General features: G+C 59.3%; 56 protein-coding genes and 5 tRNA genes (1 of these 61 cut by a window edge). 14 read left to right on the plus strand and 47 right to left on the minus strand.

Features of this window, described 5'->3' with window-relative positions:
- The 3 genes in view from GPK89_RS03080 to GPK89_RS03090 are tightly spaced (at most 14 nt apart) and all read left to right on the plus strand, a layout consistent with a single transcriptional unit that may run on beyond the window.
- A protein-coding gene (locus tag GPK89_RS03080) for a MaoC family dehydratase (protein WP_215691528.1) crosses the window boundary here: on the plus strand, positions 1-39 show its end. The gene continues 378 nt to the left of window position 1, outside the view; 39 of the gene's 417 nt are visible here — the last part of the coding sequence; its start codon lies off the left edge, out of view; it ends in the stop codon at positions 37-39.
- Positions 40-53: 14 nt separating this feature from the next.
- The gene (locus GPK89_RS03085; protein ID WP_215691529.1) at positions 54-794 is read left to right on the plus strand and encodes an SDR family NAD(P)-dependent oxidoreductase; all 741 of its coding nucleotides are present in this window, start codon (positions 54-56) and stop codon (positions 792-794) included.
- Positions 787-1,782, plus strand: a complete 996-nt coding sequence (locus tag GPK89_RS03090; protein WP_215691530.1) for a hypothetical protein — start codon at positions 787-789, stop codon at positions 1,780-1,782. The genes GPK89_RS03085 and GPK89_RS03090 overlap by 8 nt, the downstream gene beginning before the upstream one ends.
- A gap of 110 nt (positions 1,783-1,892) precedes the next feature.
- On the opposite strand, the gene GPK89_RS03095 is transcribed toward GPK89_RS03090, so the two are convergent.
- From GPK89_RS03095 to GPK89_RS03115, 5 genes are all read right to left on the minus strand, one after another.
- Positions 1,893-1,965, minus strand: a tRNA-Pro gene (locus GPK89_RS03095).
- Positions 1,966-2,000: 35 nt separating this feature from the next.
- A tRNA-Gln gene (locus GPK89_RS03100) sits at positions 2,001-2,074 on the minus strand.
- Positions 2,075-2,323: 249 nt separating this feature from the next.
- Complete coding sequence (locus GPK89_RS03105) at positions 2,324-3,178, minus strand: YitT family protein (RefSeq protein WP_215691531.1); 855 nt, start codon at positions 3,176-3,178, stop codon at positions 2,324-2,326.
- Between the two features lie 9 nt (positions 3,179-3,187).
- Positions 3,188-3,664 (minus strand): pyridoxamine 5'-phosphate oxidase family protein, encoded by a 477-nt coding sequence (locus GPK89_RS03110; protein WP_215691532.1) that lies wholly within the window; start codon positions 3,662-3,664, stop codon positions 3,188-3,190.
- A 78-nt stretch (positions 3,665-3,742) separates the two neighbouring features.
- Complete coding sequence (locus GPK89_RS03115) at positions 3,743-4,471, minus strand: MerR family transcriptional regulator (RefSeq protein ID WP_215691533.1); 729 nt, start codon at positions 4,469-4,471, stop codon at positions 3,743-3,745.
- A 65-nt stretch (positions 4,472-4,536) separates the two neighbouring features.
- Here GPK89_RS03115 and GPK89_RS03120 point away from each other — a divergent pair, with 65 nt between their 5' ends.
- Positions 4,537-5,286, plus strand: a complete 750-nt coding sequence (locus GPK89_RS03120; protein WP_215691534.1) for a hypothetical protein — start codon at positions 4,537-4,539, stop codon at positions 5,284-5,286.
- 504 nt (positions 5,287-5,790) lie between these two features.
- A complete protein-coding gene (locus GPK89_RS03125) occupies positions 5,791-7,743 on the plus strand; it encodes a replication initiation protein (protein WP_215691535.1) in 1,953 nt (650 codons plus the stop codon).
- A gap of 108 nt (positions 7,744-7,851) precedes the next feature.
- On the opposite strand, the gene GPK89_RS03130 is transcribed toward GPK89_RS03125, so the two are convergent.
- The 4 genes from GPK89_RS03130 to GPK89_RS03145 form a co-directional block, all read right to left on the minus strand.
- Positions 7,852-8,784, minus strand: coding sequence for a GTP-binding protein (locus GPK89_RS03130; RefSeq protein ID WP_215691536.1), 933 nt, complete (start codon positions 8,782-8,784; stop codon positions 7,852-7,854).
- 3 nt (positions 8,785-8,787) lie between these two features.
- Positions 8,788-9,759, minus strand: a complete 972-nt coding sequence (locus GPK89_RS03135) for a Gfo/Idh/MocA family protein (RefSeq protein WP_215691537.1) — start codon at positions 9,757-9,759, stop codon at positions 8,788-8,790.
- A gap of 417 nt (positions 9,760-10,176) precedes the next feature.
- Positions 10,177-11,133: a ketopantoate reductase family protein gene (locus GPK89_RS03140; protein ID WP_215691538.1), complete on the minus strand. Its 957-nt coding sequence runs from the start codon at positions 11,131-11,133 to the stop codon at positions 10,177-10,179.
- Positions 11,134-11,207: 74 nt separating this feature from the next.
- Positions 11,208-11,281, minus strand: a tRNA-Val gene (locus GPK89_RS03145).
- 204 nt (positions 11,282-11,485) lie between these two features.
- Between GPK89_RS03145 and GPK89_RS03150 the strand changes: the two genes are divergently transcribed.
- The gene (locus GPK89_RS03150) at positions 11,486-12,637 is read left to right on the plus strand and encodes an FprA family A-type flavoprotein (protein ID WP_215691539.1); all 1,152 of its coding nucleotides are present in this window, start codon (positions 11,486-11,488) and stop codon (positions 12,635-12,637) included.
- 85 nt (positions 12,638-12,722) lie between these two features.
- Here the strand turns inward: GPK89_RS03150 and GPK89_RS03155 are convergent, their stop codons facing one another.
- The 23 genes from GPK89_RS03155 to GPK89_RS03260 all read right to left on the minus strand — a co-directional run bounded on the left by GPK89_RS03155 (position 12,723) and on the right by GPK89_RS03260 (position 31,059).
- Entirely contained in the window at positions 12,723-13,571 is an 849-nt protein-coding gene (locus tag GPK89_RS03155; protein WP_215691540.1) for an RnfABCDGE type electron transport complex subunit B, read from the minus strand.
- An 18-nt stretch (positions 13,572-13,589) separates the two neighbouring features.
- Positions 13,590-14,231, minus strand: a complete 642-nt coding sequence (locus GPK89_RS03160) for an electron transport complex protein RnfA (RefSeq protein WP_215691581.1) — start codon at positions 14,229-14,231, stop codon at positions 13,590-13,592.
- The gene (gene rsxE / locus GPK89_RS03165) at positions 14,231-14,923 is read right to left on the minus strand and encodes an electron transport complex subunit RsxE (protein WP_215691541.1); all 693 of its coding nucleotides are present in this window, start codon (positions 14,921-14,923) and stop codon (positions 14,231-14,233) included. The genes GPK89_RS03160 and rsxE overlap by 1 nt, the downstream gene beginning before the upstream one ends.
- Positions 14,924-14,925: 2 nt before the next feature.
- The gene (locus tag GPK89_RS03170; protein ID WP_215691542.1) at positions 14,926-15,501 is read right to left on the minus strand and encodes an FMN-binding protein; all 576 of its coding nucleotides are present in this window, start codon (positions 15,499-15,501) and stop codon (positions 14,926-14,928) included.
- Positions 15,501-16,457, minus strand: coding sequence for an RnfABCDGE type electron transport complex subunit D (locus tag GPK89_RS03175; protein WP_215691543.1), 957 nt, complete (start codon positions 16,455-16,457; stop codon positions 15,501-15,503). The genes GPK89_RS03170 and GPK89_RS03175 overlap by 1 nt, the downstream gene beginning before the upstream one ends.
- 3 nt (positions 16,458-16,460) lie before the next feature.
- The gene (locus tag GPK89_RS03180; RefSeq protein WP_215691544.1) at positions 16,461-17,822 is read right to left on the minus strand and encodes an RnfABCDGE type electron transport complex subunit C; all 1,362 of its coding nucleotides are present in this window, start codon (positions 17,820-17,822) and stop codon (positions 16,461-16,463) included.
- Between the two features lie 237 nt (positions 17,823-18,059).
- On the minus strand, positions 18,060-19,463 hold the full coding sequence (locus tag GPK89_RS03185) for a Sapep family Mn(2+)-dependent dipeptidase (protein WP_215691545.1): 1,404 nt from the start codon (positions 19,461-19,463) through the stop codon (positions 18,060-18,062).
- Between the two features lie 101 nt (positions 19,464-19,564).
- Complete coding sequence (locus GPK89_RS03190) at positions 19,565-19,750, minus strand: hypothetical protein (protein WP_346344823.1); 186 nt, start codon at positions 19,748-19,750, stop codon at positions 19,565-19,567.
- Positions 19,751-19,780: 30 nt separating this feature from the next.
- Complete coding sequence (sdaAA, locus tag GPK89_RS03195) at positions 19,781-20,671, minus strand: L-serine ammonia-lyase, iron-sulfur-dependent, subunit alpha (RefSeq protein WP_215691546.1); 891 nt, start codon at positions 20,669-20,671, stop codon at positions 19,781-19,783.
- A 13-nt stretch (positions 20,672-20,684) separates the two neighbouring features.
- Positions 20,685-21,341, minus strand: a complete 657-nt coding sequence (sdaAB, locus tag GPK89_RS03200; RefSeq protein ID WP_215691547.1) for an L-serine ammonia-lyase, iron-sulfur-dependent subunit beta — start codon at positions 21,339-21,341, stop codon at positions 20,685-20,687.
- 195 nt (positions 21,342-21,536) lie between these two features.
- Positions 21,537-21,627, minus strand: a tRNA-Ser gene (locus GPK89_RS03205).
- 42 nt (positions 21,628-21,669) lie between these two features.
- Positions 21,670-21,760, minus strand: a tRNA-Ser gene (locus tag GPK89_RS03210).
- 77 nt (positions 21,761-21,837) lie between these two features.
- Positions 21,838-21,960, minus strand: a complete 123-nt coding sequence (locus GPK89_RS16490) for a hypothetical protein (RefSeq protein ID WP_275951420.1) — start codon at positions 21,958-21,960, stop codon at positions 21,838-21,840.
- A 119-nt stretch (positions 21,961-22,079) separates the two neighbouring features.
- Positions 22,080-22,907, minus strand: coding sequence for a PHP domain-containing protein (locus GPK89_RS03215; protein WP_215691548.1), 828 nt, complete (start codon positions 22,905-22,907; stop codon positions 22,080-22,082).
- A 3-nt stretch (positions 22,908-22,910) separates the two neighbouring features.
- Positions 22,911-23,567 (minus strand): bifunctional phosphoribosyl-AMP cyclohydrolase/phosphoribosyl-ATP diphosphatase HisIE, encoded by a 657-nt coding sequence (gene hisIE, locus GPK89_RS03220; RefSeq protein WP_215691549.1) that lies wholly within the window; start codon positions 23,565-23,567, stop codon positions 22,911-22,913.
- Positions 23,568-23,768: 201 nt separating this feature from the next.
- Entirely contained in the window at positions 23,769-24,527 is a 759-nt protein-coding gene (gene hisF, locus GPK89_RS03225) for an imidazole glycerol phosphate synthase subunit HisF (RefSeq protein WP_215691550.1), read from the minus strand.
- 4 nt (positions 24,528-24,531) lie between these two features.
- Entirely contained in the window at positions 24,532-25,251 is a 720-nt protein-coding gene (hisA, locus tag GPK89_RS03230) for a 1-(5-phosphoribosyl)-5-[(5-phosphoribosylamino)methylideneamino]imidazole-4-carboxamide isomerase (protein ID WP_215691551.1), read from the minus strand.
- A 15-nt stretch (positions 25,252-25,266) separates the two neighbouring features.
- Positions 25,267-25,884 carry an imidazole glycerol phosphate synthase subunit HisH gene (hisH, locus tag GPK89_RS03235; RefSeq protein ID WP_215691552.1) on the minus strand — a complete coding sequence of 206 codons (618 nt, stop codon included), beginning with the start codon at positions 25,882-25,884 and terminating at the stop codon, positions 25,267-25,269.
- A 32-nt stretch (positions 25,885-25,916) separates the two neighbouring features.
- Positions 25,917-26,981, minus strand: coding sequence for a histidinol-phosphate transaminase (gene hisC / locus GPK89_RS03240; protein ID WP_215691553.1), 1,065 nt, complete (start codon positions 26,979-26,981; stop codon positions 25,917-25,919).
- Positions 26,978-27,505, minus strand: a complete 528-nt coding sequence (locus GPK89_RS03245; protein ID WP_215691554.1) for a transposase — start codon at positions 27,503-27,505, stop codon at positions 26,978-26,980. The genes hisC and GPK89_RS03245 overlap by 4 nt, the downstream gene beginning before the upstream one ends.
- A complete protein-coding gene (hisD, locus tag GPK89_RS03250) occupies positions 27,502-28,788 on the minus strand; it encodes a histidinol dehydrogenase (RefSeq protein ID WP_215691555.1) in 1,287 nt (428 codons plus the stop codon). Before hisD ends, GPK89_RS03245 begins: the two co-directional genes overlap by 4 nt.
- Entirely contained in the window at positions 28,785-30,368 is a 1,584-nt protein-coding gene (gene hisG, locus GPK89_RS03255) for an ATP phosphoribosyltransferase (protein WP_215691556.1), read from the minus strand. The genes hisD and hisG overlap by 4 nt, the downstream gene beginning before the upstream one ends.
- 265 nt (positions 30,369-30,633) lie before the next feature.
- Positions 30,634-31,059: a hypothetical protein gene (locus GPK89_RS03260; RefSeq protein ID WP_215691557.1), complete on the minus strand. Its 426-nt coding sequence runs from the start codon at positions 31,057-31,059 to the stop codon at positions 30,634-30,636.
- Positions 31,060-31,251: 192 nt separating this feature from the next.
- On the opposite strand from GPK89_RS03260, the gene GPK89_RS03265 reads away from it, so the two are divergent.
- On the plus strand, positions 31,252-31,611 hold the full coding sequence (locus GPK89_RS03265) for a CidA/LrgA family protein (RefSeq protein ID WP_291232394.1): 360 nt from the start codon (positions 31,252-31,254) through the stop codon (positions 31,609-31,611).
- Positions 31,604-32,299, plus strand: a complete 696-nt coding sequence (locus GPK89_RS03270; RefSeq protein WP_215691558.1) for an LrgB family protein — start codon at positions 31,604-31,606, stop codon at positions 32,297-32,299. Before GPK89_RS03265 ends, GPK89_RS03270 begins: the two co-directional genes overlap by 8 nt.
- Before the next feature lie 295 nt (positions 32,300-32,594).
- Here GPK89_RS03270 and GPK89_RS03275 read toward each other — a convergent pair whose 3' ends face one another.
- From GPK89_RS03275 to GPK89_RS03300, 6 genes are all read right to left on the minus strand, one after another.
- On the minus strand, positions 32,595-32,972 hold the full coding sequence (locus tag GPK89_RS03275; protein ID WP_215691559.1) for a type II toxin-antitoxin system PemK/MazF family toxin: 378 nt from the start codon (positions 32,970-32,972) through the stop codon (positions 32,595-32,597).
- Positions 32,973-33,025: 53 nt separating this feature from the next.
- Entirely contained in the window at positions 33,026-34,114 is a 1,089-nt protein-coding gene (locus GPK89_RS03280) for an acyltransferase family protein (protein WP_215691560.1), read from the minus strand.
- A 113-nt stretch (positions 34,115-34,227) separates the two neighbouring features.
- Positions 34,228-34,608: a holo-ACP synthase gene (acpS, locus tag GPK89_RS03285; protein WP_215691561.1), complete on the minus strand. Its 381-nt coding sequence runs from the start codon at positions 34,606-34,608 to the stop codon at positions 34,228-34,230.
- On the minus strand, positions 34,605-35,960 hold the full coding sequence (locus GPK89_RS03290) for a CCA tRNA nucleotidyltransferase (protein WP_215691562.1): 1,356 nt from the start codon (positions 35,958-35,960) through the stop codon (positions 34,605-34,607). The genes acpS and GPK89_RS03290 overlap by 4 nt, the downstream gene beginning before the upstream one ends.
- Before the next feature lie 34 nt (positions 35,961-35,994).
- Positions 35,995-36,387, minus strand: a complete 393-nt coding sequence (locus GPK89_RS03295; protein ID WP_215691563.1) for a hypothetical protein — start codon at positions 36,385-36,387, stop codon at positions 35,995-35,997.
- 205 nt (positions 36,388-36,592) lie between these two features.
- Entirely contained in the window at positions 36,593-37,195 is a 603-nt protein-coding gene (locus tag GPK89_RS03300) for a Type 1 glutamine amidotransferase-like domain-containing protein (protein WP_215691564.1), read from the minus strand.
- A gap of 155 nt (positions 37,196-37,350) precedes the next feature.
- Here GPK89_RS03300 and GPK89_RS03305 point away from each other — a divergent pair, with 155 nt between their 5' ends.
- The 4 genes from GPK89_RS03305 to GPK89_RS03320 all read left to right on the plus strand — a co-directional run bounded on the left by GPK89_RS03305 (position 37,351) and on the right by GPK89_RS03320 (position 42,142).
- Positions 37,351-37,821: a MarR family winged helix-turn-helix transcriptional regulator gene (locus tag GPK89_RS03305; RefSeq protein WP_215691565.1), complete on the plus strand. Its 471-nt coding sequence runs from the start codon at positions 37,351-37,353 to the stop codon at positions 37,819-37,821.
- On the plus strand, positions 37,811-39,553 hold the full coding sequence (locus tag GPK89_RS03310) for an ABC transporter ATP-binding protein (RefSeq protein WP_215691566.1): 1,743 nt from the start codon (positions 37,811-37,813) through the stop codon (positions 39,551-39,553). Before GPK89_RS03305 ends, GPK89_RS03310 begins: the two co-directional genes overlap by 11 nt.
- Positions 39,537-41,177 (plus strand): ABC transporter ATP-binding protein, encoded by a 1,641-nt coding sequence (locus GPK89_RS03315; protein ID WP_215691567.1) that lies wholly within the window; start codon positions 39,537-39,539, stop codon positions 41,175-41,177. Before GPK89_RS03310 ends, GPK89_RS03315 begins: the two co-directional genes overlap by 17 nt.
- An 80-nt stretch (positions 41,178-41,257) precedes the next feature.
- A complete protein-coding gene (locus GPK89_RS03320) occupies positions 41,258-42,142 on the plus strand; it encodes a MerR family transcriptional regulator (RefSeq protein WP_215691568.1) in 885 nt (294 codons plus the stop codon).
- A 36-nt stretch (positions 42,143-42,178) separates the two neighbouring features.
- Here the strand turns inward: GPK89_RS03320 and GPK89_RS03325 are convergent, their stop codons facing one another.
- The 9 genes from GPK89_RS03325 to GPK89_RS03365 form a co-directional block, all read right to left on the minus strand.
- Positions 42,179-42,832, minus strand: a complete 654-nt coding sequence (locus tag GPK89_RS03325) for an HAD family hydrolase (protein ID WP_215691569.1) — start codon at positions 42,830-42,832, stop codon at positions 42,179-42,181.
- Between the two features lie 11 nt (positions 42,833-42,843).
- Complete coding sequence (locus GPK89_RS03330) at positions 42,844-43,863, minus strand: glycosyltransferase family 2 protein (RefSeq protein ID WP_215691570.1); 1,020 nt, start codon at positions 43,861-43,863, stop codon at positions 42,844-42,846.
- 329 nt (positions 43,864-44,192) lie between these two features.
- A complete protein-coding gene (locus GPK89_RS03335) occupies positions 44,193-44,330 on the minus strand; it encodes a hypothetical protein (protein ID WP_215691571.1) in 138 nt (45 codons plus the stop codon).
- Between the two features lie 371 nt (positions 44,331-44,701).
- Positions 44,702-45,097 carry a putative ABC transporter permease gene (locus tag GPK89_RS03340; protein WP_215691572.1) on the minus strand — a complete coding sequence of 132 codons (396 nt, stop codon included), beginning with the start codon at positions 45,095-45,097 and terminating at the stop codon, positions 44,702-44,704.
- Between the two features lie 253 nt (positions 45,098-45,350).
- Entirely contained in the window at positions 45,351-46,796 is a 1,446-nt protein-coding gene (locus GPK89_RS03345) for a nicotinate phosphoribosyltransferase (RefSeq protein WP_215691573.1), read from the minus strand.
- 52 nt (positions 46,797-46,848) lie between these two features.
- The gene (locus GPK89_RS03350) at positions 46,849-48,171 is read right to left on the minus strand and encodes a D-alanyl-D-alanine carboxypeptidase family protein (protein WP_215691574.1); all 1,323 of its coding nucleotides are present in this window, start codon (positions 48,169-48,171) and stop codon (positions 46,849-46,851) included.
- A 264-nt stretch (positions 48,172-48,435) separates the two neighbouring features.
- Positions 48,436-50,478, minus strand: coding sequence for an ATP-dependent DNA helicase RecG (gene recG, locus GPK89_RS03355; RefSeq protein ID WP_215691575.1), 2,043 nt, complete (start codon positions 50,476-50,478; stop codon positions 48,436-48,438).
- 144 nt (positions 50,479-50,622) lie between these two features.
- Positions 50,623-52,308 carry a DAK2 domain-containing protein gene (locus GPK89_RS03360; protein WP_215691576.1) on the minus strand — a complete coding sequence of 562 codons (1,686 nt, stop codon included), beginning with the start codon at positions 52,306-52,308 and terminating at the stop codon, positions 50,623-50,625.
- Positions 52,309-52,345: 37 nt separating this feature from the next.
- Positions 52,346-52,699, minus strand: a complete 354-nt coding sequence (locus GPK89_RS03365) for an Asp23/Gls24 family envelope stress response protein (protein ID WP_215691577.1) — start codon at positions 52,697-52,699, stop codon at positions 52,346-52,348.
- Positions 52,700-52,917: 218 nt separating this feature from the next.
- Here GPK89_RS03365 and GPK89_RS03370 point away from each other — a divergent pair, with 218 nt between their 5' ends.
- Together GPK89_RS03370 and GPK89_RS03375 are read left to right on the plus strand one after the other, a co-directional pair.
- Positions 52,918-53,364: a CBS domain-containing protein gene (locus tag GPK89_RS03370; protein WP_215691578.1), complete on the plus strand. Its 447-nt coding sequence runs from the start codon at positions 52,918-52,920 to the stop codon at positions 53,362-53,364.
- A 101-nt stretch (positions 53,365-53,465) separates the two neighbouring features.
- Positions 53,466-54,167 (plus strand): gamma-glutamyl-gamma-aminobutyrate hydrolase family protein, encoded by a 702-nt coding sequence (locus GPK89_RS03375; RefSeq protein WP_215691579.1) that lies wholly within the window; start codon positions 53,466-53,468, stop codon positions 54,165-54,167.
- The last annotated feature ends 248 nt before the right edge of the window (positions 54,168-54,415 follow it).

Genomic DNA, 54,415 nt, shown 5'->3' on the forward strand with positions numbered 1-54,415 from the left:
GTGACCCGCGGCATTATCAAGGCCGGGTTAGCGAAATAAAGAGGAGAAAAACCATGTCTTATACCTATCTTATCACCGGCGCTACCAGCGATGTGGGCCGCGCACTGATCGAGCGGCTGCTGACCGCCGCCCCCGACGCCACTGTGCTGGCCCAGGGCTGCGGCGACCTGGAAAAGCTGGCCGACCTTTGCGCCCGCTTTCCCGGCCAGGTGTGCCCCTTTGACGTTGACCTGTCCGACCGCGCCAAAGTCGATACCTTTGTGCAGGTGCTGGCGGCGTCTGCCCCCGCGCCGACGCATTTCATCCACCTGCCCGCACTGCCGGTCGTCAACGCCAAGTTCAAGGCCTTTGACCAGACCCGTTTTGACCGCGATTTGGAAATTCAGGTCCACAGCGCCGTGCGTATCTGCCGCGCCGTGCTGCCCGCCATGGCCAAGGCCAAGTTTGGCCGCGTGCTGTTCATCCAGACCAGCTATACCATCGGCTGCCCGCCCAAAAACACCGCCGCCTACGTCATGGCGAAAAGTGCCATCGGCGGGCTGGTCAAGAGCCTGGCCGTCGAGTACGCCCGCTTCGGCGTCACGGTCAACTGCGTGGCCCCCAGCATGATGGAGACGAATTTCTTAAAGGATACCCCTGACCTCATCGTGCAGGCCGCCGCCGAAGAAAACCCCATGGGCCGCAACGCGACGCCCGCCGATGTTGTCCCCGCCATGGCGTTCCTGCTCTCCGACGAGGCACGGTTCATCACCGGCGTAACGCTGCCGGTCACAGGAGGGTCTGCCATTGTCTGAGACAACTTTCCGGCTGGCACGCCTGGGTGAGGATACCGCCATCATTGACTTCATCAACGAAAATTTTGATATGCGTCTGCCGCTGCTCAATCGGCCCGAGCTGTTCCATCACTACTATGCCGGCCGCAGCGGCATCCCGCAGTTTGCCGTAGCGGAGGAGGACGGCCGGTACGTCAGCGCCGCTGGGTACATACTGGCCAACACCAAGCGCAAGCCTGATATCTGGGTCAGCGTCTGGGTGGCCGCCAAGGGCCACAACGGCGTCGGGCTGGAATTGATGAACGCCCTGCCCGGCCTACTGAACGCCGACGTGGTGGCCTGCAACAATATCCGCCCCAACACCTGCACGTTTTACCAGTTTTTGGGCTGGAAGGCCGAACGCCTGCCCCACTACTACCGCCTGGGCCGCCGCCGCGCCTACTATCTGGCAAAGCCGCTGCGGTATTCCCTGCCCCCTGTGCAGCGCGATTTAGGCCTTGCTAAGGTGGCGGACGCCGCCGACCTGATCTCGCTGGGGATGCCCGCCACGCCCCACACGCCCCGCAAGGATGTGTGGTATATGCGGCGGCGGTATTTCCACTACCCGCACTTCAAGTATGACGTCTGGGCCGCGCAGGAGAACGGCAAGCTGCTGGCCTACGTCGTGACCCGCACGGTGTCCGCCCAGGACACCGGCTGCGCCGCCGTCGTACGGCTGGTGGATTTCATCGGTGAGGACGCCGTGCTGCCCCGCCTGGGTGCCGCGCTGGACGCGATTTTAAACCACGCGGGTGCCGAGTACATGGACTGCTACAACGCCGGCATCCCCGCCGACGTCTGGCTTGCCGCCGGCTTCACCGAGCGCATCGAGGGCGACGGCTGCATCATCCCCAATTACCTGACCCCGCCCCTGCACGAGAACACCGAGTATTATTATTTCACGAATAAGCCCGAGAATTTCGTGATGTTCAAAGCGGACGGCGACCAAGATCGACCGAATTTGAAGTAAAAAAATGCACCGATGGCTTTTCCGGCTGGAAAGGCTATCGGTGTTTTTGATTTTATTTTAAATGCAAAATAAAAACCGCCAGACATCAAACGATATCTGGCGGTTTTCAGTCGGAGTGACGGGATTTGAACCCACGGCCTCTTGGTCCCGAACCAAGCGCGCTACCAACTGCGCTACACCCCGGAAAGAAAAACCGCAGCAGCTAAGCTGCTGCGGTGTGGTTGGGGATGAGAGGATCGAACTCCCACGGGCGGAGTCAGAGTCCGCTGCACTACCATTATGCGAATCCCCATCGGGTTTTGTTTTGGGCGTCTGCCCTCAACGCTCATATATTATAGCGTGCCCGGTGGGATTTGTCAACGCTTTTTTTGAAAAAACTCTCCTTTTTTTGCGAACTTTTTTATCTCTTCAAAAATTTTGCGATCCTGCGCTAAACTTCTGTCTCCCGCTCGCGGAAGATACGCGGGAAGATCTGCCCTTCGGCCAGCTGGGCGGTCATATCCTGCTGCGGTTTGGCAGCGGTTTGGGTTTGCATGGGGTTTCACACTTTCGGCCGATACCGTATGTCCGACACGGTGTAGACCGTGATGAAGGCCTGCGGATCCTCCTGGTTCATATAGTTCATCAATTTCTGGTATTCGTTCTTGTCCACGATGGTGATGATTTCCCGCCGCTTCTGCATATTGTAGGCACCGTAGGATTCATACACCGTCGCGCCGCTGTGCAGGTCGCTGAGGATGAAGCGGCGCAGCGCTTCCTCTTTTTCGGTGATGATGCAGACACGGCGCTTGATGTTGTGGTCAAAGATAAAGTGGTCCAGCACAAGGCCATTGAAATAGGTGCCTAAAATGCTTAACACCACGGTCTTTTTGTCGTAGACCAGCGCCGCCGAGAGCGCCACGCACATACCGGACAGCGACATGGCGCGGCCAAGCTCCATATGCAGGTACTTGTTCATGATCTTTGCCACGATATCCAGCCCGCCCGACGATGCGTTGCGGTTGAACAGGATGCTCAATCCCACGCTGACGACAAGGATATAGCACAGCACGTCCAGTTCCTGGCTGTCGGTCAGCGAGCCGATATCCGGGAAAAGCCGCTCAAACAGGGCGATGAACACCGGCAGCATGACGCTGGTGTAGACGGTCTTGACACCGAATTCCCGCCCGCAGGTGAAAAAGCCGATGATGAGCAGCACGACGTTCAAAATCATCGTGATGGCGGACAGTGGCAACGGCACAAAGTTTGCCAGCACAATGCCCAAGCCCGAAATACTGCTGACCGACGCATGGCTTGGCACGAGGAAGAAATACACGGCAGCCGCAATGATGGCTACACCCCCGGTCAGGATGGCGGCTTCTTTTACCAGAGCCGCAGTGTCGATTGTCTTTTTCATCGTGTCCTATCAACTCTCCTTGATCCGCTTGCCGGTCATATGCTCAGGCGTCAGGGCCAAGCAGAGCACCCGGTCCCTGGCCGCGGCGATCTCGGCGTCGATATAAGCGGCATCGTCGGTGAACTTTTCGGCCAGGCGGCGGCAGGCGGTTTCAGTCAGGGCGGCATCCGTCACCGGGGCGATGCGCCCAAACACGATGACACTGCAAAAATGCAGCGGCCACTCCCCTGCCACGCACTGTCCTTCGTCGTGTACGCAGAAGGACGCCTTATCGCAGGCGCGGATGGCGTCAATCTTGTGTCCTTCCTTCGCACCGTGGAAGTAGAGCTTTCCGTCAGTCTCATTGTACCAGTAGTCGATGGGCAGGCCGTAGGGGTAGCCATTCTCCCCCAGCAGTGACAGCACCCCGCGGGGCTGGCTGCGCAGAACGGCCAGGCATTCCTCCCGGGTAAGCTCCTGTTTAAAGCGGCGCATGGTTCTGAACATACTGGTTTCCTCCTCTATTGGCTGCTGCTATTGATACTAGCACAAATCGCGGCGGGATACAATGGGCAAGTTTGGAACTCACCCGCAGCAGTATCGCTCGATGGCTTTCCGGGCGAACTCCGCCGCGCCGGGGCCGCCCGCTGCGTTGATGTTCGCGGTAAATTCGCCGCCCGCACCGTACATCTGGCCCAGGCTGTGCAAAATTTCTTTGGTGCAGGTGTAGTAATGTTCCGTGATGAACGCCTGCAATTTCTGCACCTGTGCCTGCACGGCCGGGTCAGCCGGGTCTTTCGTCTGCATGTGGCCGAACGCCGCGACCAGGGCCATCAACGCACGGGCGTTTTCCTGCTGGGCCTGTGTTGTCTCATGGGCGTTCTTTGTCTCGTACTCCTGGTAGGCCGCCGTTGCGCCCCACTGCTGTTTGGCCTTTGCGGCGTACTCATCGAGCTTCTTCGTGTCAAATGCGGTAAAATCCATGGCATTTCCTCCTGTTTGTCGGATGTTTTCCGCGAGAGTGATGAGGCTTTCCAGATGCCGTTTTTGCAGGGTCAGCAGCTCGATTTGCTGTTCCAGCGCCTTTTCCCGGTCGAAGTGCGGGTTTTGCAGGATCACGGCGATCTCTTTTAACGAGAATTTCAACTCACGGAACAACAAAATCTGCTGCAAGGTCTCCAGGGTGGTGGCATCGTAGAGGCGGTAGCCCGCCTCGGTGCGGGTGCCGGGGTGCAGCAAGCCGATTTGGTCGTAATATTGCAGGGTGCGCACGCTCACACCGGTCAGGCGGCTGACCTCTTTTACAGTCATCATAGCGCTTTCTCCTTTCGCGGTAGTTTCAGCATACAGTATCACGCAGCGTCAGGGTCAAGAGGAAATTGCAAAAAAATTCTGCCGTTATTGTAGCATACATTTTTAGAAAGGGGAAATCCGAATTGTGCGCAGCGTTACAACCCGGAAATTTTTCTGCTGGGGTTGTTATTCGCGGCACAATTCAGGAGCCGGGTGCAATTTTGGGTGTTGGAATCGCCGGCACAGTTTTCTACACACTGTATTGTTATCGGCAGCACAGTTCGGCTCAGGATTTTAGGGTTTGGTATTGTTATCGAGCGCACAGTTTGCGAAAAATGCTATTGTTATTTACAGCACAGTTTGCCGGGGCAAGCGGCAGGATTTTTGCAAAATCTATTGTTATCCAGCGCACAATTCGGAAAAATTCACGGGCTTTTGGGGGTTGTTATCGGCGGCACATTTCTGTTGCCGGGCCAAAATCAAGGTTGTTATGTACGGCACATTTCCAAAAATTCTGCCGGCTTTTCCCCTGTTGTTATTTGCAGCACATTTTCTGGGTGGGGGTTGTTATTCAGCGCACAGTTTACAGTATGTATAATTTCATTTTTGCAGCGACGGGTGTTGTTATTCACGGCACATTTTGCAAAAAATCACTGCTTAGCGTGCCTTTCCAGTTGTTATTCACGGCACAATTCCCGCAAAAATTTCTGTTGGGGTTGTTATTCAGCGCACAATTCCGTAAAAATTCTGCTTTTGCCGGGCAGATTGTTAGTCTCGACACAATTTCAAGAATTTTCGCCGGGTGTTGTTATTCACAGCACAATTTGATTTTTTGAGAATTTTCCGGGATTTTTGCAAAATTTCCGATTTTTCTGCCCCTGTTGTTATTCGCAGCACAATTCCCGCAAAAATCTTTTTTGAACTTCTGAGTGTTGGAATTGAGCGCACAATTTGAATGGTTCCCAGAATTTCAAAAATCCCTTCTCTGGGGTTGTTATTCAGCGCACAGTTCCCAAAATCCGCCAAATCGGCACCGCACGATTCTTGCCCAAAAAATAATTTTTTCGGGTTGTTATGCCCGGCACATTGTAGCTTTGCGCACAAAACAGTTGTTATTTACAGCACACCGCAGTTGGAATCCGCGGCACATTTCTGTTGTAATTTTCGACACAGCTACACATTATTTCTAAATATATATAAATAGAGAGTAAAAAGCCAAGAACGAAAAAGCAGGGATTTTGAGCGGCATCGTCAAAATGTGTCGGATATTACAATAATTGACACATGACGCACAATCTGCTATCATACGTGTAATGTGTTGAAGAAGATGAGGTCACGCCATGGTACCCAAAGACAAAACCAGTTCCCCCATAGATTCGCTATACCCCAACGCCCCGATACGCGGACCGAAAAAATCCCCCGGCCGCCCGCCGAAGAAGGACCCCGCCAAAACCCAGGCAGAGGCTCCGGTTGCCACATACAGCGGCCGCGGCAGCCAGACCATTGTGCGCAAATCCAATGACCTGATCCAGAACGCCATGTCCACCCTGACATTGAGCCAGCAAAAATTGATGCTGCACATTTTTGCGATGATCAAGCCGTCGGATACCGAGCTGCCCCGGTACGAAATGTCCATCTATGAGTTTCTGAAGCTCTGCGGCGTCGACCCGCACAACGGCTCGATGTATGCCCAAGTGCGCAACAACATCGACGCGATCGCTAACGCGAAGGTGCAGTGGATACGCCTGGCAGGCACGCAAAAGATTACGATGTTCCGTTGGCTTTCCGGTGCGACCATCGACGAGGGCACCGGCAAGATCGTCTTAACGCTGGACCAGGCATTAAAGCCCCACCTGATCCAGCTAAAAGAGTTCTACACCACCATGAACATCACCTACACGCTGCCGATGAAGAGCCAGTACAGCCTGAAAATTTATGAGCTGTGCAAGAGCTACCAGAACCTTTATCTTACGAAAAAGCAAAAAGGCGAGCCGCTGGTCTGGAACATCGAGACGCTGAAAAAGCAGGTGGACTGCAACGCCACCAACTGGGCCCACGTGCGCCGCACTGTGCTGGACAAGGCCAAGAGCGAGATCAACGGCCACACCGACATTTATTTTGACTACGAAGTCTACGAAAAAGACCGCCAGCGCGTCATTGCCGTGGCTGTCACGATCGAGCCTGTGGACAAGCAGGTGGCCGACGACAAGCTGAACGAGATCACGAAGTCCATGTCCAGCAAGTCCCGCGGCAAGAAGAAGCTGACCCCCGCCGAAACCGGCTCACTGGACGACGATCCGAGCATCCTGACGCTGGAGTATGTCTCGGTGCCTGAGACGACGATCCCCTATTCCTACGGTGCTACGCCGGATCTGCTGCGCCAGGAGTTGGAGGTCAAAGCCGAGCTGGACAAGCTGAACCGCGAGCTGACCGCGGACGAGATGGAGGCCGTACACACGATGATCGGCGCGATGGTCAAGATGGCCGGTACGCCGCGCGGCAACGACAAGATGATCGATGGCGGCAACGCGCATTTCTTCCAGACCGTGAACAACGTCATCGACAACTGCGGCGGATTGCGCCGTTGGTTTGAGGGTGCGGCCGCCCGCTACGCGACCCGGGTCATCCCGGTGGCCCGCACGAAGAGTGCCCCCTTGCCCTATCTGTCCAAGGCCATTCTGGATGATTTGGAAAATTACCGTATGTACGTTACTTCCGGCGTGCCGGAGCCGCTGGGCGGCTACGATGCCGCGCCCGAGCAGCCTGATATCGTTGAGACGACCGACTTTGTGGAGACCGATGCCGAGCCGGTCAACCAGCTGATGCCCGAGGATGCCGCCACGAAAAAGCAGGTCATGGCGGCGTTGCTGCGCTACATCGACCGCGATGCTCTGTCCGCCCGGCTGACGACCGGCCAGATGGAGGCATTCGACGATATTTTGCAGATGACGGCCTATTTTTGCCGCCGCAACGTCAAAGGTAAGGACGACGGCATGATGGAAGGCAAGGCCAACATGCAGTTCCTTAACGCACTGAACAAGGTCATTGCCCGGTACGAGAGCCTGACCCCGCTGTATGAGGCCATGGCCGTGATGATGGACTATGACACCTACTGGAAAGACCTGATGAAGAACCCGAAAATCAAAAACCCCAAGCTGGTGTTCCAGTCTGAAGTGGAGCGTGCGCTGCTGATGCCCGCCGCCGTCATTGGCGAGTACACGGCCCGCAAAGCCCAGAACGACCCGCGCGCCGTCCACAAGGAGTACGATTGGGTCAAGGCATTTGAGGAATAAACGCAGAATTTTTTGAAAATGTGCGCTGAATAACAACATCCCCCGCCAGAAAATTCCGGCGGGGGATGTGTTTTGGAAAGGCGTCCCCCAAGGGGGAAGGCAAATGGATTACCCCTTAATAACCCTCTCAATCGCCTCTTTCTCCAGACCTTCTCCAATCACGATGAGAACTTCCTGTCCTTGGGCGATTTTCTGCACAGTCATGGTATCCCGGGCGGCGTTCAGCTCGACCCAGCCGCCGCCATCGGGAATAAACCCCTTGATGCGCAGAATGTGCCCGTACTTTGCATCGTGCAAAAGCAGCTGTGCGGCGGCCTTGATTTGCTCGACCGTGCGGCCCGCCTTGAGGAAATACAGCGAAGTAAATGCCTCATGCTCATCGAAATGCAGCTTGACATAGCTCGTCTGCCGCCAGCCGCAGCCGTCAATGCGGGCAAAATCGGCGTCGGTCAGCGCGGCCCAGTCTTTGCACAGCACGTCTTCGCCAAAGCGGCGGGCGCAGTGGCAGCCTTCCAGCGCATGGTTCAGGTGATTCACCACGGCGGCACACTCCCCTGCCCCGGCCTGCTGCACCCGGCTCATGACCACCAGCCCGGCGCTGGCGGCCTCCGACGCCAGCAGGTAATCCGCCTGGGGCGAAAGCTCGCTCTCGAGCTTCGCGTCTACGATAGCAATGACGTTGCCCAAGCGGTACCAGTGGTCCAGGGGCTCATCCCGCAGGATGTCGTAGAACTCGTCCACGTCGAAAATACCGCTGGGCTCGATGACGACCCGGTCAAAGCCGCGCATTGCCATCGAGATGAGCTTGGTGCGCATACGGCGCTGGTGGGTGTCGCAGTCGCAGCCGCCGCTGATCGTTTCCAGATCGCAGTTGTCCCCAATGAGGTCCTGCAAAAGCATGGCGTCCACGTTCACCGCGCCGAAGTCGTTTTCCAGAATGCAGACGTTATGCCCCTGTGCCACAAGATACTGCACGTATTTACGCAAAAAAGTCGTCTTTCCGGAACCCAAGAACCCGGTGATGAGATCGACCTGTACCATCGCTTATTCCTCCTCCGGGTAGGTCATGCCCCACTGGCGGCGGATGTCGGTCATGATGCGCATGACGTCGCGGGTGTAGTCCAGGTGCATCGTGCCCTGCCCGGCAATGGCGCGCTCCATGTCCTCAACCTCGTAGAGCAGGGCGTCGGCGGTGCTGCCGCCCCGCAGCGTCTCCTTACTGCCGTCCTCGGTGTAGGTGATGACGGCCTCCTGCCCGCGGGGGTAGTCGTAGAATTCGACATAGCCCTTGTCAAAGGCGACCGTGCCGCGCTTGGGCTGCTTGGCGTGCAGCGAGAGAATGACCGACGCCATCTCCTGCTCCTTGTTTTTCAAAAGGATGCTCGCCTGCTCGTCCACGCCCGTGGGGGCAAACCGCACCTGGGAGACGACCTCGTCCGGTGCGGAGGTCATGAACCACCGCACGAAGGACAGCGCGTAGACGCCGATATCCAGCAGCGCACCGCCCGCGAGATTGCGGTTGAAGAAGCGGTTGGACATATCATAGGGCTTGTAACTGCCAAAATTCATCTGGATAAGCCGCAGCTCGCCCAACGCGCCGGTGTCGAGCTTTTCCTGCAATTTGCGGTAGATGGGCATATGGTAGAGGGTCATTGCCTCGGCCAGCACAACATGGTGCTCCTCGGCCAGGCGGATGGCCTCGTCCAGCTCGTCAGAGTTCAGGGTGATGGATTTCTCGCACAGAACGTGCTTACCCGCGGCCAGTGCCTTGCGCAGGTACTGGATGTGGGTGTTGTGCGGAGTGGAAATATAGATGATATCCACGTCCGGGTCAGCGAACACATCGTCGATCTGGTCGTAGACTTTTTCAATGCCGTACTTCTCGGCGAAGGCCTCGGCTTTGGCATGGGTGCGGTTGGCGACGGAATACAGCGTTTGCCCGCGGCTGGCCAGCGCCTGCGCCAGCTCATTGGCGATAACGCCGCAGCCCAGGGTGGCCCAACGGTAGTTTTGCATAAACAAAATCTCCTTTCCCGGTTCTGCCAACAGTATAGCGCAGTTGCGGGGAAATGTCCATCGGCCCCCAAAAGAAAAAGCCGCCCGGCATACACCGGGCGGCGAGAGGTGGGGTTACAGTGGGGCTGTTTAGCCCAGCAGTTGGCTGAGCAACACGGCGGGGCCGGCGCGATCGCCAGGTACAGCACGGTGGCAAGGCCGCGCTTCTGGGCCTCATCCAGGTAGCCTTGTGGGTAAAAATACAGGCAGTTGCGCCCGCTGTCCCGCGCCAGGAACTTTACCATCAAAAGAAACAGCGGGGGCAGTATAACAGGATTTGCAGGAATAACATAGGGGCCTCCCTTTAGCGGTAAAGAGATTTTTGTGAAGAATTTTTATTTATTATAGCAAATATTCGCAAAGAAAGAGGCTTGCCAATCAGGTGGCCCACGTAGATTTACGGTTGGCTTTGTCGTAATCAAACAGCCCGTCGTTCTTTTCTTCCAGCGCCTTGATCATGTGGTAGGTATACTCGTTGTAGGGCGTGGGGATGCCGAGCTCTTTGCCCATGCGGATCAGCGCACCGGAGAACATATCGATTTCGGTGTGCCGCCCGGCGTCCAGGTCCTGCAAGGTCGAATAGCGGGCCGTCGGCGGGACGGCGCTGCCGTGGCGGGAAGATGCCTCCACAAGGCGCAGATCGATTCCTTTGGCGGCGGCAATCGTCTCCAGTTCGGCCCGCAGCCCGTCGCTGATGGCCTTCATGTGGACGCTGTCCTGGTAGCAGCCGACCCCGGCACCCAAAATTGCCTGCGGGAGGTTGTTGCAGACATTCAGCCGGAACTTGCTCCACATTTCCTCGCGGATATGCTCGGTGACGCGGGCGTGCAGCCCGGCAGCGGCAAACAGCTCTGCCACGGCCTGCACCCGCTCGCTCTGGCAGGGCTCTTGCAGTTCACCGTAAATGATGCCGATGGTGGCTTCCGGGTCAAAGCGATAGCAGTTGCCGTCATGGCAGGAGGCAATCTTGATGAGCGAATACAACAGGTGCTCCGCGCCAACCGCGGCGGCGATGTGTTCCTCGCTGTCCACGCCGTTCATCAGGCTCATGACCGTGGTGCTTTCGGTGACAGCGGTGCGGATGGTGTCCAGTGCACCGGGCAGTGCCCCATATTTCAGCGCGACGATCAGAAGATCAGCCCCCTGTGCCTCCTGCGGCGTCCAGACGACGGGACGCAAGATTTCGCCATTGACTGCGCAGCCCTGGCGCAGACGCTCGGCGCGGCTGCCCTCGGCAATGACGCCGAACTGAACGCCCGGGCAGCGGGAAAGCCCCCAAATCACGTAGGAGCCGACAGCCCCGGCCCCCAGCAGTGCAACTTTTTGAATCTTCATAGATGTCCCCTCTCCTCTCCCCAAAACGCAAAAAAGACAAAACCCCATACCATTACGGTATGGGGTTTTCCAAGTGGAGGATGGGGGACTCGAACCCTCGACCTCTGCGATGTGAACGCAGCGCTCTAACCAGCTGAGCTAATCATCCATATGCGATTGACAAATGATATTATATAGGATTTGCCTGCATTTGTCAAGCGCAAATTTTGAAATGTTTTGCACAGAATCTTGACCTGGACGCCTATTAAAATTTTTCCAAAAATTTTGCAAAAAACCGAGACAAATTCCTAAAGTTGTGCTATACTGTGTCAAGAATAACAACTCACACGGTTTTATCAGGAGGTTTGCAACTATGGAAATCACCAACGATATCTTATATGTCGGCGTCAACGACCACCTTGTTGACCTGTTTGAGGGCCAGTACGACGTGCCCAACGGTATGGCCTACAACTCCTATCTGATCTGCGACGACAAGGTTGCCGTCATGGATTCCGTCGATGCCCACTTCACCGACGAATGGATCACCAAGATCGCCGCTGCGCTGGGCGAGCGCACGCCCGACTACTTTGTTGTGCAGCACATGGAGCCGGATCACTCCGGTTCGGTGGCCGCGTTCGCGCAGGCCTACCCCGGCACGACAATCGTTGCCTCCGCCCAGGCCTTCAACATGATGAAGGCCTACTTCGGCACCGACTACGCCGACCGCCGCGTTGTCGTCAAGGAGGGTGACACCCTGCCGCTGGGCCGCCATACCCTGCATTTTGTCACCGCGCCGATGGTCCACTGGCCCGAGGTCATCATGACCTATGACGATGCGGACAAGGTGCTGTTCAGCGCCGATGCCTTCGGCAAATTCGGCGCACTGGACATTGAGGAGCCGTGGCTGCCCGAAGCCCGCCGCTACTTCATCGGTATTGTGGGCAAGTACGGTGTACAGGTGCAGGCCGTGCTGAAAAAGGCCGCCGGGCTGGATATCGAGACCGTGTGCAGCCTGCACGGCCCTGTGCTGCACAAAGAGCAGCTGGCCGATGTGCTGGCCGCCTACGACACCTGGAGCGCCTACCGCCCCGAGACCGAGGGCGTGCTGGTGGCGTACAGCAGCATCTACGGCCACACGGCCGAGGCCGCCAACCGCCTGGCCGAGGCCCTGCGGGAAAAGGGTGTCGAGACAATTGCCATGGACCTGGCCCGCTGCGATATGGCCGAGGCTGTGGCCCAGGCGTTCCGCTTCAGCAAGCTGGTGCTGGCTACGCCGACCTACAACGCCGACGTGTTCCCCTTCATGAAGGAGTTCATCCACCACCTGACCGAGCGCAACTACCAGAACCGCACGGTCGCGTTTATTGAGAACGGCTCCTGGGCACCGATGGCCGCCAAGGTCATGACCAAGATGCTGGAGGGCAGCAAGAACCTGACCTACGCCGCCACCACTGTCACCGTGCGCGGCGCACTGAATGCCGCCAGCGAGGCCCAGATCGCCGCCTTGGCCGACGAACTGAGCTAATAATATTCCTAACAGCAAAGCCCGCCCCGGGCCGCTTTCTCGCGGTTCGGGGCGGGCTTGTTTTTTTGCGTGGTCTTACCGCGAATTACACGCGGGTCTTGAGCACCTCATGCTCGGGCACGGGGGCGTCGATGGAGCGCGGGACACCCTCGACCCACTGGATGGCCTTCTTCGGGCACTTGGAAACGCAGGTGCCGCAGCCGTTGCACTTGGTGTAGTCGATGACAGCGACATTATCCTTCAGGAAGATGGCCTGATTCGGGCAGTTGCGCACGCACAGGCCGCAGGCAATGCAGCCGACCTTGCAGGTCTTGTTGACCAGTGCGCCCTTGTCCTTGTTGGAGCACTTGACCGCAGGCTGCGGGGCAATAGGCTTCATCTGGATGACGTGGCGCGGGCAGACCACAGTGCAGGCCGTGCAGCCGGTACACTTTTTGCGGTCAACGACGGCCACGCCGTTGATAACGTGGATGGCGTCAAACTTGCAGGCGCGGGTGCAGTCGCCCAGGCCCAGGCAGCCATAGGCACAAGCGCTGGGGCCGCCCGCGATGGAAGCCGCGGCGGCGCAGGTCTGGATGCCCTGGTAATCAAACCGCTTGCCGCAGTTCTCGCCGCCCGCACAAATAACGGTGGCGCGCAGGCTGGGGCGGTCATCGGTGGCATTGCCCATGATGGTGTTGATGGCGTCGGCAGCCTTATCGCCGCCCGGTGCGCACTTGAAGGTGGGGGCACCGTTCTCAACGATGGCCTTGGCGTAGTCTGCACAGCCGGCATAGCCGCAGCCGCCGCAGTTGGCGCCTGCCAGACATTCGGTGATCTGCGCGATGCGCGGGTCCTCATACACAGCCATGAATTTGGAAGCCAGCACAAGGATCACGCCGCCGGCCAGGCCCAGCACCACCACGACAACGATAGCAAATACGATCGGGTTCATTCTCTCCATTCCCCTTTCTTAGAATATCGCGTTGATGATGTTTTCGACCAGGCCACCAAAGCCCATGAAGCTCATGGAGGTGATAGCGGCGGAAACCAGCGTGATGGGCAGGCCCTTGAAGCTCTCCGGCGGGTTGGCAGCCTCGACGCGGGAACGCACGCCGCAGAACAGCAGCATGGCGACCAGGAAGCCGACACCCGCACCGGCGGCGCAGACAAGCGCCTCGGCGTAAGCCAGGCCGAAGCCGTACTCGGCCACGATAGCGGAGTAGTCCTGCACGGCCAGGATGGTGACGCCCAGCACGCAGCAGTTGGTGGTGATCAACGGCAGATAGACGCCCAGGCTCTGATACAGCGCGGGGACGTACTTTTTCAGCGTGATCTCGATCAACTGCACGAGGACGGCAATGACGAGGATGAAGATGATGGTCTGCAGATAGCCCAAGTTATAGGCATCCAGCAGGAAGATCTGCAACGGGAAGGTCACGGCCGTGGCAATGACCATGACGACGATAACGGCAGCGCCCATGCCTGCGGAGGAATCCAGCTTTTTGGAAACGCCGAGGAACGGGCAGATGCCCAAAAACTGCACCAGAACGTAGTTATTTACCAGAATCATGCTGAAGAAGATGGTGGCAAACGTTGCGATATGTGTACTCATCATTTTGCGGCACCCTCCTTCTGCTCATCTTTAGCGGCGTCGATCTTTTCCAGCATCACGTCGCCGCAGCTCTTGCGCTCGATGGGCTTGTTCAGCTTGCGCTCCAGCCAGACGCAGCCGGCCATCAGGCAGCCAAAGACGAAGAAGCCGCCCGGCGCAGAGTTCATGACGGTCATGCGGTCCACGCTCTCGGGGATGAGGGTAATGCCCATCCAGGTGCCGCTGCCGATGATCTCGCGGATGGAGGACATCAGCACCATGGTCAGGATGTAGCCGATGCCCATGCCCAGGCCGTCCAGCGCAGAGTCCACGACGGTGTTTTTGCAGGCGAACATCTCGGCGCGGCCGAGGATGATACAGTTGACGACAATCAGCGCCAGGTAGACGCCCAGCGTCTTGTACAGGTCGGGCACGAATGCCTGCAAAACCATCTGTACGACGGTAACAAATGTTGCGATGATGACGATGTAGCACGGCAGGTGCACCTTGGCCGGGATGACCTTGCGCAGTGCCGAGATAACGATGTTGGAGCAGACCAGAACAAACGTCATGGCCAGGCCCATGCCCAACGCACCGGAAACGGTGGTGGTGACAGCCAGTGCCGAGCAGCAGCCCAGCACCAGGCGCAGAACAGGGTTTTCACGGATGATACCGGCCGTAAAAACTTTCCACTTGCTCGGTTTTTCGTTCATCCTTACTGCACCCCCTTGATCTCGTTATTGTAGCAGTCGATGGCTGCATTGATGGCGTTGAACGCGCCATTGCTGGAGTAGGTCGCACCGGCAATGCTGTCCACAGGGCTGCCGCTGCTGACCTCTCCCCCATTCCAGCCGATGAAGCCGGAGGCAAAGGAGTCGCCAGAAACCTTGGAGCCGATGCCGGTGGTCTGGGTGGAGCCATCGATGGAAATGCCGGAGACAGTGCCGTCGGCGCTGAAGGCGACATAGACGGTGACGTCCTTGCCGGAGTAGCCGGAGGCCGCAGCCTTGACGGCCACATCGCCGTTGGCGGTCTTGACGGCACCCTGCACATTGGCGGTGGTCAGGCCGTCGATGGCAGTCATGCTGTCGGTGGTCGTGCCCTCGGGCAGAACGGAGACATAGGCGGCCAGGGTCTCGGCCTGGGTGTTTTCTTCAATGATCGGTGCGGTGATGTCGTTCAGCACGGCCAGCAGGGCGCTGCAGACCAGGCAGATGACGACCAGCACGATGACAGGCAGCACAAGCTCCTTGAAGGCGCTCTGCTTCTCGGTATTCTGCTTTTCAGCCATTATTCAGCACCGCCTTTCTTGGCCTTTTTGGGCTTTTTGTAGCCCAGCGGCGTCTGGTGGCCCCAGGCGTTGAACCAGGGGGTCATCAGGTTGCCCAGCAGGATGGCGTAGCTCATGCCCTCATTCATTGAGCCGAAGTGGCGGATGAGGAAGGTGATAAGGCCGATGAACACGCCGTAGAACAGCTTGCCTTTGGTGGTGAAGGGGCTGGTGACGTAGTCGGTCGCCATAAAGACAGAGCCGAACAGCAAACCGCCGGACATACACTCGATGAGGGCAGTGTAGGGGCTGCCGGTGTTGAGGGCCGTCAGCACGAACACGGTCGCCACGATGGTGACAGGGATCGTAGCCTGGATGGTCTTAGTGGCAACGAGATAGGCAAAGCCAAGCAGAATTGCCAGTACGCAGACCTCACCCATCATGCCGCCGTGCAGACCCAGGAACATATCCAGCAGGGACAGGCTCGTCTTGTCCGCCACGGCTAGCGGCGTGGCGGAGGCCAGCGCGTCCACGGCCATGTCGGGGTAGACGTAAGCGGTCATGCGGGAGGTGAAGCCCAGGAACAGCACGATACGGCCTACGAGGGCGGGGTTGGCAAAGTTGTAACCCAGGCCGCCGAACAGCTGCTTCGTGATGACGATAGCCACAAACGCACCGACCACGGCAATCCACAGCGGCATACCGACAGGCATATTCAGCGCCAGGATGATGCCGGTGACAACGGCGGACAGGTCCCCCACCGTGTTCGGCTTTTTCAGCAGCATTTCATACAGGTATTCAAACGCCACACAGGCCAGCGTGGTCACAGCGACCAGCACAATGGCCTGCACGCCGAAGATCAGCCCGGCAGCCAGCACAGCGGGCAGCAGCGCAATGACAACATTGCCCATCAGCCCGCGGGTGGTGGATGCTTCGCGGATATGCGGCGAGGCGGTAACGATCAGACGATCTTCCATGGGTTATTTGCCTCCTTTCCGCAGCTCGGCCATGTACCAGCCCTTGGCAAGGCCCATCGTCTGGCTGACGGGGCGCTTGGCCGGGCAGGCGTAGGTGCAGCTGCCGCAGGCTACGCACAGATCGACGCAGCGTGCTTTCAGCGCAGAGAAGTCCTTGTTGGCAAAGTCCTGCGCAATGACCACAGGCTCCAGGCCCATGGGGCAGGCTTCGATGCAGCGGCCGCAGCGGATGCAGGCCGAAGGCTCAGGCAGGGCGGCAGCCTGCTTGCTGAACAGCAGCAGGCCGTTGTTCTGCTTGAGCACCGGGAAATCTGCGCTGGGGGCGGCGGCACCCATCATCGGGCCGCCGAAAATGATCTTGCCCAGCTCGACACCCTCTTTGATGCCGCCGCAGGCTTCGATCACGTCGCGGTACAGCGTGCCGATGGGCACCTCGATGTTCTGGGGCTTGGCGATGGCATCGCCCTCGACGGTGACGCGCTTCGACACCAGAGGAATGCCGGTCTTGAGGAACTTGCCCAGCGTGGACACAGAGGTCACGTTCATGATGACGCAGCCGGCATCCGCGGGCAGGCCCGGCTTGCCGGAAGGGCCGACCTGCGGCACTTCGCGGCCGGTGCAGGTCTCGACGAGCGTTTTCTCGGCGCCCTGCGGGTAGCGCATGGGCAGGCCCTTGACCTCGACGCCCTTCATCTCGCGGGTCAGCGAGGTGAGCAGGTCGATACACTCGGGCTTGTTGCGCTCAATGCCGATGATGCAGTGCGGGATCTCGCAGTACTTCATGACAGCGGTGATGCCGGAGATGATCGTGTCGCTGCACTCCATCATCTCGCGGCAGTCGGTGGTCAGGTACGGCTCACACTCGGCCGCGTTGATGAGCAGCGTGTCGATGGTGTTGGCCGCCAGCTTGACGTGGGTCGGGAAGCCCGCGCCGCCGACGCCCACCAGACCGCAGGCCTGGACAGCTGCCATCAGGCTTGCCTTGTCGGTGACGACCGGCGGCACGCAGGCCGGGTCAACGGTCTGTGCACCATCGGTCTTGATGGCGACTGCGGTAGCCATGCTGCCGTTGGCCATACGCAGCGGGGCGACATCCTGCACGGTGCCGGACACGCTGGAATAGATGTTGGCGGACACAAAGCCGCCGGCCTTGCCGATCATGGTGCCTACCATGACGGTGTCGCCTTTTTTGACGACCGGCTCTGCGGGCGCGCCGATGTGCATGGACATGGGAATGACAACGTGCTCAGGCACCGGCATCTTGTTGGTCGGCTGCCCGGCTGTCGCCTTCGTGTGCGGCACAGCAGCACCCTTGGCAGAGCGCTTTAGGGACTTGAACAATCTGATTTCCCCCGTTTCTCTCATTTTTCTCGTCCGGCAGGTCAGGTTTGCTCCCCTGCACAGGCGGATAACAATACACTTTAATTGTATCATCTTTGGGGTTCAAGTCAAGCAATCAAATGGGGTAAACAGGCCATTTTGTCCCGAACCCGCAAGATTTGCAACAATTTTCGCAATCGATGCAGGATAAGAAAGGTGTATAAAAATTAACAATCCAATAAAGAAAATGGACACCTGTCGAAACAAGTGCCCATTTCTTATTTACAGATCAATCTCCTGCAGCCGCAGCAGCGCCAGAATATAAATCTTCAGCGCCTCGATCAGCTTTTCAAACGGCGTGCCCTCGTTGGCACCGTGCATCGGGCCGGCAAAATCCGGGATGACGATGTCGGTGTGCTCGGGGCCGAAGCTGACTGCATACGGGAAGTGGCGCGCGTAGGTGCCGCCGCCCATCGTGAAGGGGGTCTTGCCCTCGCCGGTCACATCGTTGTAGGTGTTGATGAGCGTTTGGATGGCCGGGCTGTCCGCGTCGATGTAGAACGGCACACGGCTCGTCACATTCTCGATTTTTGCCGCTGTGCCGCAGACTTTCTCCATGGCGGCGGTCATCTTTTCGGGGTCGGTGTTGGTGGGATAGCGGCAGTCGAAGCTCTGGCGGAGGATGCCGTCCTGCATCTCAATCGTGCCGCCGATGATGGTCAGCGGGTCAAACAGGCCGTCGTCTGCGGCAATGCCCAGGGCGCTGCCATCGGTGGCGGCGTGCAGGGTGTGCAGCACCTGCAGGTAGGCTTCCTCCTGCGGGGTGCAGACGCCGCTCTTGAGCAGGCAGTCCACGATCAGGCTGATGGCGTTGACGGTGCCCTCGGGCATGGCAGCGTGGCCGCTCTTGCCCCAGCCGCGGATGACGGTGGAACCACCCTCCCCTGCCTCAAAGGTCACGCCTTCGGTCTGGATCAGCGCGCCAGCGCCCACCTGCACGGTGCAGGATGCGTGGTCAGGCACGGCGTTGTGGGCCACGCCGCCCTCAAAGGCGGTGATGATGCCCTTCTCAAACTTGGGGCTGACGATCTCGCCGTTAAAGCCGCCCTTTTCGCCGTTGCAGACCGGGAACTCGGCGTCGGGGGTGAAGCAGAATGCGGGCATCGGGTAATGCTCGGCGTAGTAGTCTACATCGTGCATATTCGTCTCTTCGTTGGCACCCAGCAGCGCACGCACCGGGTATTTCAGCGCTGCACCGCAGTCTTTCAGGTATTTCAGCGCATACAGGCACAGGATGCTGGGGCCTTTATCGTCGGCCACGCCGCGGCCCAACAACCAGCCATCCCGCACGCGGACGGTGTAGGGGTCAGCGTCCCAGCCATTGCCCTCGGGCACAACATCGGTGTGGGTGATGGTGGCAAGGAACTTCTGACCGTCGGCGATCTTGCCGGTCTCGGCCCAGCCGATGTAGCTGTCGGCGTTGAAGGTGTCCAGGCCCAGTTCATCGGCGATTTCCAGCGCCTTGGCCAGCGCGGCCTTGGGGCCGGGGCCGAATGGTGCGCCCGGCTCGGGCGTGCCCTCGACACTGGGGACTGCCACCAGGCGGGTGATATCACGCAGGATGTTGTCGCGGTTGCCTTCCACAAAGGCGTCAATCGACGCCCAGCGCGGATCGTTCACGTTCATAAGAGTTTCCTCCTGAGTTTTTTCTTCCAGTATACCACATTGGCGGAATTTGTAAACAGAAAGTTGGATCGGGATGATGGTATTTGCCGCCCCGCAAACATTCACCGCATCCTTCCTTCTCCGCCCATCAGCGCGGTCATTTCCTCAATGCGTTCCAGCGGGAATGGTGGTGTGCAGAGCGGCCGCAGGGCAATACTCATAAGCATCATCGGGTTGTCGTCGGCGGCATGGGGCCATGCCGCCCTGTGGTTTGTGATGGCGTTTGGCGTAGGGCGAGGTACCCTCACCCCGCCGCGCAGCCTCGCCGGAGTTTGCCGTCAATCTTTCTCTTCCCCGCTGTTCATCGTCACGATCTCACAGATCGCACGGCCTGTGGGGGTGCCTGCGAGACCGCCAATGCCGGTCTCGCGCAAATCTTTGCTCATGGCGTTGCCGACCTCGGCCATCGCGTCAATGACCTCGTCGGCGGGGATGTGCCCCACGACGCCCGCCAGCGCCATATCGGCGGCGGATACCGCGTTCATTGCGCCGATAACGTTGCGCTTGATGCAGGGAATCTCCACCAGCCCGGCCACCGGGTCACAGACAAGGCCCTCTAAATTCGTAAGCGCCATGGCAAAGGCCTCGGCGCACTGCTCGGCTGTGCCGCCCTTGATGTCCACGAGAGCCGCCGCCGCCATGCCGCTGGCGGCACCCACCTCGGCTTGGCAGCCGCCTTCGGCTCCGGCCAGCGTGGCCCGCGCGGCCACAACCTGCCCGAACCCAGCGGCCACATACAAAGCGTGATGTACGGCGTCCTCATCTGCCAGCCCGCGCCGCCATAACGGCAGCAAAACCGCAGGCAAAACGCCGCAGCTGCCCGCCGTGGGGGCCGCTACGATGCGCTTCATGCAGGCGTTGCACTCGGCGGTTTTCAGCGCTTCGGACATCACATCGGCAAAAAAGCCGTCGGCATACAGCGCCCCTTGGGCCGCCGCTGCGCTGACTTTGGCCGCATCGCCGCCCGCAAAGCCGCTCATCGAGCGGTCGGCCCCGCAGTAGCCATCGCTGGTGCTGCGCATGACCGCCCACAGGCGGTGCATCTCGGCCTCGCTCTCGGCGCGGGTCAGACCGCTCTCGGCCAGGTCGCTTTCCAGAATGACCTCGTACAGCGGCTTGCCGCTCTCCTTGCAGAGCTCGACCATGTCGCGAACTGAAGAAAATGCCATCTTTCCCGCCCCCTTACAGATTTAGGATGGTGACTTTGACGATGCCCGGCAGGCAGGCAAGCTCGGCGTGGACGGCGTCCGGAATCGGCTCGTCGCATTCCAGCACCATGACGGCGTAGCCGCCCGCCGCCGAGCGGTAGAGCTGCATCGTGGCAATGTTGACGCCGTGGCCGCTCAGGCAGCCGGTGACGGCCGCCACATGGCCGGGTGTGTCCTGGTTGTGGACGATGAGCGTGTTGTGGTCACCGCCAAAATTCGTCGTGATGCCGTCAATTTGGCAGATGTTGATGCGCCCGCCGCCGATGGAAGCGCCCACGACTTCCAGCTTGCGGCCCGACACACCGGTCAGCCGCAGCACGGCTGTGTTGGGATGCGCCCCGCGCAGGTTGATCGTGCCAATTTTGAAGTGCAGTCCGGTCTCTTTGGCGATGGCGAAGCTGCGCGGGATGCGGTCGTCGTCGGGCTGCATCCCCAAAAGGCCCGCCACCAGCGCTTTGTCGGTACCGTGGCCGCGCCCGGTGGCGGCAAAGCTGCCGTAGAGCAAAATCTCTGCGTCGGCGGGCTGCTCGCCCAGCAGACGCCGCGCCGTGCTGCCAATGCGCACCGCGCCCGCCGTATGGCTGCTGGACGGCCCGGTCATGACCGGGCCCAGCACATCAAATAACCGCATCGTGGGCACCTCTTTTTCAATGGGATACCAAAAGTATAACGGATTCCCGCAGACAATGCAAGACTTGGCAGAAAGCACAAAAGAATCCAAGAAATTTTGTGGATCGGTACAAAGAATGGAAAGTGCAGATGTGGGTAAAAACGCCATAAAAAACCAAAAGCCATGATAAATCTTACGATTCATCATGGCTTTTGTTGGCGGAGTAAGAGAGATTTGAACTCTCGCGGCGGTTTCCCACCCTACGCCCTTAGCAGGGGCGCCTCTTCGACCTCTTGAGTATTACTCCACAAGTCAAAGTGATATAAAATATTCACTTGTTATTACAAAATGGCGGAGAGGATGGGATTCGAACCCATGGTCCGCTCGCGCGAATCGCTGGTTTTCAAGACCAGTTCCATAAACCACTCGGACACCTCTCCACAGTGGCTGCCGCCAGAATGCAGGTATTATTATACAAAAAAGCGGAGGGGTTGTCAACCCTTCCGTGCAAACTTTTTTAAATTTTATTCCGCATTTTCCGGCGCGGTGCGCACGGCGTGGTATCCTTGGCGGCAGAGCAGGCGGTCAGTGCGCCAAAGCAGAGAACGGCGGTCAAAGTCAAAGCGGCAATACGTTTCATGGTAAAAACTCTTTTGAAATTCGGTTGGTTTCAAAATATCTAGTTCAGAGGTCGCTCACGCATAGAAACGCAAAAGCCGCCGCAGTGTTACACTGCGGCGGGAAATTTTAAAAAATATTTTACAGTGCGCAGGGGATGAAGCCGTCCTTACCCAGTACCTGCACCTTGGTGTAGCCCAGCTCTTTCAGCTTGGCGGCGGCTTCCTCAAAGCCGTAGGTCAGCGCCTTGGCGTCGTGGGCGTCGGCGGTGATGACCACGTTGCCGGACAGAATGAGCCAATCCTTCAGGATGGCGTCGGAGGGGAAATAATCCTTGCGGAAGCCGCGGTACGCTGCGGAGGTGTTGACCTCCAGTACGCAGCGGTTGCGGGCGGCGGTCATCAGGGCGGCGTTGGCAGCAGCGGTGTAGCGCGGGTCGTTCTCGTCAAAGAACTTGCCGTCGCCGTTGATCTTTTTAATCAGGTCAAAATGGCCCAAAATCGTCGGCTTCTTCTCGGCGACCTTGGCCACATTGGCAAAGTATGCCTCGACCACGGCGAGCGCGTCACCGTCGAAATCGTCGTCGATGCAGGCGCGCAGATCCTCCTCGCGCCAGTCGATTTCATAATATTTGCCGGTCTTGGGGCCTTTGACATAGTGGGCGCTGCCGATCCAGTAGTCGTACTGGGTCGGGTCGTCATCGCTGTACAGGTCCCATTCCAGGCCGCACAGAATGTCCAGCTTACCGGCATAGCGCTCTTTCAGCTTGGCGACCTGCGCCTTGTACAGGGCGGTGCGGCTCTGGGTCATGCAGTATTCCAGGTCGTGGGGGGTGTGGCTGTGGCCGCTGAAGCCCAGCGTCTGCAGCCCGGTGCGCCATGCGGTGACTGCGATCTCCTCGGGGGTGTTTTTGCCGTCGCACAATTTGGAATGAACGTGTACAGAGCTTTTCAGGTATTCGCCAGCCATAGTTTACTGCATCCTTTCCTGCTTGACCTTGTGGTCGATAACGTGTCGTTTTTCGAGCTCTTTGGTGATGTCCTCAACAGAAATGCCCAGCTCGATCATCAGCACCATGACGTGGTAGGCCAGGTCGCTGATTTCGTAGATGGTCTCTTCTTTGTCGCGCTTTGCGCCCGCAATGATGACTTCGGTGGATTCCTCGCCGACTTTTTTGAGAATCTTCTCCAAGCCCTTGTCGAACAGATACGTGGTGTAGCTGCCCTCCTTGGGGTTGGTCTTGCGGCCCTCGATCAGCTCATACAGGCCCTGCCAGGTGAACTGTTTCAGCTCGTCGGAGACGTAGACCGGGTTGAAGAAGCAGCTCTCCGCGCCGGTGTGGCAGGCGGGGCCAGACTTTACAACGTCGATGACGAGGGCATCCTTGTCGCAGTCGGCGGTGATGGAGACGACCCGCTGCACATTTCCGGAAGTATCGCCCTTACGCCAGATTTCCTGGCGGCTGCGGGACCAGAACACGGTGCGGCCCTCGGCAATGGTCAGGGCCAGCGTCTCGGCGTTCATGTACGCGAGGGTCAGGACCTCTTTGGTGTAATGATCCTGCACGATGGCGGGAATCAGGCCGTTTGCGTCAAATTTGAGGGTCTTGGAATTTTCGGTAATTTCCATGTCGGACACTCCTAATGTAATATAGTTTAGTGTACCTCTTTTTGTGGGTTTTGGCAAGAGGTAAAGTGTAGGTTTGCTATAGTTACGCAGTAGGGGCCGGGCATGCCCGGCCCGCGGCTTTTCCGCAAGAGGACGCTTTTGGGAATGTTGCGGGCCGCACATGTGCGGCCCCTACCGGGTGGCTGCATGGCGAAGGGGGAATCACACTCGCATCTCTACGCCGTTCGTGCGCAGATATTTCTTCAAATTGTTGATTTCCACCTGCTTCGTGTGGAAAATCGACGCGGCCAGCCCGGCGTCCACGGCAGGGTGATTGCGGAACAATTCAAGGAAATCCTCTTTTTTGCCCGCGCCGCCGGAGGCAATGATGGGCACGGCACAGCGGGCAGCCACGGCGTCCAGCAGCTCCAAATCAAAGCCATTCTTGACGCCGTCGGTGTCGATGGAGTTGACGACCAGCTCTCCCGCGCCGTTTTTGACGCCCTGCTCGAGCCAGCTAAGCGCATCGATGCCGGTGTTCTCGCGCCCGCCCTTGGCAAACAACATAAATTTGCCGTCCACACGTTTGATATCGGCGGAGAGCACCACGCACTGGTTGCCGTATTTCTGCGCCGCAGCCGGGATGATACCGGGATTGCGGATGGCGCCCGAGTTGACGCTGACCTTGTCCGCGCCGCATTTCAGCACGCGGTCAAAGTCGTCCAGCGTGTTGATGCCGCCGCCGACGGTCAGCGGGATGAAAATTTGGCTGGCGACCTGGCGCAGAATATCGGTGAAGAGTCCGCGCCCCTCGACGCTGGCGGTGATATCGTAGAAGACCAGCTCGTCGGCGCCGGATGCGTTATAGTACCGCGCCATTTCGACCGGGTCGGCCATGTCCTGCAGGCCCTCAAAATTCACACCCTTGACAACACGCCCATTTTTGACGTCCAGACAAGGAATAATGCGTTTGGTAATCATGCGTTCACTCCCCCTCGTACAGCCGCACAGCCTTGGCCAGATCGATGGCCCCGGTGTAGATGGACTTGCCCAGGATGGCCGCGTGGCAGTGCATGGCCTGCAATTCGGCCAGTTCGGCCATGGCGGCGATGCCGCCGCTGGCGGTGATCTCCAGCCCGGGGATGGTCAGAAGTTCGCGGTACAGCGCCATGTTGGTGCCCTGCATCGTGCCATCCCGGGAAATATCCGTGGCGATGATGGCCTTGACGCCCGCTTCGGCACAGCGGCGGCAGAACGCCACGCCCGGCTCGGGGGTGACTTCCTTCCAGCCGTTGACGGCCACAAAACCGTCCTTCATGTCCACGCCGACGGCAATCTGTGCGCCGTATTTCTGCGCCATTTCTTGGGTAAAGGCAAAATTTTTCACGGCGACCGTGCCAAGAATGCAGCGGTCAACGCCCAAATCGAGATATTGACGAATGCGCGCCTCGTCGCGGATGCCGCCGCCGACCTCGATTTTCAGGCCGCCGAGTTTTGCAATGGCGGCGATGGTCTGCATATTCGCGGTGGTGTCATCCTTGGCACCATCCAGGTCAACGACGTGCAGATACTTCGCACCTGCGTCGATAAATTGCTGCGCCTGGGCCACTGGGTCGGCGTTGTAGACGGTCATCTGGTCGTAATCGCCCTGGTACAGCCGCACGGCCTGGCCGCCGCGCAGGTCAATAGCGGGGTATAATTTCATGGTATTCCCTCCCCTTTACAGTTCGGCAAAGGCCTTTAACAGCCGCAGGCCGGTGCCGCCGGATTTTTCCGGGTGGAACTGGGTGCCGTACACCAGCCCTCGCCGCACCGCGCCGGTGACCGGGATGCTGTACTCGCTGATGGCAAGCGTTGATGCAGCGCAGTTTTTGGCGTAGTAGCTGTGTACGTAGTAAACGTACTCGCCGTTTTTGATGTACTTAAAAAGTGGGTCGTTTTCCCGACCGGGTACGATGTCCAGCGCGTTCCAGCCGATGTGTGGTACTTTCAGATTGGGGGCGGCCAGATCGTCTGCCAGGGGGCAGACTGCGCCGGGGATAAGGCCGAGGCCCGCGTGCTCGCCGTATTCATAGCTTTTTTCAAACAGCAGCTGCATACCCAGGCAGATGCCCAGCAGCGGCTTTTTCTGTGTTTCTTCGCGCAGAACAGGCACAAGGCCGGTGGCCTCGAGCTTGGCCATAGCGTCGGCAAACGCCCCGACGCCGGGCAGCAGAATGTGATCCGCCGCCCGCAAATCGTCGGCATCGCGGGTCACGCGGATCTCTGCGCCCAGGCTTTTGACACTGGACGACAGGCTGAACAGGTTGCCTACGCCGTAGTCAACAATAGCAATCATGTGAAATTCCCTCCCCTAAAAAGATCGACCCCTTAAACCCCTGAAATCTCATCCAGCGCTGCGAAGAAACGCTGCATCTGCTGGGGTGTGCCGATGGTGATGCGCAGGTAATCCGAGATGCGCGGCGCGTTGAAATGACGGATGAGGATGCCGCGGGCGCGGAGCTTTTCAAAAATTTCCTTGCAGGGCATCCGATCGGTGGTGGCGAACAAAAAGTTCGTGGCAGAGTCAAACACGGTAAAACCGCGGCGGCGCAGCTCGTCGGTGGTGTGGGTGCGCTCGGCAATGACCTTTGCTGTTACATCGGCAAAATAGGCCTCGTCGGAAATGGCCGCCACACCCGCCGCCTGGGTCATGGAATTGACATTGTAGGGGCTGTAACTGAACTTGACGCGGTTCATATCGGCAATCAGCTCGGGCCGCGCGATGCAGAAGCCCAGCCGCGCCCCCGCCAGGTTGTGGGTTTTGGAGAAGGTGTGGGTGATGACGAGGTTGTCGTAGGTTTCCAGCAGCGGCAGGCAGCTCGACCCGGCGGGCGCAAACTCGACGTAGGTCTCGTCCACAATGACGATGTTGTCGGGGTTCGTTTTCAGCACTTCCTCGATGGCGTCCACCGGGGCCAGCAGGCTTGTCGGGGCGTTCGGGTTGGCAATGACGATCGTCTCATGCAGGCCGCAGTACTTTTTAAGGTCGATGGTCAGGTCACTTTCCAGCGGGATGACGTGCTGCGGGATGTGCAGTAAATCACACAGCACTGTGTAAAAACTGTATGTCACATCGGCAAAGGCCAGCGGCGTATTTTCATCGCAAAAGGCCCGCAGCGCCAGCAGCAGGTTTTCGTCGCTGCCGTTGCCGCAGAGGATGTTTTCCGGGCGCACGCCCCAATGCCTGGCAATGGAGGCATTCAGGTCGCCGTTTGTCAAATCGGAGTACAGCCGCAGCCCGGGCACGGCCGCCGCCACCGCCGCCGCCACGCCGGGCGCGGGCGGATACGGGTTTTCGTTGGCGTTGAGCTTGACGATGTCAGCGATTTTGAGCTGCTCGCCGGGGGTGTAAGGCTCCAGCGACGCAAGGGTTTTGGTAAAATAACGGCTCATGGGTGATCCTCCCCATCCGGTATGTAGAATTGGTCAAGATGCCATTTGGCGTGGTTTTCGTCGATGTAGCGCCAGATGGTGTCATAGTCGAGTTGGTCGCGGATGATGTGGTCATAATATCCGCGCTGCCATAATTGCGTGCCAGCTGTGCGGTTTGTCATACGTTTGAGCGTGGAAACAAATGCCGGAACGGATTGATTGGCACGCACGGTTGTAGGGGGCGGCGTCCTCGACGCCCCGGACGGGCCTTGGGTGACTGCAATAATCAAATGAATATGATTTGGCATGACCACAAATTTTTCAATTTGCAAATCCGGGTAAAAATTTTCCATGGCTTCAATTTGCGCGATAACAATTTTACCGTGCGGCGACGGCAGCGTGCGCGGGGCGTCGAGGACGCCGCCCCCTACGACACGGCCGAAAACTTTTGCTTTATCCCGGGAACAAATCGTGATAAAATACGCGCCAACTGTGCCATAATCAAATTGAGGCAAACGGTTGGATTTCCGCTTCGGTAAACTCATTCCTCAAACCGTATCGTCACACTCTTGGCGTGGGCGTGCAGCCCCTCGTGCTCGGCAAAATTGGCGATGCGGCCCTGGACTTCACCCAGAGCTTCGCGGGTGTAATAAATAAAGCTCGACTTCTTGACGAAATCGTCCACGCCCAAGGGGCTGGAGAACCGCGCCGTGCCGCTGGTAGGCAGCGTGTGGTTCGGGCCGGCAAAGTAGTCGCCCAGTGCCTCGGGCACATTTTTCCCCAAGAAGATGCTGCCGGCATTCTGCACAGAGTTGAGTACGGCAAACGGGTCGTCAACGCAAATTTCCAAGTGCTCCGGCGCGATGATGTTCACGGCCTCGATGGCCTTGTTCATATCGTCGGTGACGATAATTTTGCCGTTCGTGTCCACGCTGGCGCGGGCAATGGCGGCGCGGGGCAGCTGCGGGATCTGCACTTCCAGCTCAGCCTGCACGGCCTTAGCCAGATCCCAGCTGTCGGTGACGAGCACCGGACTGGCCAGCTTGTCGTGCTCGGCCTGGCTGAGCAGGTCTGCCGCGACCCAGGCGGGGTTGCAGGTACCGTCAGCCAGAACCAGAATCTCCGACGGTCCGGCGATCATGTCGATGCCGACCTTGCCGAACACCTTGCGCTTTGCCGTTGCAACGTAGATATTGCCGGGGCCGACGATCTTATCCACGGCGGGCACGCTCTCGGTGCCGTAGGCCAGCGCGGCCACGGCCTGCGCACCGCCGGTCTTGAAAATCAAATCAATACCCGCAATGACCGCCGCCGCCAGAATGGCGGGGTTCACCTTGCCGTCCTTGCCTGCGGGGGTCGTCATGACGATCTGCTTGACGCCCGCGACCTTGGCGGGGATGACATCCATCAAAACGGTCGAGGGGTACGCCGCTGTGCCGCCCGGCACGTAGACGCCCGCCCGCTGGATGGGGGTGTACTTCTGCCCCAACACAATGCCGGGTCTGTCGTTGACGACAAAATTTTTGTGCAGCTGCTGCTCGTGGAAGTGGCGGATGTTCTCAGCGGCCATCTTCAGCGTTGTGATGAACTCCGGGTCGGTCTTTTCCAGTTCGGCAAAGGCCTCGTCAATCTCCTCTTGGCTGACGCGGACGTCGGTCAGCTCGGCGTGGTCGAACTTGGCGGCGTACTCGATCAAAGCGGCATCACCTCGGGCGCGGACATCCGCGATGATGGCGTCGACGGTGGCTTCCACGTCGGCTTCGGCGCGGATATCACGGTTCAAAATTTCCTCGGGGCGTACCTCATCAAAGTCATACAGACGGATCATTTTGCAAGAGCCTCCTTCATTTTATTCAGCAGCTCGGTCAGCTGGGCGTATTTGAACTTGTAGCTCGCCTTGTTGGCGATAAACCGCGCCGAGATCGGCATGAACTCCTCAATCACGGTCAGGTCATTTTCACGTAAGGTCGTGCCGGTCTCGACGATATCGACGATGACGTCGGACAGGCCCAAAATCGGGGCCAGCTCAATGGAGCCGTTCAATTTAATAATGTCAATGTCGCGGCCCCGGCGCTCGTAGTGGTCGCGGGCAATGTTGACAAACTTCGTAGCAACGCGCAAAGCACGGCTTTCGTCGTCAGCAAAGTTCGCGGGGCCAGCCACGCACATGCGGCATTTGCCCATGCCGGTATCCAGCAGTTCATACACATCCGCGCCGGACTCGGTCAGGATATCCTTGCCCACGATACCGATATCCGCCGCGCCGTGCTCCACGTAAATGGCGACGTCGCTGGGCTTGACGAGGAAGTACCGCACGCAGGCGTCGGGGTTTTCCACCACCAGCTTGCGGGTGTCGTTGTAATCCTCGGTGGCGCTGTACCCGGCACCCGCCAGCAGCTTGTAGGCCTTGTCGCCCAAGCGGCCCTTCGGCAGCGCAATATTCAGCCAGGTCTTTTCGCCGCCCTGCTGCTGTACCGGGGGCAGCGGCGCGGCCAAGCGTTCCAGCTCGTCCAAGTACATCGCAAAGCCGATGGCGTTTGCGCCGGGGGTGAACCGCTGCATCAGGTAGTCGTAGCGGCCGCCCTTGAGCACCGCGCGGGGGATGCCCGCCACGTACCCGGTGAACACAAGGCCGTTGTAATATTCCATTTCGTCCGCCATGCTCAGATCCAGCTGGGTGCCGCGGCCATCCTCGCCCAGGGCGTTCTGCAGGACCTGCAATTCTTCCAGGGCGTTGCGCTGGGCGTCGCACAGGCAAGCGGCGCGGGCTTTCGTCAGCGTCGCGCCCAGAGGGCCGTGCAGGTCAAGCAGCCCAGTCAGTGCGGCGGCTGCGGTGTCGTCCAGCCCGGTATCCAGCGCAGCAGTGCGCAGTTCGTGGGCGTTTTTGGCACGCAGGAAGTCCAGCAGCCTGGCCCGCGCCTCGGCGGGGACGTTCAGCGCGTCCAGCAGGCCGGTCAGGTAGCCCATGTGGCTGACTTCCAGCACGGTGGGCACATCCAGTGCGGCCAGGCTTTGCAGGGCCAGCCGCACCACGGCGGCCTGCTCGTCGGCATCTACTGCGCCCATGCTCTCCAGACCCATCTGGTGGATGGTCTGGAAGGTGTGGCTCTCGCGGCTGGGGCGGCAGACTTCTTCATTATAATAAAAGCGCTTGCACTCCCCCGCTGCGGGCTGGGCCGTCTTGGCGATGGACAGCGTCACATCGGGCTTGATGGCGCGCAGCTTGCCGTCCAGGTCAGTGAAGGTGATGACCTGGGAATCCGGCAGGAAGCGCTGATACTCCTGATAGAGGGCGTATTCCTCAAACCGGGATGCGCGGTACTTGCGGTAGCCTGCGCCCTCGTACAGGGCACGCAGGCGGAAAGTCGCCTGCTCGGCGGGGGTGAAGCTCTTGAGTTCGATTTCCATAACGTTCCTACCTCTCTCGTCCAATACAAATTCTATTATACTTTAGCGCGGTAAAGTTGTAAAGTGCTTTTGTAGTAAAATCGCGGACATTTGTGCGCGGAAATTGCGGCTACGGTGCGGCGGCCAGAGGACTGGCCGCCCTACGGCCGTGGCACTTGTGTAGGGCGGGCAGTCCCATGCCCGCCGCGGCGCGATCCCGCAGCAACAAATACAAAAAGGCGCACCTTTGCCATAAAACAAAGATGCGCCTTGCGCGTTTGGTGTATCAGCCCTTGCAGCCCTGCTCCTCCCAGTCGCCTGCCACAGCGGGGTCAACGATCTGGGTGGGGTCAATCTTGCCGTCCGCCGTGCGGGGGGCCTCCGTGTGGCCCAGCTCGACCGGGTTCACGTTGGGGGTGTCGTAGTCGGCAGCCTTCGGGGCGGGGGTCTCTTCAACTTCCGCAGGTTCCTCGGGCTTTTCCTCCTCGGCGGGGACGGCAGGTTCTTCAGGTGCGGCGGGGGCGGGTTCAGCCACAGCGGACGCATCGTCAGCGGGCTCGGCGGAATCGGTCTCAGGCTCGACCTCGTCCTCCGAACCCCAAATATGCTCGTACTCGTCGTCGTGATGCGCACGGTTCTGCAGAACATAAACGGCAGCGCCCACAGCAGCGGCGCCCACGGCCAAACCGGCCAGTTTTTTCAGTAAAGACATGGTCAAAACCTCTTTTCGAGTAAAAATCTTGTGTTTGCGGTTAGTATACCACAATCGTTTCCAAAATACAAGTGCCGAATCCTACAACACAGGTGGGAAAAAGTGGACGCTTTTCATACAATGTACAACTTGTCGAAAATGGAGCGGTGTGGTATGATGTACAGGAATTTTGCAAAAAGAGGGTCTAATAAGGTGAAGTATATTTTCCAGTTTGCCCGCATCACGGCGTTCTGCCTGGCGGGCGAGGTTCTGGCGGTGGTGCTGCCGCTGCCCATCCCGGCCAGCGTGTACGGCCTGCTGCTGATGGTCGCGGCGCTGAAAACAGGCGTGCTCAAGCTCGACCAGGTGCGGGAGACCGGGCTGTTTTTGACCGGCATCTTCCCGCTGCTGTTCGTCCCGGCGGCGGCCGGCGTTGTGGAGCTGGGCAGCCAGCTTATGGATTTGCTGCTGCCCGCCGTGCTGGCTATCGTGCCCATCACGGCGCTGGTCATGGCCGTGACCGGCATGGTCGCGCAGAAATGCGCAGGCAGAAAGGAGCACAAAAATGGCTGAATTTTTGCAGCAATGCGGCAGCTGGGGCGTGCTGGCGACGCTGGCGGCCTACGCGGCGGGCGTCTGGGTCAACCGCAAGACTGGCAAGGCACTGTTCAATCCCCTGCTGATGGGCAGCATCTTCGTCATCGTGTTTTTAAGCTGCTTCGGCGTGCCCTACGCCGACTATAAATCCAGCGCCCAGCCCATCAGCTGGCTGCTGATGCCTGCCACGGTCAGCCTGGCGATCCCCCTGTATGAAAAATGGGAGCTGCTGGAAAAGAACCTGGCCGCGATCTTTGCGGCCATTGCGGCGGGTGTGCTGACGAGCCTGGGCAGCGTGCTGGCGATGGCGTGGGTGCTGAGAATCGAGCGCACCCATGCGGTGAGCTTTCTGCCCAAGTCGGTCACGACGGCCATCGGCATGGATGTGGCCGAGACGCTGGGCGGTGCGGCGGCGCTGGCGGGCGCGGTCATCATTCTGACCGGCATTGTTGGCAGCCTGATGGGTGAGACGGTCTGCAAGGTCTGCCATATTACAGACCCGCTGGCCAAGGGGCTGGCACTGGGCACCTCGGCCCATGCCATCGGCACGAGCAAAGCCTTACAGATGGGCGAGGTCGAAGGCGCCATGAGCGGGCTTGCGATTGCGGTTGCGGGTATCATGACCGCGATCCTGGCCCCGGTGGCGGCAAATTTTTTGCCGTAAAGGGGCGATAAGGGAAAGAGGCGGGGCGTCGAGGACGCCGCCCCCGAGGCGCGGGTCCCGCTTGGCGGCGCACAACGAGCGCCGCCAGTTTGCTCCGCAAACCCGCTCTTGCGGTTGTTTGCCCCACAGGGGCAAACATTGTTCGCCACCCCAGTTTCGCTTCGCTCAACTGTGGCCCCTGACTCACAACCCCGCACCACGTCGCAACAGCGGCAGTTTTCTTTGCCAGCTTTCTTTTGCGGCCAAAAGAAAGCTGCCTCCCGGGAGCCTGCCGTTTATCCTTTAGCCGATACTCTCAAAAATACCCGGTATCCGTGTGCACATCCGCGCTTTCCAGTCCCATGGATACCCCTAACGCTTCATCTACGCGGCGCATATCGTCGGGCGGGATGATACCTGCCCGCTCCCGCAGGCGGCGTTTGTCGAGGGTGCGAATCTGTTCGGTCAAAATGATGCTGTCCTTCGCCAGGCCGCAGCGGTCGGCCCGCACGCTGATATGTGTGGGCAGCCGGTTTTTGTCCTGGCGGCTCGTGATGGCTGCTGCAATGACCGTGGGACTGTGCCGGTTGCCGATCTCATTCTGGATGATAAGTACCGGCCGTATGCCCCCCTGCTCGGACCCGACGACCGGGCTTAAGTCGGCGTAGAAAACCTCTCCGCGGTGGACTTCCATAAGAAAAACCTCCCTTTGCTTGTTACTCAAAGTATAAGCAGAGGGAGGTCTTTTTAATCATCCGCCGTGATTTTTGCAGCGAGGGCATCGCCTTTTTCACACAGCGCTGTAAACAGCTTGGTGTTTTCCAAGGGCCGCATCACCAGCCGGGTGCGCACGGCGTCCACTGCCGCACACCCGAAGAGCACGGCAAAAATCGCGAACAGCGTGTACACCACCGAGCTGTGGTGCGCCTGGGCCTGCAAAAGGCCGTTCCACAAAAAGTTGCGGAACGCGGGCACCTGATGCAGAATGTAAACGCCCAGCGTCGTGCCGGACAGGGCGTTGACCCACCGCACACAGCCGAGATCCAAATTTTTAAACAGGTAGAACAGCGCCAGCGCGGCCAGCAGGTTGGGCAGTGCGCCCAGCGCCGTGCGGTAGTAGGCCACGTACTGGAACGCCTTGCCGTCGGTCAGACCGCGCGTTTCCAGCACAGCGCGGATGGCCGTGTTGACCAGCGGCAGCCCCAGCCCAAGGGCCAGCGCCGCCGCGCGGTTTTGCAAAAGGCGGGCCAGGCGGTTTTCGGGATAGCGGCGCAGGTAGGCGGCCAGCAGGTACTCATACAAAAACATCCAGGCAGTGTCGCTGACGATGCCGTTCTCGCCGAAAAGCGTCGGGTAGAGGATCATCGGAACGGCCAGCACGGCCAACAGCCCCCGGTGCGCGGTGCGCGGCAGGCCACGCAGTACGCGGTTCAGCAGCGGCACGCAGAGCAACAGCAGCAGATAGTCCGAGATAAACCATAGCTGCCGGGTCGAGGCCGGGAACGCCGCCCACCGCAGCGCACCGAGGGAGACATCCAGCCCGGCGAGCCTGCACAGCAGCGTGACGGGCACCGTGTAGAGCCACAGCGACAGCCACAGCGAGAGCGGGCGGCGTGTTTTGTACGGCTGTTCGCACAAAAACCATCCGCCGATGAGGATGAACACGCTGCACGCAATGCGCGACCCGCAGCCGATGAGGCAGAATGCGAAGGAGGACGGCAGCGTGGTATAGTCCGCAATGCCGCCCTGCCCGGTCAGATGGTCGCCGATGATGAGCAGCATACACAGGATGCGCAGCAATTCTAAATTGCTGCTGCGCTGGGTCTTGCCGGGCATGGGAACCTCCTTGAAAAATGACAGCAAAATTGTAGGGGCCGGACATACCAGGCCCGCGGCCTATAAATAGGAGCGTATTTGCGGGAAAGCCGAGGGCTGGACAAGTCCGGCCCCTACAGGGCGCCTGTTTCCAGAATCACCACTGCACTCGCAAGTCCACGTTCATGGCTCAAGCTGACATGCACAGTCAAATTCTGCTCCGCAGCCCAGGCGGCGGCAGCGCCGGTCAGGGCAAAGTACGGTGCGCCGCTTTCCTGGCGCAGCACGGCAAGCTCGGGCATGGCAAAGCCGCCCAGGCCGGTGCCAGCGGCCTTCAAAAAGGCCTCCTTCGCAGCAAAGTTCGCGGCGGCAGTCTCGGCCCGGTGCTTATCCCCCAAAGCGGCCAGCAGGGCCTGTTCTTCGGGGGCAAACACATGGTCAAGAAAGCTCTGCCGAGTGATGCTTTTTTCCATGCGGCCTGCATCACACAGGTCAATGCCGACGCCCAAAATCATGAAATCACCGCTTTCAGCAGTGCTTCCCGCTCGTTGGGCAGTTTTCCTTCCATGACGGCAGTCAGCAGCATTTGCAGGGTCGCGCCGACGTCCGGCCCGGCGGGGATGCCGGCATCCATTAAATCCGCGCCGTTCACGGTCAGCTGGCGCATGGAGTAGCAGCCGGTCTTGGCAAGTTCGTCCATGCGGTGCTCAAAGGCCGCTACATCAGCGCGGCGGGCGGCGACCTCCGGCGTCCTGGCGTGGGCGTCCAGGTCAGCGTATTTCAGCACACAAAGGCGGCGCAGGAAAATCGCGCCGTTGCGGTTCAGCAATTTCAAAATCCCGGCATCGTCGGCAGGCAGCGGTGCGTCGTGTACGGCAATCAGCCCCACCGCGCCGTCAATCAGGTAGGCGGGCGCTTTTAAGCGGCGCAGAATGACCCGCGCCAGCTGTGCCCCGCGCTGGTTGTGCCCCTTGAAATGCGCCGCGCCGTCCGGCCCGACGCTGCGGCACAAAGGCTTTGCAATGTCGTGTAAAAAGGTGGCCCAGCATAGCACCCGCACGCCGCGGGTGTCCTGGCCGCGCAGATCCAGCGCGGCCACGGCGGCGGCTGAATGCTGCCAAACGTCGTAACAATGCCATTTTCCGGGCTGCGTGCAGCCGATGCAGGGTAAGATCTCCGGCACAACGCCGCCTAAAATCTCGCCGTATTGTGCCAAAGTCTGCCCTGCGCCGGGGGCCAGCAGCAGGCCGTCCAGTTCGGAATACAGCCGCTCGGCGCTGACGGTGTGCAGTGTCTCCCGGGCGGTGAAAGCAGCTTCGGCGGTGGCGGCATCCAGCGCAAAGCCCAGCTTGGCGGAAAACCGCAGCGCCCGCAGAATGCGCAGCGCGTCCTCGGCAAAGCGGTCGGCAGGTGTGCCGACGCACCGCACGATGCCTGCCGCCAAATCGCGGCGGCCGCCGTACAAATCAATGATGCCCTCGCCGGGGGCGTAGGCCATGGCGTTGATGGTGAAATCCCGCCGCGCCAGATCCTCGGCCAAATCGTCCACAAACTGCACGCTGTCGGGGTGGCGGTGGTCGCGGTAGCTTCCGTCTAAGCGGTAGGTCGTCATTTCGTAGGGCTTGCCGTGCAAAATGACGGCGACCGTGCCGTGCTTTTCGCCGGTCAGGATCATCCGCTGGTCGTGGAACAGCGCCCGCATTTCGTCGGGCCGGGCGGAGGTGCAGATGTCCCAGTCGCCGGGCATACGGCCCAGCAGGCTGTCGCGCACGCAGCCGCCCACCACGTAGGCACTGTGCCCGGCAGCGCGCAGCGTTTGCAGCAGCCAGTAGGCGTCGTGCGGCAGGCGTATCGTATCGCGGCTCATGCGTTCCCCTCCCCTCTTGTGGCGTTTTTGGCGGTTATTCTTCGGTGTGGGTCCATTCCTGGGTCAAATCCACGATGCAGGCGAGGCTGTCGTCCTCGTCCTTCAGCGAATCGACCTTGGCGGCGGCCTTCTCGGCGTCCTCCATCCAGGTCAGGATAAAGTAGTTCTCGGCGGGCACGGCGTAGTAGACCCATGCGCCGTCGGCCCGCAGCAGGTCGGGCAGGTGGTCCAGCTCGGCGTCCAGCAGGCCCTGGCCTTCCTCGCCGTAGATCATCTCAGGGCCGACCTGCAGAGAGTCGATCACATTGATGCTGGAATTGATGTAGGTGTCGCGGTCAACGGTCTTGTCGCCGACCTCCCACGCGCTGGCGAACGCCTTGACCAGCAGTTCGCGGACTTCCAATTTATCGTCACCGGGTTTGTACATGGTAATTCCCTCTTTTACATAATATATGAAAACAGTATAGCACATTTTTTGCAATTTGGGTATAGGGATTTTAGAGGTATGTCCCGAAAATAAAAAAGCAGGGCGGCCAGTCCCCTGGCCGCCGCACCTCGCCTTTCGTACAACGGTATTCTTGTAGGGGGCGGCGGCCTCGACGCCCCTGCCACTACAAACTGGAATTTTCAAATTAGTCTTTGCAAATAACCTTTGAACGTTCACCATCAATTACAATTCCCTGACGGTTGTTAATTGGGCATAGATTCAAATCCGAAAACTCAGTCATTATTTTCTCGGTAACTTTCTTAAATGGTGCTGTAAGATAATGCGGAAGAACATAGAAATCAATCAAATCAAGCCCTGCATCATCTTCTTGTGAGTAGTCCTCCGGCTTTTCATCCATTTGCTCGATATATTGGATGCTTGGAGCGCATATAATCGCACCTGCCGATTCACCAATCATCAGTTTTCCCTTTGCCAATTCTTTCCTCAACAGCTCATCCGTTCCCGTTTTACGGAGCTGGTCTATAAGGAAAAAAGAATTTCCGCCGGTAAAATATATCACATCCGCATCTTCAAAAACAGACTGTATCGTTGAATAAGCCTCCGTTGAAATATCAATTTCAGTTACGATTGCTCCCAACTTTTTGAATAATTTTCGAGCCGAGCCGACATAACCGGTGTAGCCTTCACGCAGCGAAGCTGTTGGAATAAATGCGACTTTTTTATTTTCAATTTCTTCCTTTATCAGACTTCCTACACTTGAAAAGTGCGAACATAAAAACAGTTTCATCAATATTCTCCTTTATATATAAATTTCGATTTATAGTTCTAAGTATACCATATCCAGACCTTGTGCGCCACTCTATTGACACGGCGCAAAACCGGGCTATAATGGTTGTAGGTACAACGATGTAGGTACATCTTTCTGAAGCCCGGGAGGCGTCTATGGACATTACCGAACGAAAAATCACAAAAATTGCGCGTGAGGCCGAAAAACTCGTCCTCTGCACCCTGCGGGAACAGGGTGTGGGCACGGCGGAAATCGACCTGATCCACGCCCTGCGCCACCACCCCGGCTGCACCCAGGCGGCCTTGGCCGAGCTGCTGCACGCCGACAAGGCGGCCATCGCAAGGCGCACGAAAAACCTTGAGGCCAAGGGCTATCTTGTCCGCGAAGATGCCCCCAACGATCGGCGCAGCCAGTTTTTGTACCCGACCGGGAAGGCTGAGAACCTGAAATCCTCGAAGGCAGAGATCGAGGCGGCCTTCTATGAGTACCTGACCGCCGCGCTGCCCGCCGACGAGGCCGCTGCCTTTGCGGCAACGCTGGATAAGCTGTACCATCGGTCCAAGACCGAGAGCCGCGCGGGGTTCCCGCATTTCCAAAGGGAGTGCAAGACAGACGATGAAGCGTGAAAAACAATTCCGCCCGGACAAAATCGGCGACTATTTCCGCATCGAGTGGCTGCCGCTGGTGTTGGTCACGGTGTCGGGCCTTATCTACAACATCGGTCTGCTGGCCGCGCCCTGGTTTGAGGGGCGGCTGGCCCAATGCCTGGCCGACATTCTGGGCGGCAACGCGGCAGCGTCCGCCATGGCGATGCTCGTACTGGCTTACATCCTCGTCACGCTGCTGGTGCAGGCGGCGCGGTTCATTAAGCGGTTTTACGTGCGACGCTTTGCCAACAACATCAACCGCCGGATGAAGGGCGTGCTCTACGCCAACCTTGTGCGCCAGAGCCGCGCCGCGCTGGAAAAAGAGGGCGCGGGCGAGCTGATGACCAAGGCCATCTCCGATGTGGACGACTGCGTCGAAGGAATGCGCAAATTCACGACCGAGGTGTTCGACACCGGCGTGGCGCTGGTGGGCTACATCGTCATGCTGCTGGTGTATGACTGGCGGCTGGCACTGCTCAGCCTGTTGTTTACGCCGGTCTCCTACGTCTGCGCCGCTGGGATGAAAAAGCCGGTGCAGCGCGAAGGGGCGGCCTACAAAAAGGCAGCGGGCGCTTTGCGCGCCGCCACGCTGGATCGTGCCCGGAACGCCGCGACCTACCGCAACTACGGCTGTGAGACCGCCCGCGAGGAACGGTACGAGGATGTGCTGAAAAACTACGAGCGGACCGCCGTGCGCAGCAATGTCTGGCAGTCGGCGCTGCCGCCGCTCTACCTGGCTGTGTCCGAGGCGGGCGTGCTGTTTATCTTGTGGTTCGGCGCGAAGAACGTCCTGGGCACCGGTTGGTGCGCCTGGAATATTGCCGCGTTCACGACGTTTTTGTCCTGCTTCACGAAACTGGTCGTCAAGTCATCGAAAGTTGCAAAGCTCTTCAACTCCGTCCAAAAAGCCGAAGTTTCCTGGCGGCGCATCAAGCCGCTGATGAAGCTGCCGGAGCAGCTGGCCCCGCTGGAGGTCCCAGCCCCCGCCGACGTGACGCTGAAAAACCTCTCCTTCGCCTACGCCGACGAACCGATTTTTGCAGGGCTTACTCTGACGGCGCACCCCGGCGATATCATCGGCATCACCGGTCCGGTCGCCTGCGGTAAATCCACGCTGGGGCGTGTGTTCCTGTGTGAAGCGCCCTACGGCGGCTCGGCAAAGTTCGGGGACAAAGAGTTCTCGAACCTGACACCGCGGCAAATCTCCGCCACGGTCGGCTACCTGGGCCATGACCCAGAGCTGAGCGCCGACACCGTGAAAAATAACGTCCTCTGCGGCGGTGCGCAGGACACCGCGCCCTATCTGGCCGCCGCCGCGCTTGACGGCGAGGTGCGGGCCATGGAGCAGGGCCGAGATACCGTCATCGGCCCCAGCGGTACGCGGCTTTCCGGCGGGCAGGCCCAGCGTTTGGCGCTGGCCCGCACGCTGGCCCACCCCCGCCCGGTGTTGGTGCTGGACGACCCATTCTCGGCGCTGGACCGCCATACCGAGGATACCGTGTTTGCAAATTTGCAGACCTACGCCAAAGATAAAGTCGTGTTCCTGATTTCCCACCGGCTGTACCACTTCCCGCAGATGCGGCAGGTGGTTTTTATGGAGGATGGAAAGACCACTGTGGGCACCCACGACAAGCTGATGGCGGCGGTCCCCGCGTACCGCCAGCTGTACGAAAGCCAGACAGGAGGGCAGCAAAATGAAAACGAGCAATAAAAACGGTGTGGCTGCCGCCCTGCGCACGGCGGCCATGGCACACTGTTTTTTGACAGTTGGCGTGATTTTGTGCGTGGCTGCGTCGGTTGCGGCGTCGCTGCTGCCGCCGCTGCTGCTGGCACGCTGCATCGACCGTCTGACGGCGGGCCTGCCGCTGACGATCTGGGCCGTGCTGGCCTACTTTGCCAGCCTGGCGCTGGAGGGTGTTTTATCCAGTGCGCAGGAGAGTCTGCTGGTCGTTTTTGGTCAGAAGATGACCCACGCGCTGCGCTCGGAAATGTCCCACAAGCTGACCCGGCTGCCCGCCGCCACGCTGGTGGATCAGAACCCCGGCGAGGTGGCCGCGCGGTTCTCCGGCGATGTGGACACGGTGGAGGCACTGTTCACGTCGGGCATCATCAGCATGGTGGCGGACGCCTGCCGCATCATTTCTATCATGGCGGTCATTTTTGTAAAAAATCCCGGCCTGGCGCTGATTTTTCTGCTGGTGATGCCACTGTTTGCGGTGTTCACCCGCCGTGTGCAAAAGCGGATGCTGGCCGCCCAGCTGGACAACCGCCGCGCTGTGGCCGCCGTTTCCGGCCAGGTGCCCGAGACGCTGCACAACATCCGCACGATTCGCGCACTGGGCATGGAAGCCTACATGGAGCGCCGCTATGACCAGCGCATTGCAGACAGCTATTCCGCGATGGAACGCACGAATTTCTATGATGCCATCTACTCCCCCGCTGTGCTGACGCTGAACGCCGTGGTGGTGGGTATCGTTATGCTGCTCTCGGCGTCGGGCAACGGCACGGCTTTGGCGCTGTTTGGTATGTCGGTTGGTACTTCGGTGGCCATTATTAACTACATATCGCGTATTTTTGCGCCCATTGAAAGCTTGGGCATGGAGATCCAGACTATCCAGTCCGCCATGGCGGGTGTCAAGCGCATTGACGCATTTCTGGCGCAGCCGGAACGCACGATCCCCGCGGAACGCACCAAAGCCGCCCGGGGTGACGTGGAGCTGGCCCACGTGACCTTCGGCTATGGAGAAAAGCACGTGCTGAACGATTTCTCGATGACCGTCAAGCAGGGCGAGCAGGTCACGCTGGTGGGCCGCACCGGTGCGGGCAAGAGCACCGTGTTTAAGCTGCTGCTGGGGCTGTACCCGCCCGAGAGCGGTACGGTTACGATCGGCGGCGTGAATGTGGCAGACATCAAGGACCGTGAGCGCCGCACCTGCATCAGCTGCGTGGAACAGCACTTCGCCCGCGTGCCCGGCACGGTGCTGGATCAAATCACGCTGGGCGACCCGCAGATTACAGAAGTAATGGCAAAGAACGCCGCGAAACTGGCGGGCATCGACGCAGCCATTGCGGCCATGCCCGGGGGGTACGATACCGTGTGCAGCGAGGGGATGTTCTCCCAGGGCGAGTGGCAGCTGCTGTCCATCGCCCGCGCCGCCGCCGCAGACCCCGCTGTACTGCTGCTGGATGAGATCACCGCGAACCTAGACGCTGAGACGGAAGCCCGCGTGCTGGAAGCCCTGCGCCGGGCGTCCGAGGGCCGCACGGTACTGTCGGTGTCCCACAGAATTTATGAGAGCCTGGGCGGGCGGACGGTAGAAATTAAAATGTTATGATTTTTCGCCTGTTTTCGGAAAAACCCTTGACCTTCCAGTGGGTGCAGGGTGTACGATGACCGGGAAAGGAGCGTGATGTTATGAACATCAAGCAGACAGCGGATGCGTCGGGCGTATCGGCGCGGAACATTCGCTACTATGAGCAGGCGGGGTTGCTGGCCCCGGCACGCAACCCAGAGAACGACTACCGTATCTATACGGATGCCGATGTGCGGACGCTGAAACTGATTCGTGTGCTGCGCACACTGGATATGCCAGTGGAGGATATCCGCGCGGTGCTGAGCGGTACACTGCCGCTGACCGAGGCTGCTGAACGCCAGCGCCGACAGCTGGAGGCCGAGCAGCAAAAGCTGGCAGCGGCCGCAGCCTTCTGCACGGAGCTGGCCGCCGACGGCCGAACGGCGGCAGAGCTGGATGTGGACGACTGCCTGGCACGGATGGACTCCCCTGCCCCGGCGGGCGGCTGGTTTACCGGCTGGGTGCAGGACTACCGGAAGATGGCGGCTGCCGAGCATAAGCGGCAGTTTACCTTTACGCCGGACACCGCCATCGGCACGCCGCAGGACTTTACGGCAGCACTGCTGGCGTGGGCAGACGAAAACGGCGTGGATGTGACCATAAGCAGGGAGAGCATGACCCCGCATTTTATGCTGGATGGCATTGAGTACAGGGCCGTGCGGTATTCGAGCCATGTGCGCAATATCCCGATACTGCGGGTGCGGTGTGAGGTGTGCGATCCATCGGCGCTGGCGGTGGAGGGCGACCCGAAGCGGCTGCGAGTGCAGAGATTTCTGCACTACGGTCTGCCGGTGCTTGTATGCCTTGCATTGGCGGTGGTCTGGGTCTGCACCCGGAATATGCCGCTTTGGCCCGACAAGGCGGCTATGCTGCTGGTGCTGGGCGCTCTTGGCATCGGGTACGGCTTCCGCGGGTGGTATCTCTACTACAACGATCGGGACCAATAAAAAATGGGAGACAGCGCGGGCTGTCTCCCATTTGATTTATCCCAGCAGCAGTTTGTGCAGCTCGTCCACCGTGTCGGCCAGAGCGGTGGCCCCGGCGGCGGTCAGCTCCTCGGCAGAGCCGTAGCCGTAGACAGCGCCGATACACGGCAGGCCGTTCTTCTTGGCACCCACCACGTCGTGCTCGCGGTCGCCGACCATGACGACGCGGCTCTTGTCAGTGATGCCCGCCGTTTCCAGCGCGTAGGCAATGACCTCAGCCTTGTCGGTGCGCGTCTCGTCCATTGTGGCACCGCAGACAAAATCGCAGTACTGCGCCAAATCAAAGTGCGTCATAATGCGCTTGGCAAAGTCCTCAGGCTTGCTGGTGGCGATGATGACGGTTTTCCCGGCGGCTTTCAGATCGGCCAGCAGGGCCGGGACGCCGTCATAGACCTCATTTTCAAAAATGCCTTTCGTGGGAAAATACTCCCGGAACGCGCTGACTGCGTGGTCGGCCTCGGCGTCGCTCAATCCTGCCAGTGTGCGGAACGAGTCGATCAGCGGCGGCCCCAAAAATTTGCGTAGTGTGGCTTCGCTGGGGATTTCCAGCCCCAGCTTGCGGCAGGCGTACCGTACCGAGTTCAAAATACCCAGCGCGGAGTCGGTCAGCGTGCCGTCCAGGTCAAACAAAATAACATCGTAATTGCGCATAAAAATCCTTTTTAGTTAAATTTGAACAGCTTTTGGGCAATGCGGTAGCCGCCAATGCTGATCTTGCTGCCCAGCCAGCCGGGCAGGTTGCAGCCCTCGGCTACCGAGAAACGGCAGCGGCGGTACAGGTGGCCGTCGTGGGCTTTCAGGTCGTCCCACAGCTGCTTGCGCTTGGCCAGCGCCTCCTTACTGCCGTCCAAAGTCAGGAAGATGCTGGAAATCGCCATCATCATCGAGAAATAGTTCAGCATATAGGCGCGCAGCTTGTTCTGCTCCGGCGGCAGGGCGTAGACGTCCACAGCATTCATCATGATGCGGGTGACGCGCAGCTGCTGATCTACGCGTTTGATCATGTTGGCCTCGTTGACGCTCTGATCCTCGCGGCCGATGAAGTAGCGGTAGAGGTCAAGGTTCATATAGTAGATAGTCTTGACCTGGGGCAGCGGCTGGTACACAAAGATGTTGTCGACGTAGAAGGTGTGCTTGGGCAGTTCCATGCCGCTCTGGCGCAGGATCTCGGTGCGGTAGATGACACTGTGCATCAGGATGTTTTTGTTCGGCGGGAACTTGCCGATCTCCTGCCAGGTAAAAACGCGGCCTTCGGGCAGGATGCCCTTGTAATCGACGATGTTGCGCGTATTATCGGCAACGTGCTCGTAGACGTAGTTCGCCATCATCAAATCAAGCGGATGCTCGTCGTTGAGGTGGGCACGCAGCTCGGCCAGAGCTTTTTGCAGCGCGTCGGTGTCCAGCCAGTCGTCGGAGTCGACGACCTTGAAATAGACGCCCGTCGCGTTGCGGATGCCCTGGTTGACGCCCTCACCGTGGCCGCCGTTCTCCTGATGGATGACGCGAACGATGGTGGGGTATTTTTCGGCGTAGGAGTCGGCAATTTTGCCGGTGTCGTCCTTGGAGCCGTCGTCGACAAGGATGATCTCGGCATCCTCGCCTGCGGTGAGCAGGGTCTCGATGCAATGATCCATGTAAGCGGCCGAGTTGTAGCACGGCACGGTAAAGGTGATGAGTTTCATAAAAAGCTCCTTTTTAAAAGGCATAATATACTTATTATAGGATACCGCGTTTTGACGAAAAAAACAAGGGAAAGTTTTGTGAAAAGGCTTCCCCCTAGGGGGAAGCTGTCCGCGAAGCGGACTGATGAGGGGCAGATGCCCCGCAATAGCCCATTTGTGGGTGGCTGCGGCAAGTGCGCCCCTCATCCGACCTCGTTTCGCTCGGCCACCTTCCCCCTCTGGGGGAAGGCTTTACATATAGTACGATTCACCGTGCCGCATTATTGCAAAAAAATACCCCCGGCGCGGGGCTTGCGGGCCGCGCCGGGGGCGAGGGTTAAAAAGAGGTCTTAAAAAAGATCGTTGCGGTTGAAATTGTGGATGCCCGAAGGGATCACATCATTGTAGACATCCTCCGGCAGACCGTAGGGCCGTTCCGGATCCAGAAAACCGTGCATCCATTCGGCCAAAGTGTGCAGCTTCAACATTGTAACCCCGTCTCCTTTCCTAGTGTAGGGCAAGTAGTTTGGGAGGCTTTCCGCTTCCCTTGTTCTGTCTTTATTATATGCGAAAGATCTGACTTTTGCAAGCTGCATTTTGTACAAACTTACAAAAGTTATTTGTATATATTCCACTATTTCGGCAAACTGTACATATGCACGTTGCGACTGTACGCATCACGCGGACAATTCCTCCCATGCCTCCTGCATGGTATCAGCCGAGAAGAGAAACTCGCCGCTCTCGGAAAAGACTTCAATGTGGCCGCCGACGTATCTGAACTGCTGAGTCATGGTATGTATCGCCTTTCTTATCTGGTATGTCTTTATTATACCAGACGGAAAGTACGATAATTTGGACTTTAACTCTTCTGTACCGATTTTTGAGGGTGATAAACGGTACTTTCAACGCCCCGTAGCACGAAAACGACCCACCCGCAGAGCAAAAACCAGTAAAAGGTGTAGCGCGGGCAGACCAGGCCCGCCAGGTTGCCCCACTCATCGGCATAATCCCAGACGGCGATATGCAAAAGGCGGCGGCAGACCGCGCCCACAGCCAGCTCCAGCCCGCTGACGCCCGCCGCGCCCAGGGCCGCCGCGACCGCCAGCGGCAGCGGCCCGGCGGCCAGTGCCTGCAAAAGGCAGAGGCAGACCCCGCCCGCCAGAAACATCGTCCAGTGGGTGGTGCCGCGCCAGGCCAGTTCCAGTGCGGCATAGGCCCCGCCGCCCAGACAAAACAGAGAAAGACGTTCCAACATACAAAATCCCCCTGCACAAGCTGTTAGCAACAGTATGTGCAGGGGGCGCGGGCTGTAACCGTTTTGTAAGGATGGTGGAAGTTTTTGGGAAGAAATGCCTTCCCCCTTGGGGGAAGGTGTCTGCGGCCCTGCCCGCAGACGGATGAGGGGTTGCGTTTCCGCGGCGACCCGTAAACGGACGGTATTGGTAAGCCTGCCCCTCATCAGCCGCCTGCGGGCGGCAGCTTCCCCCAAGGGGGAAGCCGGAGATTTTTTACTTCGACAGCTTCTTCAGCAGTGTGCTTCTGGTATCCCACAGCTTCTGGCTCAGGTCGACGTAGTAGCGGTGCGGGTTCTCAAAACGCTTGACTTCGTCCCACAGCGTGCCCACCTGGGCCTTGCAGAACTTCTTGATATCATCCAGGCTCGGGGAGTTGTAGACGCGCTTGCCGTTCTCATAAATCGGGGTGGACAGGCAGCGAGCCGTGCAGTTGACGTAGGTGCATTCCTTCCACGTCTCGATGGGGTCAAACAGCGTGATGCCGTGCTGGGTCTCGACCTGCTCATCGGCCATCGTGATGAGGTCGGCCATGGCCTTGCCGTCCTCGTCGTAGATACGCCAAACCTTTTTCAGGCAAGGGATCGTCATTTTCTCGGCGGATTCGGACAGCTTCATCTTCGGCGTGTAGCTGCCGTCGTCCTCTTTCACGGCGGCCAGCTTGTACACGCCGCCGAACACAGGGTCGCTCTTGGCGGTGATCATGTTTTCGCCGATACCGAAGCTGTCCACGCGGGCACCCTGCAAAATCAGGTCGCGGACGATGTACTCATCCAGAGAATTGGATGCGCAAATCGTGCAGTCGGGGTAGCCGGCCTCGTCCAGCATCTTGCGGGCCTTCTTGGACAGGTAGGCGATATCGCCGGAGTCGATGCGGATGCCCTTCGGGCGCTTGCCCATCGGCTTCAAGACCTCATCAAATACCTTGATGGCATCGGGCACGCCGTGGCGCAGCACATTGTAGGTGTCCACCAGCAGCACGCAGGCGTCGGGGTACATCTCGGCGTATTTCTTGAAAGCATCATACTCAGTCGGGAACATCTGCACCCAGCTGTGGGCCATGGTGCCGGAGGCCGGGATGCCGAAATCGCGGGCGGCCATGACGCAGGAGGTGGAGCCGCAGCCGCCGATATAAGAGGCGCGTGCGCCGAAATAGGCGGCGTCATACCCTTGGGCGCGGCGGGCGCCGAACTCCATGACCGGGCGGCCTGCGGCAGAGCGCACGATGCGGTTTGCCTTGGTGGCAATCAGGCACTGGTGGTTGAAGGTGACGAGCAGCAGCGTTTCCAGCAGCTGGCACTCGATGGCCGGGCCTTCGACGGTGACGATCGGCTCCTGCGGGAAGATGGGCATACCTTCCTCAATGGCCCAAATGTTGCAGTGCAACTTGAAATTCTTCAGATAGTCGAGGAATTTCTCGCCGAACGCCTTCGTGGAGCGCAGGTAGTCGATATCCTCGGCGGTAAATTTCAGGTGGTCCACGGCGTCAATGAACTGCTGCAGGCCCGCCATGATGGCGTAGCCGCCGCCATCCGGCACACGGCGGAAGAACATATCAAAGACGGCGATCTTGTCAACATATCCCTCATCCAGATAGCCCGCCGACATGGTCAGCTCATAGAAATCGGTCATAGTGGTCAAATTGCGTTTTACATCCAACATGGTAGAAACCCTCCTGTGGAATTTTGCAGCGCACCGGGCGGCACGCCTATATTCAGACCTCTTTGCTCCAGATGCGCAGGATGCGGCCAACGGTGAAAATCAGGTAAGCACCGATGACGAGCATGGTCAGGATAACGACGACTTTGAAATATGTGCTTGAAAAAAAAAGGCTCACCCGGGAAATCGTGTACAAAAGCTGATTGCGGGAAACATCGCTGCCGGCGATCAGGTCGGCGGTGCCGATGGTCTCCCCTTCTATGGTCAGGGTCACGGTGCCCACAATGTCCCCCTGCTTGATGGGCGCGGGAAGCTGATCCGGCACATTGAACACCTGTTCGGTCAGAGCTGCGCCGCCCTCCCTGGGCAGCAGGGTCATCATATTGTCAGCCGGGTAGAGCATGACGGTGTCGGCCTGGGTCGAATAGGCCACCCGCACTTCGGTGATGGGCTGGGTCGTGTCCAGCGCTGGGGCAATGGTGTAGGTATCGAACACCCAGTCCATGATGGTAGCTGTCTCCACCAGCGCGGGGCGCATCCCCTCGGGGTCAGCGTCGTAGGGCACGTTCAGCAGGATGCTGATGTAGCTCTCGCCGTCCTGGCTGTGCCACCCGGCAAAGTTCTGCCACTCGCCCAGGCTGCCGGTCTTGCCGCCTTTGGTGTAGTCGCGGTGGTAGCTGCTGTTGGTGATGAGCTTGTCGGTGGTCTGGATGATATAGGTCCCGGGGGTTGTGTAGCGGTCGTTCGTGCCCATATCGTAGCTGGGCGTGCCGACGACCGTGGAGAACACATCGTAGGCGGTCAGCGCCCGCAGAATCAGGTAGGCGTCCCGCGCGGTGGTGATGTTGTTGGGGTTCAGCCCGCAGGGGTCAACAAACGTCGTGCCGGTGCAGCCCACGGCCTTAGCCTCGTCGTTCATCATGGCGACAAAGTTGTCAATGCTGCCGCCGCCCATGTAGTCCGCCACGATGTAGGCGGCCTCGTTGCCGCTGGGCAGCAGCATGGCGTAGAGCAGGTTGCGCAGGCTCTGCGTCTCGCCCCGGCGGATATCGGCCGAGGACGCGTTGGTGCTCTGCTCCCAAATCAGGTCGTAGACATAGCTCGGGGCGGTCAGGCTGATGGAGTCGAGCTGGTCCTGGTAATTTTCCAGCAGCAGCAGCGTCGTCATCAGCTTGGTCAGGCTGGCGGCGGAGAGCGGCGTCTCGCTGTTTTTCTCGTACACGACGATGTTGGTGTCGAGGTTGACCACGTAGGCAGCCGGGGCGGTCAGCGAGGGAGCATTGTCCGCAAGGGTGCTGCTCTCCCCTTCCGCCGCGACCGGCAGCGCTATGATCAGCACGAGCACGAAGGAAAATAGTATCGCGCAGAATTTTTTCATAGGCAAAGGTTTCCTTTGTAAAGTTACCTATCAGTATACCAAACTTTGCGGGGAAATAAAAGGGATATGCAGGATTTTTTGGCGGTGGGAGTGGTGTTTTCGGGTGCGCTGCCTTCCCCCTTGGGGGAAGGTGTCTGCGGCCCCGACCGCAGACGGAGGAGGGGCAGCGGCTCCATTATTGCCCATACATGGGCGGCCGCAGTAAGTCTGCCCCTCATCAGTCACCTTCGGTGACAGCTTCCCCCTCAGGGGAAGCCAAAGGCCTCAGTTCATCGCCCCTGCGGTCTCAAACAGCCTCTCCACCTCATCGGACAGTGCCCGGTGCGCCGGGTCGATCAAATTCGGGTCCTCGGCCAATAACGCTTTGGCTTCATCCTGCGCTACCCGCAGCGTGCGGGTATCCTGCACAAGGTCGGCCACCCGCAGCGTCGGCAGGCCATGCTGGGCGGAGCCGAAGAAATCGCCAGGGCCGCGGGTTTCAAGGTCGTACTTTGCCACGGCGAAGCCGTCCGACGTGCGGCACAAAAATTGCAGCCGCTCCCGCACGGCATCGTTGCCGTTGTCGGAAATCAAAATGCAGCAGGAATCCGCCGCGCCGCGCCCAACGCGGCCGCGCAGCTGGTGCAGTGCCGACAGACCGAACCGCTCGGCGTTCTCAATGACCATGACCGTGGCGTTGGGCACGTCGACGCCGACCTCGATGACCGTCGTCGAGACAAGCACATCCAGCTCGCCCGCCTTGAACTGCTGCATCACATCGTCCTTTTCCTTCGGCTTCATCTTGCCGTGCAAAAGCCCGATGCGGCGGTTGGGCAGCAGCGCGCAGGCCGTCTCGGTGTAGTAGGTCGTCACGGCCTGCAGGTCGCCCATGGACTCGTTTTCCTCAATGGCCGGGCAGACGATGTACACCTGATGCCCCGCCGCGATTTGTTTGTCCAAAAAGCCGTACATATCCCGGCGCTTTTTGCCGGTGATAAACCATGTTTTGATGGGCTTGCGGCCCGGCGGCAGCTCGTCCAGGACGGAAATATCAAGGTCGCCGTACATCAAAAGCCCCAGCGTGCGCGGGATGGGCGTGGCGCTCATGACCAGCAGGTGCGGGCTTTGGGCTTTGCCCGCCAACAGGCCGCGCTGCCGCACGCCGAAACGGTGCTGCTCGTCCACAATGGCGAGACCGAGATTTTTGAATTCCACGGTGTCCGTCAGCACGGCATGCGTACCTACGACCAAATTGGCCCGGCCGTCGGCGATAGCCTCCAGCGCGATGCGTTTTTCTTTGGCCTTCATGCCGCCGACCAGCAGCGTGACGTTGACGCCGAAGGGCTCCAGCCGGTCCGCCAGCGTGACGGCGTGCTGCCGGGCCAAAATTTCCGTGGGGGCCAGCATGGCGCTCTGCCAGCCGTTTTGCGCAGCGAACCAGATGGCTGCCGCCGCCACCAGCGTTTTGCCGCTGCCGACGTCGCCCTGCAACAGGCGATTCATCGGAACCTCGCCGCATAAGTCCCCCACGATTTCCTCGGTCGAGCGCTTCTGTGCGCCGGTGGGCGGGTACGGCAGGCTGCGCCAGAACGGCCCTAAATCCAGCGGGTGCATCGGGGCGCTGGTCTTGTGCCGCCCGTGGCTGCGAAGCAAAAAGATGCCGATTTGCAGTAAATACAGTTCCTCAAAAATCAGGCGGCGGCGGGCGGCAGCCAGTTCTTCACTGCTCTGGGGCGCGTGGATGCCCCGCACGGCGGCGGCCTTGGTGGGCATCCGGTAGCGGGCCAGCAGTTCAGGCGGCAGCGGGTCGGTCAGCTCGTCGGCGAAGGCCAGCGCCGCGTGGGCGCAGCTGGCGTGGCGGGCGGCGGGCAGACCGTCGGTGCCCGGGTAGACAGCCACGAACGGACAGGCCGCGACCTGGGCCACGGTACGCACCAGCGGGTGGGAAATCTCGCGCCGGGTCAGTGTGCCGCCGATGCGCCCCTCAAAGTAGTAGGTCTCCCCCACCACCAGATTGTTGGCGGCGTAGGACGCATTGAACCAAGTCATGGACAAAATCCCGGAATCGTCAGCGGCCAGCACCCGGTTCATGACCCGCCCGCCGGTGATGCGCCGGGGCGGCTCCTTTTGCAGGACGGTGGCCCTGACGCAGCAGTCCATATCGTAGGGGGCCGATACGACGGTGTAGGGCTGGGTGTAGTCGATATATTTGCGGGGGTAGCACAAAAGCAGGTCACGGATGGTGACGATGCCGAGTTTTTCAAATTTTTTGGCGAAAGCAGGGCCAACGCCCTTGAGGTATTGGACGGAGTCGTTGATGGTGGGCAAGGGTGGCGGCCTCCTTTCGTGGAATTTTTACAGGGTGATTAAGGCGAGGGGCTTTGCAGCCTTGCCGCATCCACGCCCATATACCCAAAAAAGGCGAACTCGGAACTGCCCCAAATTCGCCTTTTTAATGTTATAACGTCCGAATTACTCCACAGAGATCATGTAGTAGTACACGGGCTGGCCGCCGCTGATGTGGCTGACCTCGACACTGCTGCCGCACTTGGCGCGCACCAGCTCGGTGGTCTTTTCGGCGTCCTCGTCGCTGACGTCGCAGCCGGAAATGACCGTGATGAACTGAGAATCCTTCTTCTTCATGGAGCGGGCCAGACGATAGGTCATCTTGACCAGGTCGGTGCCGGTGGCAACGATTTTGCCGTTCTCCAGCGCCATGATCTCGCCCTTCTTGATGGGCTTGCCGTCAAACTCGCTGTCGCGGGCGGCATAGGTGATCAGACCCGTGCTGACGTGGTCCGCCGCCTGCATCATGGCAACGGCGTTCTCCTCCGGCTTCAGGTCGGGGTCAAAGTTCAGCATGGCGGTCATGCCCTGGGGCACGGTGCGGGTGGGCAGCACGATGACCTTGCGGTCCGCGAGCTTCTGCGCCTGCTCGGATGCCATGATGATGTTCTTGTTGTTGGGCAGAACGAGCACCGTCTTGGCGGGCACGCTCTGGACAGCTGCCAGGATATCCTCGGTGGAGGGGTTCATGGTCTGGCCGCCGCTGACAACCGCGTCCACGCCCAGGTCGCCAAACACAGCCTTCAGGCCCTCGCCCGCGGCCACGGCCACAAAGCCGTACTCGCGCTCGGGGTCAACGGCGGCGTAGGTGAACTCGCTGGTCTTGTTCTCCTCGGCCTCAGCCTGCTTCTCGAGGCCCTTAGCCTGCTTCTGACGAGCCAGGAACTGCTCGTGCATATTTTCAATTTTAAAATTGGTCAGGTAGCCGTACTTGATGGCCTCGCTCAGCATCATGCCGGGGTCGGAGGTGTGGACATGGCAGTTAGCAACGTCGTCGTCCTCGATCACGACAACGGAGTCACCGTTGGACTCCAAAAATGCGCGCAGACGAGCCACGCTGGCACCCTCGTCCTTATGCAGCAGGAACTGGGTGCAGTAGCCGTTCTTGATGTCCTCGACCTTCATCAGGTCATCGGCAAAGACGCCCTTGCCGGCGGCCTCGCTGGAGACCTTGGGCTTGGCGGCAACCTCGGCACCGGCAATGATCTCGCCGCCGTCGAACACCTGCTTCATGCCCTCAAAGATCAGCATGATGCCCTGGCCGCCGGCGTCCACGACGCCGGCCTTTTTCAGCACAGGCAGCAGGTTCGGGGTGTCGTCCAGTGCGGCCTGACCGGCCTGCAAAGTGGCATCCCACATGGCGGGCACGTCCAGCTCGGTGCACTCGGCGGCTTTCTCGGCAGCCAGGCGGGAGACAGTCAGGATGGTGCCCTCGGTGGGCTTCATGACGGCCTTGTAGGCAGCCTCAACACCCTGCTGCAATGCGGCAGCAAGGTCGGCGGCGGAAGCCTCGGTCTTATCCTTCAGTGCCTTGGAGAAGCCGCGGAACAGCAGGCTCGTGATAACGCCGGAGTTGCCGCGTGCGCCGCGCAGCATGGCGGAGGCAGCGGTCTTGCTGGCCTCGGCCACGGTGCAGCTGTCGGGCATGGCTTCCAGCTCGGCACGGGCTGCGCCGATGGTCATGCTCATGTTCGTGCCGGTGTCGCCGTCGGGCACAGGGAAAACGTTCAGCTCATCCACGCGGGTGCGCTGGTTGGCAATGTTGTTGGCGCCGGAAAGAATGGCGTCGCGCAGGGTCTGGCCAGTAATCATGGTTTCGTTACACCTCATGTTTGCAGATACAATTCTGTTAGTCGGCAATGATGTCGTCCACATACACATCGATGCGGGCGACTTTCAAGCCGGTGGCAAGTTCAACTTCGTCTTTGACGCGGTGGGTAATGCTTTGGGTGATGGTCGAAATGTTCAGGCCGAACCCGACCTTGATGTGCAGGGCGATGACCAACTTGCCGCCCTCCTGCGTGACAGTGACGCCCTTCGGCGGCAGGCTGCCGGTGCGCAGGGCGCTGCGCACAACGCTTTCGGCCGGGGCCTGACCCATGGCGGCAATGCCGTAGCACTGCTTGGCGGCCTGCTCGACCAGGCCGGAGAAGTAGTCATTGGTCAGCGAAATATGTCCATAGGGATTGACCTTGGTGATCATCTGCGATCCTCCTTTTCGGGGTTAGCCACGACTAAAGCCGCGGCTGCACTATATGAATCATTAGCTATTATACACCATTTTTTCCCGCTTGAACAGGGCATTTCGGAGAAATTTATTTTGTTGCGCGGATTTAACATTCCATTCACAAAGTTTACAGTGCAAACGTATATACTGGTTACAGAAGTATGACAACACTACCAAAGGAGAGTAGTTAAGATATGAACCTTTTGTTCTTTTTGACACCCAAGCAGGATGTCTTGTACATTTACGAGGATTTCACCCTGCGCCAGACGTTGGAAAAATGGTCGAACCAGCGCTACGCCACCATCCCGGTGCTGAAACGGAACGGCGAATATGTGGGCAGCATCACCGAGGGTGACATCCTCTGGGGCATGAAAAACCTGCACGGCCTGGATCTGGAAGCCAGTGAGGACGTACCCATTTCCAGTTTTCCCCGCCGCCGCGACTACAAAGCCGTGACGGTCACGACCGATATGCCGACGCTGTTAAAGGCGGCCATCGACCAGAACTTTGTGCCGGTGGTGGATGACCGCAACGTGTTTATCGGCATGGTGCGCCGTACCGTTTTGCTGCGGGAGCTGTACGAAAAATACACGACCCTGCCGACGGACAAGCGGTTTAAGGCGAACCACCCGCCGATGTAGGGCTTGCATTTTGCCGCGCGGCGCGGTATAATCAGCACAACGGACAGAGAAGTCACGCAAGGGCTTCTCTGTTTTATTTTTTACAGTGAGGTGTGGGAAGAATGAAACGGCCTTTGATTGGAATTGTGCCGCTGGTGGATGCCCAGCGGGAGAGTTACTGGATGCTGCCCGGTTATATGCGGGGCGTGGAGCAGGCGGGCGGCCTGCCCATTATGCTGCCGCTGACCGACGATGACGCCGCTCTGCGCCAGCTGGCCGACACCTGCGACGGATTTTTGCTGACCGGCGGCCAGGATGTCTCCCCTGCCCTGTACGGCGCGGCCCCTGCGCCCGCCTGCGGTGAGACCTGCCCCGCGCGTGACGCCATGGAGACAAAGCTGCTGGCGCTGGCCCTGGAACAGGACAAGCCGGTGCTGGGCATTTGCCGGGGCATCCAGTTTTTGAACGTCTACCTGGGCGGCACGCTGTACCAGGACCTGCCCACCGAGCACCCCTCGACGGCGGAGCACCACCAGAAGCCGCCCTACGATGTGCCGGTACACAGTGTTACGCTGACGGCCGGCAGCCCGCTTTGGGCACTTTTGGGCAAGGATACGCTGGCCGTGAACAGCCTGCACCACCAGGCCATCCGCAAACTGGCCCCGACGCTGCAAGTAATGGCCCTGTCGGAGGATGGCATCCCCGAGGCCATCTGTCTGCCGGGCAAGAAGTTTGTCTGGGCCGTGCAGTGGCACCCGGAGTTTTCGTTCCCCGTCAATGCGGACAGCCGCAAGATTTTTGCGGCGTTTGTGGGTGCGTGTTAAAGGAAAAGCCTTCCCCCAAGGGGGAAGGTGGCGCGGAGCGCCGGATGAGGGGCAAGTTTGCCATTATTGCCCATAAATAGGTTGCCGTGGGAAGGCTGCCCCTCATCAGTCACCTTCGGTGACAGCTTCCCCCAAGGGGGGAAGCCAAAAAAAATCCCTTCTGTGGTGTCTGAACAGCACCCCATTTGTTAGACAGTATGATATACTATCTAACAAGTGGGGTGTTTTGCTATGCCAAAAGGAGTACC

Source organism: Gemmiger formicilis (assembly GCF_018784445.1).
Classification (GTDB): Bacteria; Bacillota; Clostridia; order Oscillospirales; family Ruminococcaceae; genus Gemmiger.

Coding starts and splice junctions, on each gene's coding strand:
- GPK89_RS03085 (WP_215691529.1), top strand. CDS start 54: ATGTCTTATACCTATCTTATCACCGGCGCTACCAGCGATGTGGGCCGC.
- GPK89_RS03105 (WP_215691531.1), bottom strand. CDS start 3,178: ATGAAAAAGACAATCGACACTGCGGCTCTGGTAAAAGAAGCCGCCATC.
- GPK89_RS03110 (WP_215691532.1), bottom strand. CDS start 3,664: ATGTTCAGAACCATGCGCCGCTTTAAACAGGAGCTTACCCGGGAGGAA.
- GPK89_RS03115 (WP_215691533.1), bottom strand. CDS start 4,471: ATGATGACTGTAAAAGAGGTCAGCCGCCTGACCGGTGTGAGCGTGCGC.
- GPK89_RS03125 (WP_215691535.1), top strand. CDS start 5,791: ATGGTACCCAAAGACAAAACCAGTTCCCCCATAGATTCGCTATACCCC.
- GPK89_RS03130 (WP_215691536.1), bottom strand. CDS start 8,784: ATGGTACAGGTCGATCTCATCACCGGGTTCTTGGGTTCCGGAAAGACG.
- GPK89_RS03135 (WP_215691537.1), bottom strand. CDS start 9,759: ATGCAAAACTACCGTTGGGCCACCCTGGGCTGCGGCGTTATCGCCAAT.
- GPK89_RS03140 (WP_215691538.1), bottom strand. CDS start 11,133: ATGAAGATTCAAAAAGTTGCACTGCTGGGGGCCGGGGCTGTCGGCTCC.
- GPK89_RS03150 (WP_215691539.1), top strand. CDS start 11,486: ATGGAAATCACCAACGATATCTTATATGTCGGCGTCAACGACCACCTT.
- GPK89_RS03155 (WP_215691540.1), bottom strand. CDS start 13,571: ATGAACCCGATCGTATTTGCTATCGTTGTCGTGGTGGTGCTGGGCCTG.
- GPK89_RS03160 (WP_215691581.1), bottom strand. CDS start 14,231: ATGAGTACACATATCGCAACGTTTGCCACCATCTTCTTCAGCATGATT.
- rsxE (WP_215691541.1), bottom strand. CDS start 14,923: ATGAACGAAAAACCGAGCAAGTGGAAAGTTTTTACGGCCGGTATCATC.
- GPK89_RS03170 (WP_215691542.1), bottom strand. CDS start 15,501: ATGGCTGAAAAGCAGAATACCGAGAAGCAGAGCGCCTTCAAGGAGCTT.
- GPK89_RS03175 (WP_215691543.1), bottom strand. CDS start 16,457: ATGGAAGATCGTCTGATCGTTACCGCCTCGCCGCATATCCGCGAAGCA.
- GPK89_RS03180 (WP_215691544.1), bottom strand. CDS start 17,822: ATGAGAGAAACGGGGGAAATCAGATTGTTCAAGTCCCTAAAGCGCTCT.
- GPK89_RS03185 (WP_215691545.1), bottom strand. CDS start 19,463: ATGAACGTGAACGATCCGCGCTGGGCGTCGATTGACGCCTTTGTGGAA.
- sdaAA (WP_215691546.1), bottom strand. CDS start 20,671: ATGGCATTTTCTTCAGTTCGCGACATGGTCGAGCTCTGCAAGGAGAGC.
- sdaAB (WP_215691547.1), bottom strand. CDS start 21,341: ATGCGGTTATTTGATGTGCTGGGCCCGGTCATGACCGGGCCGTCCAGC.
- GPK89_RS16490 (WP_275951420.1), bottom strand. CDS start 21,960: ATGAAACGTATTGCCGCTTTGACTTTGACCGCCGTTCTCTGCTTTGGC.
- GPK89_RS03215 (WP_215691548.1), bottom strand. CDS start 22,907: ATGGCTGGCGAATACCTGAAAAGCTCTGTACACGTTCATTCCAAATTG.
- hisIE (WP_215691549.1), bottom strand. CDS start 23,567: ATGGAAATTACCGAAAATTCCAAGACCCTCAAATTTGACGCAAACGGC.
- hisF (WP_215691550.1), bottom strand. CDS start 24,527: ATGATTACCAAACGCATTATTCCTTGTCTGGACGTCAAAAATGGGCGT.
- hisA (WP_215691551.1), bottom strand. CDS start 25,251: ATGAAATTATACCCCGCTATTGACCTGCGCGGCGGCCAGGCCGTGCGG.
- hisH (WP_215691552.1), bottom strand. CDS start 25,884: ATGATTGCTATTGTTGACTACGGCGTAGGCAACCTGTTCAGCCTGTCG.
- hisC (WP_215691553.1), bottom strand. CDS start 26,981: ATGAGCCGTTATTTTACCAAAACCCTTGCGTCGCTGGAGCCTTACACC.
- GPK89_RS03245 (WP_215691554.1), bottom strand. CDS start 27,505: ATGAGTTTACCGAAGCGGAAATCCAACCGTTTGCCTCAATTTGATTAT.
- hisD (WP_215691555.1), bottom strand. CDS start 28,788: ATGATCCGTCTGTATGACTTTGATGAGGTACGCCCCGAGGAAATTTTG.
- hisG (WP_215691556.1), bottom strand. CDS start 30,368: ATGGAAATCGAACTCAAGAGCTTCACCCCCGCCGAGCAGGCGACTTTC.
- GPK89_RS03260 (WP_215691557.1), bottom strand. CDS start 31,059: ATGTCTTTACTGAAAAAACTGGCCGGTTTGGCCGTGGGCGCCGCTGCT.
- GPK89_RS03270 (WP_215691558.1), top strand. CDS start 31,604: ATGGCTGAATTTTTGCAGCAATGCGGCAGCTGGGGCGTGCTGGCGACG.
- GPK89_RS03275 (WP_215691559.1), bottom strand. CDS start 32,972: ATGGAAGTCCACCGCGGAGAGGTTTTCTACGCCGACTTAAGCCCGGTC.
- GPK89_RS03280 (WP_215691560.1), bottom strand. CDS start 34,114: ATGCCCGGCAAGACCCAGCGCAGCAGCAATTTAGAATTGCTGCGCATC.
- acpS (WP_215691561.1), bottom strand. CDS start 34,608: ATGATTTTGGGCGTCGGCATTGACCTGTGTGATGCAGGCCGCATGGAA.
- GPK89_RS03290 (WP_215691562.1), bottom strand. CDS start 35,960: ATGAGCCGCGATACGATACGCCTGCCGCACGACGCCTACTGGCTGCTG.
- GPK89_RS03295 (WP_215691563.1), bottom strand. CDS start 36,387: ATGTACAAACCCGGTGACGATAAATTGGAAGTCCGCGAACTGCTGGTC.
- GPK89_RS03300 (WP_215691564.1), bottom strand. CDS start 37,195: ATGAAACTGTTTTTATGTTCGCACTTTTCAAGTGTAGGAAGTCTGATA.
- GPK89_RS03305 (WP_215691565.1), top strand. CDS start 37,351: ATGGACATTACCGAACGAAAAATCACAAAAATTGCGCGTGAGGCCGAA.
- GPK89_RS03310 (WP_215691566.1), top strand. CDS start 37,811: ATGAAGCGTGAAAAACAATTCCGCCCGGACAAAATCGGCGACTATTTC.
- GPK89_RS03315 (WP_215691567.1), top strand. CDS start 39,537: ATGAAAACGAGCAATAAAAACGGTGTGGCTGCCGCCCTGCGCACGGCG.
- GPK89_RS03320 (WP_215691568.1), top strand. CDS start 41,258: ATGAACATCAAGCAGACAGCGGATGCGTCGGGCGTATCGGCGCGGAAC.
- GPK89_RS03325 (WP_215691569.1), bottom strand. CDS start 42,832: ATGCGCAATTACGATGTTATTTTGTTTGACCTGGACGGCACGCTGACC.
- GPK89_RS03330 (WP_215691570.1), bottom strand. CDS start 43,863: ATGAAACTCATCACCTTTACCGTGCCGTGCTACAACTCGGCCGCTTAC.
- GPK89_RS03335 (WP_215691571.1), bottom strand. CDS start 44,330: ATGTTGAAGCTGCACACTTTGGCCGAATGGATGCACGGTTTTCTGGAT.
- GPK89_RS03340 (WP_215691572.1), bottom strand. CDS start 45,097: ATGTTGGAACGTCTTTCTCTGTTTTGTCTGGGCGGCGGGGCCTATGCC.
- GPK89_RS03345 (WP_215691573.1), bottom strand. CDS start 46,796: ATGTTGGATGTAAAACGCAATTTGACCACTATGACCGATTTCTATGAG.
- GPK89_RS03350 (WP_215691574.1), bottom strand. CDS start 48,171: ATGAAAAAATTCTGCGCGATACTATTTTCCTTCGTGCTCGTGCTGATC.
- GPK89_RS03360 (WP_215691576.1), bottom strand. CDS start 52,308: ATGATTACTGGCCAGACCCTGCGCGACGCCATTCTTTCCGGCGCCAAC.
- GPK89_RS03365 (WP_215691577.1), bottom strand. CDS start 52,699: ATGATCACCAAGGTCAATCCCTATGGACATATTTCGCTGACCAATGAC.
- GPK89_RS03370 (WP_215691578.1), top strand. CDS start 52,918: ATGAACCTTTTGTTCTTTTTGACACCCAAGCAGGATGTCTTGTACATT.
- GPK89_RS03375 (WP_215691579.1), top strand. CDS start 53,466: ATGAAACGGCCTTTGATTGGAATTGTGCCGCTGGTGGATGCCCAGCGG.